The organism is Bdellovibrio sp. NC01 (assembly GCF_006874625.1).
In the GTDB taxonomy this organism is placed as follows: Bacteria; Bdellovibrionota; Bdellovibrionia; order Bdellovibrionales; family Bdellovibrionaceae; genus Bdellovibrio.
Genome location: NZ_CP030034.1, coordinates 3,624,381 through 3,680,867, shown reverse-complemented (window position 1 = coordinate 3,680,867; position 56,487 = coordinate 3,624,381). Strand labels below are relative to the sequence as shown.

At 44.4% G+C, this 56,487-nt stretch carries 59 protein-coding genes and 1 other RNA gene (2 of these 60 running past the window's edge); 33 read left to right on the top strand and 27 right to left on the bottom strand.

Annotated features, from left to right (window positions below; genetic code table 11):
• From DOE51_RS17580 to DOE51_RS17550, 7 genes are all read left to right on the top strand, one after another.
• A protein-coding gene (locus DOE51_RS17580) for an aldo/keto reductase (protein ID WP_142697830.1) crosses the window boundary here: on the top strand, window positions 1-711 show its 3' portion. It extends 243 nt beyond the left edge of the window; 711 of the gene's 954 nt are visible here — the last part of the coding sequence; its start codon lies off the left edge, out of view; its stop codon occupies window positions 709-711.
• Window positions 712-814: 103 nt separating this feature from the next.
• Entirely contained in the window at window positions 815-2,371 is a 1,557-nt protein-coding gene (locus DOE51_RS17575; protein ID WP_142697829.1) for an ATP-dependent DNA helicase RecQ, read from the top strand.
• Between the two features lie 82 nt (window positions 2,372-2,453).
• The gene (locus tag DOE51_RS17570; protein ID WP_142697828.1) at window positions 2,454-3,839 is read left to right on the top strand and encodes an NAD(P)H-binding protein; all 1,386 of its coding nucleotides are present in this window, start codon (window positions 2,454-2,456) and stop codon (window positions 3,837-3,839) included.
• Window positions 3,840-3,996: 157 nt separating this feature from the next.
• Window positions 3,997-4,992 (top strand): tryptophan--tRNA ligase, encoded by a 996-nt coding sequence (gene trpS / locus DOE51_RS17565; protein WP_142697827.1) that lies wholly within the window; start codon window positions 3,997-3,999, stop codon window positions 4,990-4,992.
• 13 nt (window positions 4,993-5,005) lie between these two features.
• Complete coding sequence (locus DOE51_RS17560; protein WP_142697826.1) at window positions 5,006-5,482, top strand: HPP family protein; 477 nt, start codon at window positions 5,006-5,008, stop codon at window positions 5,480-5,482.
• A gap of 65 nt (window positions 5,483-5,547) precedes the next feature.
• Entirely contained in the window at window positions 5,548-5,991 is a 444-nt protein-coding gene (locus DOE51_RS17555; protein WP_142697825.1) for a hypothetical protein, read from the top strand.
• A complete protein-coding gene (locus DOE51_RS17550) occupies window positions 5,992-6,402 on the top strand; it encodes an NINE protein (protein ID WP_142697824.1) in 411 nt (136 codons plus the stop codon). It begins immediately after the preceding gene.
• Between the two features lie 3 nt (window positions 6,403-6,405).
• Here the strand turns inward: DOE51_RS17550 and DOE51_RS17545 are convergent, their stop codons facing one another.
• On the bottom strand, window positions 6,406-6,780 hold the full coding sequence (locus DOE51_RS17545; RefSeq protein ID WP_142697823.1) for a hypothetical protein: 375 nt from the start codon (window positions 6,778-6,780) through the stop codon (window positions 6,406-6,408).
• A gap of 124 nt (window positions 6,781-6,904) precedes the next feature.
• On the opposite strand from DOE51_RS17545, the gene ubiG reads away from it, so the two are divergent.
• The gene (gene ubiG, locus DOE51_RS17540; protein WP_246845171.1) at window positions 6,905-7,660 is read left to right on the top strand and encodes a bifunctional 2-polyprenyl-6-hydroxyphenol methylase/3-demethylubiquinol 3-O-methyltransferase UbiG; all 756 of its coding nucleotides are present in this window, start codon (window positions 6,905-6,907) and stop codon (window positions 7,658-7,660) included.
• Between the two features lie 68 nt (window positions 7,661-7,728).
• Window positions 7,729-8,238, top strand: coding sequence for a DUF1772 domain-containing protein (locus DOE51_RS17535; RefSeq protein WP_168196487.1), 510 nt, complete (start codon window positions 7,729-7,731; stop codon window positions 8,236-8,238).
• On the opposite strand, the gene DOE51_RS17530 is transcribed toward DOE51_RS17535, so the two are convergent.
• Window positions 8,189-9,766, bottom strand: a complete 1,578-nt coding sequence (locus tag DOE51_RS17530) for a B12-binding domain-containing radical SAM protein (RefSeq protein WP_142697820.1) — start codon at window positions 9,764-9,766, stop codon at window positions 8,189-8,191. The genes DOE51_RS17535 and DOE51_RS17530 overlap by 50 nt on opposite strands.
• A 110-nt stretch (window positions 9,767-9,876) precedes the next feature.
• Here DOE51_RS17530 and DOE51_RS17525 point away from each other — a divergent pair, with 110 nt between their 5' ends.
• Entirely contained in the window at window positions 9,877-11,121 is a 1,245-nt protein-coding gene (locus tag DOE51_RS17525; RefSeq protein WP_142697819.1) for a M28 family peptidase, read from the top strand.
• Here the strand turns inward: DOE51_RS17525 and DOE51_RS17520 are convergent.
• Window positions 11,118-12,041, bottom strand: a complete 924-nt coding sequence (locus DOE51_RS17520; protein WP_142697818.1) for a LysR family transcriptional regulator — start codon at window positions 12,039-12,041, stop codon at window positions 11,118-11,120. The two genes, DOE51_RS17525 and DOE51_RS17520, sit on opposite strands and share 4 nt — an antisense overlap.
• Window positions 12,042-12,243: 202 nt before the next feature.
• Here DOE51_RS17520 and DOE51_RS17515 point away from each other — a divergent pair, with 202 nt between their 5' ends.
• From DOE51_RS17515 to DOE51_RS17485, 7 genes are all read left to right on the top strand, one after another.
• Complete coding sequence (locus DOE51_RS17515) at window positions 12,244-12,642, top strand: HPF/RaiA family ribosome-associated protein (RefSeq protein WP_168196486.1); 399 nt, start codon at window positions 12,244-12,246, stop codon at window positions 12,640-12,642.
• Window positions 12,643-12,672: 30 nt separating this feature from the next.
• Window positions 12,673-13,227 carry a BON domain-containing protein gene (locus DOE51_RS17510; RefSeq protein WP_142697816.1) on the top strand — a complete coding sequence of 185 codons (555 nt, stop codon included), beginning with the start codon at window positions 12,673-12,675 and terminating at the stop codon, window positions 13,225-13,227.
• A gap of 411 nt (window positions 13,228-13,638) precedes the next feature.
• A complete protein-coding gene (locus tag DOE51_RS17505; RefSeq protein ID WP_142697815.1) occupies window positions 13,639-14,658 on the top strand; it encodes a hypothetical protein in 1,020 nt (339 codons plus the stop codon).
• Window positions 14,659-14,670: 12 nt separating this feature from the next.
• Window positions 14,671-15,450: a hypothetical protein gene (locus tag DOE51_RS17500; protein ID WP_142697814.1), complete on the top strand. Its 780-nt coding sequence runs from the start codon at window positions 14,671-14,673 to the stop codon at window positions 15,448-15,450.
• A 7-nt stretch (window positions 15,451-15,457) separates the two neighbouring features.
• Complete coding sequence (locus DOE51_RS17495) at window positions 15,458-15,742, top strand: hypothetical protein (protein ID WP_142697813.1); 285 nt, start codon at window positions 15,458-15,460, stop codon at window positions 15,740-15,742.
• 1 nt (window position 15,743) lies between these two features.
• Window positions 15,744-16,391, top strand: coding sequence for a hypothetical protein (locus DOE51_RS17490; RefSeq protein ID WP_142697812.1), 648 nt, complete (start codon window positions 15,744-15,746; stop codon window positions 16,389-16,391).
• A 49-nt stretch (window positions 16,392-16,440) separates the two neighbouring features.
• On the top strand, window positions 16,441-17,028 hold the full coding sequence (locus DOE51_RS17485; protein ID WP_142697811.1) for a flavodoxin family protein: 588 nt from the start codon (window positions 16,441-16,443) through the stop codon (window positions 17,026-17,028).
• A gap of 30 nt (window positions 17,029-17,058) precedes the next feature.
• Here the strand turns inward: DOE51_RS17485 and DOE51_RS17480 are convergent, their stop codons facing one another.
• From DOE51_RS17480 to DOE51_RS17455, 6 genes are all read right to left on the bottom strand, one after another.
• Window positions 17,059-17,439 carry a hypothetical protein gene (locus tag DOE51_RS17480; protein ID WP_142697810.1) on the bottom strand — a complete coding sequence of 127 codons (381 nt, stop codon included), beginning with the start codon at window positions 17,437-17,439 and terminating at the stop codon, window positions 17,059-17,061.
• Window positions 17,440-17,572: 133 nt separating this feature from the next.
• The gene (locus DOE51_RS17475) at window positions 17,573-17,758 is read right to left on the bottom strand and encodes a hypothetical protein (protein ID WP_142697809.1); all 186 of its coding nucleotides are present in this window, start codon (window positions 17,756-17,758) and stop codon (window positions 17,573-17,575) included.
• A 244-nt stretch (window positions 17,759-18,002) separates the two neighbouring features.
• Window positions 18,003-18,623 (bottom strand): superoxide dismutase, encoded by a 621-nt coding sequence (locus DOE51_RS17470; protein WP_142697808.1) that lies wholly within the window; start codon window positions 18,621-18,623, stop codon window positions 18,003-18,005.
• Window positions 18,624-18,732: 109 nt separating this feature from the next.
• Window positions 18,733-20,022, bottom strand: coding sequence for a polyamine aminopropyltransferase (gene speE / locus DOE51_RS17465; protein WP_142697807.1), 1,290 nt, complete (start codon window positions 20,020-20,022; stop codon window positions 18,733-18,735).
• Between the two features lie 169 nt (window positions 20,023-20,191).
• On the bottom strand, window positions 20,192-21,622 hold the full coding sequence (locus tag DOE51_RS17460; RefSeq protein ID WP_142697806.1) for a hypothetical protein: 1,431 nt from the start codon (window positions 21,620-21,622) through the stop codon (window positions 20,192-20,194).
• Window positions 21,623-21,749: 127 nt separating this feature from the next.
• A complete protein-coding gene (locus tag DOE51_RS17455) occupies window positions 21,750-22,670 on the bottom strand; it encodes a class I SAM-dependent methyltransferase (protein WP_142697805.1) in 921 nt (306 codons plus the stop codon).
• A 45-nt stretch (window positions 22,671-22,715) separates the two neighbouring features.
• On the opposite strand from DOE51_RS17455, the gene DOE51_RS17450 reads away from it, so the two are divergent.
• Entirely contained in the window at window positions 22,716-23,582 is an 867-nt protein-coding gene (locus DOE51_RS17450) for a Bd3614 family nucleic acid deaminase (protein WP_142697804.1), read from the top strand.
• Here DOE51_RS17450 and DOE51_RS17445 read toward each other — a convergent pair.
• The 4 genes from DOE51_RS17445 to DOE51_RS17425 all read right to left on the bottom strand — a co-directional run bounded on the left by DOE51_RS17445 (window position 23,527) and on the right by DOE51_RS17425 (window position 26,845).
• A complete protein-coding gene (locus DOE51_RS17445; protein ID WP_142697803.1) occupies window positions 23,527-25,128 on the bottom strand; it encodes a PAS domain-containing hybrid sensor histidine kinase/response regulator in 1,602 nt (533 codons plus the stop codon). The genes DOE51_RS17450 and DOE51_RS17445 overlap by 56 nt on opposite strands.
• A gap of 73 nt (window positions 25,129-25,201) precedes the next feature.
• Window positions 25,202-26,014 carry a hypothetical protein gene (locus DOE51_RS19225; protein ID WP_168196485.1) on the bottom strand — a complete coding sequence of 271 codons (813 nt, stop codon included), beginning with the start codon at window positions 26,012-26,014 and terminating at the stop codon, window positions 25,202-25,204.
• Window positions 26,015-26,085: 71 nt separating this feature from the next.
• Window positions 26,086-26,304: a CPXCG motif-containing cysteine-rich protein gene (locus tag DOE51_RS17430; protein WP_142697800.1), complete on the bottom strand. Its 219-nt coding sequence runs from the start codon at window positions 26,302-26,304 to the stop codon at window positions 26,086-26,088.
• A 67-nt stretch (window positions 26,305-26,371) separates the two neighbouring features.
• Window positions 26,372-26,845 carry a fibronectin type III domain-containing protein gene (locus tag DOE51_RS17425; RefSeq protein WP_142697799.1) on the bottom strand — a complete coding sequence of 158 codons (474 nt, stop codon included), beginning with the start codon at window positions 26,843-26,845 and terminating at the stop codon, window positions 26,372-26,374.
• Between the two features lie 97 nt (window positions 26,846-26,942).
• On the opposite strand from DOE51_RS17425, the gene rnpB reads away from it, so the two are divergent.
• The 3 genes from rnpB (at window position 26,943) to DOE51_RS17410 (ending at window position 30,128) form a co-directional block, all read left to right on the top strand.
• Window positions 26,943-27,326, top strand: an RNA gene (gene rnpB, locus DOE51_RS17420) — RNase P RNA component class A.
• Between the two features lie 298 nt (window positions 27,327-27,624).
• Window positions 27,625-28,701, top strand: coding sequence for a hypothetical protein (locus DOE51_RS17415; protein ID WP_142697798.1), 1,077 nt, complete (start codon window positions 27,625-27,627; stop codon window positions 28,699-28,701).
• A gap of 107 nt (window positions 28,702-28,808) precedes the next feature.
• Window positions 28,809-30,128 carry an alpha/beta fold hydrolase gene (locus tag DOE51_RS17410; protein ID WP_246845170.1) on the top strand — a complete coding sequence of 440 codons (1,320 nt, stop codon included), beginning with the start codon at window positions 28,809-28,811 and terminating at the stop codon, window positions 30,126-30,128.
• Here the strand turns inward: DOE51_RS17410 and DOE51_RS17405 are convergent.
• The 8 genes from DOE51_RS17405 to DOE51_RS17370 all read right to left on the bottom strand — a co-directional run bounded on the left by DOE51_RS17405 (window position 30,112) and on the right by DOE51_RS17370 (window position 36,655).
• A complete protein-coding gene (locus DOE51_RS17405) occupies window positions 30,112-31,377 on the bottom strand; it encodes a hypothetical protein (RefSeq protein WP_142697797.1) in 1,266 nt (421 codons plus the stop codon). The genes DOE51_RS17410 and DOE51_RS17405 overlap by 17 nt on opposite strands.
• A gap of 97 nt (window positions 31,378-31,474) precedes the next feature.
• A complete protein-coding gene (locus DOE51_RS17400; RefSeq protein WP_142697796.1) occupies window positions 31,475-32,269 on the bottom strand; it encodes an ABC transporter permease in 795 nt (264 codons plus the stop codon).
• A 1-nt stretch (window position 32,270) separates the two neighbouring features.
• Entirely contained in the window at window positions 32,271-33,089 is an 819-nt protein-coding gene (locus DOE51_RS17395; protein ID WP_246845169.1) for an ABC-2 family transporter protein, read from the bottom strand.
• Complete coding sequence (locus DOE51_RS17390; RefSeq protein WP_142697794.1) at window positions 33,040-33,870, bottom strand: ABC transporter ATP-binding protein; 831 nt, start codon at window positions 33,868-33,870, stop codon at window positions 33,040-33,042. The genes DOE51_RS17395 and DOE51_RS17390 overlap by 50 nt, the downstream gene beginning before the upstream one ends.
• Window positions 33,871-33,887: 17 nt before the next feature.
• Window positions 33,888-34,418 carry a hypothetical protein gene (locus DOE51_RS17385; RefSeq protein ID WP_142697793.1) on the bottom strand — a complete coding sequence of 177 codons (531 nt, stop codon included), beginning with the start codon at window positions 34,416-34,418 and terminating at the stop codon, window positions 33,888-33,890.
• An 86-nt stretch (window positions 34,419-34,504) separates the two neighbouring features.
• Window positions 34,505-35,032, bottom strand: a complete 528-nt coding sequence (locus DOE51_RS17380) for a GNAT family N-acetyltransferase (RefSeq protein WP_142697792.1) — start codon at window positions 35,030-35,032, stop codon at window positions 34,505-34,507.
• A gap of 109 nt (window positions 35,033-35,141) precedes the next feature.
• Window positions 35,142-36,176, bottom strand: a complete 1,035-nt coding sequence (locus DOE51_RS17375) for a methyltransferase domain-containing protein (RefSeq protein ID WP_142697791.1) — start codon at window positions 36,174-36,176, stop codon at window positions 35,142-35,144.
• A complete protein-coding gene (locus tag DOE51_RS17370; RefSeq protein WP_246845168.1) occupies window positions 36,176-36,655 on the bottom strand; it encodes a hypothetical protein in 480 nt (159 codons plus the stop codon). The genes DOE51_RS17375 and DOE51_RS17370 overlap by 1 nt, the downstream gene beginning before the upstream one ends.
• A gap of 114 nt (window positions 36,656-36,769) precedes the next feature.
• On the opposite strand from DOE51_RS17370, the gene DOE51_RS17365 reads away from it, so the two are divergent.
• From DOE51_RS17365 to DOE51_RS17315, 11 genes are all read left to right on the top strand, one after another.
• The gene (locus tag DOE51_RS17365; protein ID WP_142697790.1) at window positions 36,770-37,393 is read left to right on the top strand and encodes a YiiD C-terminal domain-containing protein; all 624 of its coding nucleotides are present in this window, start codon (window positions 36,770-36,772) and stop codon (window positions 37,391-37,393) included.
• Between the two features lie 13 nt (window positions 37,394-37,406).
• On the top strand, window positions 37,407-39,014 hold the full coding sequence (locus DOE51_RS17360) for a carboxyl transferase domain-containing protein (protein ID WP_142697789.1): 1,608 nt from the start codon (window positions 37,407-37,409) through the stop codon (window positions 39,012-39,014).
• Window positions 39,015-39,033: 19 nt separating this feature from the next.
• A complete protein-coding gene (locus tag DOE51_RS17355) occupies window positions 39,034-39,810 on the top strand; it encodes an enoyl-CoA hydratase-related protein (RefSeq protein WP_142697788.1) in 777 nt (258 codons plus the stop codon).
• Complete coding sequence (locus DOE51_RS17350; protein ID WP_142697787.1) at window positions 39,798-40,658, top strand: DMT family transporter; 861 nt, start codon at window positions 39,798-39,800, stop codon at window positions 40,656-40,658. Before DOE51_RS17355 ends, DOE51_RS17350 begins: the two co-directional genes overlap by 13 nt.
• Window positions 40,659-40,717: 59 nt before the next feature.
• Window positions 40,718-42,664 (top strand): GAF domain-containing protein, encoded by a 1,947-nt coding sequence (locus DOE51_RS17345; protein ID WP_142697786.1) that lies wholly within the window; start codon window positions 40,718-40,720, stop codon window positions 42,662-42,664.
• 109 nt (window positions 42,665-42,773) lie between these two features.
• Complete coding sequence (locus DOE51_RS17340) at window positions 42,774-43,331, top strand: redoxin domain-containing protein (protein WP_168196483.1); 558 nt, start codon at window positions 42,774-42,776, stop codon at window positions 43,329-43,331.
• A gap of 9 nt (window positions 43,332-43,340) precedes the next feature.
• Complete coding sequence (locus tag DOE51_RS17335) at window positions 43,341-45,170, top strand: ATP-binding protein (protein WP_142697784.1); 1,830 nt, start codon at window positions 43,341-43,343, stop codon at window positions 45,168-45,170.
• Window position 45,171: 1 nt separating this feature from the next.
• Window positions 45,172-45,573, top strand: coding sequence for a response regulator (locus DOE51_RS17330; RefSeq protein ID WP_142697783.1), 402 nt, complete (start codon window positions 45,172-45,174; stop codon window positions 45,571-45,573).
• Between the two features lie 87 nt (window positions 45,574-45,660).
• On the top strand, window positions 45,661-47,157 hold the full coding sequence (locus tag DOE51_RS17325) for an acetyl/propionyl/methylcrotonyl-CoA carboxylase subunit alpha (RefSeq protein WP_142697782.1): 1,497 nt from the start codon (window positions 45,661-45,663) through the stop codon (window positions 47,155-47,157).
• Complete coding sequence (locus DOE51_RS17320) at window positions 47,157-47,537, top strand: biotin/lipoyl-containing protein (RefSeq protein WP_142697781.1); 381 nt, start codon at window positions 47,157-47,159, stop codon at window positions 47,535-47,537. Before DOE51_RS17325 ends, DOE51_RS17320 begins: the two co-directional genes overlap by 1 nt.
• Before the next feature lie 4 nt (window positions 47,538-47,541).
• Complete coding sequence (locus DOE51_RS17315) at window positions 47,542-48,477, top strand: hydroxymethylglutaryl-CoA lyase (RefSeq protein WP_142697780.1); 936 nt, start codon at window positions 47,542-47,544, stop codon at window positions 48,475-48,477.
• 3 nt (window positions 48,478-48,480) lie between these two features.
• Here the strand turns inward: DOE51_RS17315 and DOE51_RS17310 are convergent, their stop codons facing one another.
• The 4 genes from DOE51_RS17310 to DOE51_RS17295 all read right to left on the bottom strand — a co-directional run bounded on the left by DOE51_RS17310 (window position 48,481) and on the right by DOE51_RS17295 (window position 53,159).
• A complete protein-coding gene (locus DOE51_RS17310; protein ID WP_142697779.1) occupies window positions 48,481-48,924 on the bottom strand; it encodes a metalloproteinase domain-containing protein in 444 nt (147 codons plus the stop codon).
• 109 nt (window positions 48,925-49,033) lie between these two features.
• Window positions 49,034-51,967, bottom strand: coding sequence for a tail fiber domain-containing protein (locus DOE51_RS17305; RefSeq protein WP_142697778.1), 2,934 nt, complete (start codon window positions 51,965-51,967; stop codon window positions 49,034-49,036).
• A gap of 5 nt (window positions 51,968-51,972) precedes the next feature.
• A complete protein-coding gene (locus tag DOE51_RS17300; RefSeq protein ID WP_142697777.1) occupies window positions 51,973-52,206 on the bottom strand; it encodes a hypothetical protein in 234 nt (77 codons plus the stop codon).
• Between the two features lie 185 nt (window positions 52,207-52,391).
• A complete protein-coding gene (locus DOE51_RS17295) occupies window positions 52,392-53,159 on the bottom strand; it encodes a hypothetical protein (RefSeq protein WP_142697776.1) in 768 nt (255 codons plus the stop codon).
• A gap of 96 nt (window positions 53,160-53,255) precedes the next feature.
• On the opposite strand from DOE51_RS17295, the gene DOE51_RS17290 reads away from it, so the two are divergent.
• Window positions 53,256-54,824 (top strand): hypothetical protein, encoded by a 1,569-nt coding sequence (locus DOE51_RS17290; RefSeq protein ID WP_142697775.1) that lies wholly within the window; start codon window positions 53,256-53,258, stop codon window positions 54,822-54,824.
• On the opposite strand, the gene DOE51_RS17285 is transcribed toward DOE51_RS17290, so the two are convergent.
• Together DOE51_RS17285 and DOE51_RS17280 are read right to left on the bottom strand one after the other, a co-directional pair.
• A complete protein-coding gene (locus tag DOE51_RS17285) occupies window positions 54,821-55,642 on the bottom strand; it encodes a DUF2799 domain-containing protein (RefSeq protein ID WP_142697774.1) in 822 nt (273 codons plus the stop codon). The two genes, DOE51_RS17290 and DOE51_RS17285, sit on opposite strands and share 4 nt — an antisense overlap.
• Window positions 55,643-55,654: 12 nt before the next feature.
• Window positions 55,655-56,487, bottom strand: the end of a protein-coding gene (locus tag DOE51_RS17280) for an ABC-F family ATP-binding cassette domain-containing protein (RefSeq protein ID WP_142697773.1). The gene runs 1,000 nt beyond the window's last position; 833 of the gene's 1,833 nt are visible here — the last part of the coding sequence; its start codon lies beyond the right edge, outside the window — the gene reads right to left on this strand; the stop codon is at window positions 55,655-55,657.

Genomic DNA, 56,487 nt, shown 5'->3' with positions numbered 1-56,487 from the left:
AAAGTCGTGATCGCTACCAAAGTGGGCATGGACATGGGTGATGGCAAAAAGGGCTTGGCTCCTTTGTACATCACGCAAGCGGTGGAAGATTCTTTACGTCGTTTGCAAACTGATTACATCGATCTTTATCAATCACATCGTGATGATGAAACGATCCCGCAAGAAGAAACTCTAGAAACTTACGACAAGCTTCGTGCACAAGGTAAGATTCGTGCTATCGGCGCTTCAAATTTTTCTGCAAAACGTTTGGCTGAAGCTTTAACCCTCAGTGAACGTTGGGGTTACATTCCGTATTCAACTTTGCAGCCGCAGTATAATTTGTACGACCGTGCCGATTTTGAAAAAGAATTGGAACCATTGTGTTTAGAAAAAGGCATTGGCGTTATTAATTACTATTCTTTAGCGAGTGGTTTCTTAACGGGTAAATATCGCACAGCCGAAGATGTGCATAAAAGTGCACGCGGAGCTAAGGCGACGTCTTATTTGAATGCTCGCGGTTATGATATTCTGAAGGCATTAGATGAGGTTTCTGCGAAACACTTTACCACTCCAGCAGCGGTGTCAATCGCATGGTTGATTGCACGTAAGAGTGTAACGGCCCCTATTGCAAGTGCGACTTCCGTGAATCAGCTTGAGGAATTGTTAAAAGCAACTGAAATCAAGCTTTCTGACGCGGATATTGAACTTTTAAATCACGCCAGTAAGTACTGATGTCCGAAGCTGGGAGTCGTCCCAGCTTCTTCTAAAAAAAGATCTTTAGAAAATCAAGATTCTTCGTTGCAAGTCCTGCGATTTGCAACGAAAGTGGTGGCCAATGAGCTCTGATCTTTTTCCTCTAGATAATATTCTTAAATCTTCGTTTGGTCTTGATGCGTTTCGGATCGGTCAAAAAGAAATCATATCGGATTCACTATCGGGAAAAGACGTTCTTGCGGTTTTGCCAACGGGTGGTGGTAAGTCTTTGTGTTACCAATTACCGGCGATGGCACAGCAAAAATTGGTGATCGTTATTTCACCGTTAATCGCATTGATGAAAGATCAGGTCGCCTCTTTACAGAAAAAAGGTATTCCTGCGGGAGCCTTATATTCTGGTCAAACGGATAACGAAAAGCGTGAAGTGTTCGCAGCCATTGAACGTGGCGGCGCTTACATTCTGTATCTTTCACCAGAGCGCGCACAGAAGGAAGGCTTTCAACGTTGGATTCAAAAGCGTCCTTTAGCGTTGTTTGCAATCGATGAAGCTCACTGCGTATCGCAATGGGGTCATGACTTCCGTGAAGAGTATGCACAACTGCGTATTTTAAAATCAATTCGCCCGGATGTTCCGATTTTGGCATTAACAGCGTCGGCAACACCGACAGTTCTTGCCGATATCGAAAAGCATCTGACGTTGAAAGAACCACGACGTCACGTTCACGGGTTCTATCGTCCTAATCTGTATTATCAAGTTGAATTCTGTGCTGATGAAGAAGCGAAAGCTTTGATGTTGATTGAAGCCATCAAGCGCAATCCTCAAGGCCGTATCATCGTTTATTGTGGAACTCGCAAGGTAACTGAAAGTCTTGCTGGCTTTTTACAAAAGAAATTTTCAAATGTCGGTTACTACCACGCCGGCATGACGAATGAAGATCGTTCCGCCACACAAGATGCATACGAGCGTGGCGCTTTACGAATTCTGGTTGCAACGAACGCCTTCGGAATGGGGATTGACCAACCGAATGTCCGTTTGGTCGTGCATTATCAAATGCCAGCAAATATCGATGCTCTTTATCAAGAGATGGGTCGTGCAGGTCGCGATGGCTTAGAATCGACTTGCTTAATGCTTTACTCGCGTAAAGATAAGGGCTTGCAAGGTTACTTCATCACAAGTTCGGAAGCTCCTCAGGAAATCAAAAATGCTCGTTGGAGAAACTTAGAAGCGCTTGTGAACTATTCAGAAGGCGGCGAGTGCCGTCATGCTGAAATTCTAACTTACTACAAAGATGCGCAACGATTAGAAAACTGTGGTCACTGCGATAGCTGCATACCGACGTCAACTCGTCGAATTCCAGTGCCAGAAGCTCCTAAAGCTCCGGTCGCGGAATTGAAAGCAGTAAAAACAAAAGCTAAGACGAAGTCACGCAAAGGACAGCCTGAAGAATCGCTTTTGGATGAAGAACAAGAAGCACGCTTCCAACTTCTAAAAAAATGGCGTAAAGAAAAAGCTAAAGAAATCGATGCCCCGGCATTCGTCGTTTTGACAGATAAAACGTTAAAGCACTTAGCGATCGAAAATCCGCAAAGCATCAATCAGCTTAAATACATCCATGGTATTGGTGACGCAAAGATCGAGAAATACGGTTGGGATCTGTTGGCTGAGCTAAAACAATAATTGCTAGAATGCACTGGAAGTTTGTCTTGGATCTTTCCTCTTTGCAGCTAGAGTGCTGTAATAAGACGAGAAAGAAGGTGCTATGAAGATCGCAATTGCTGGCGCGAGCGGTTTCGTTGGTAAAGCGCTTTTGCAGAAGCTTTCCAAAGATCATCAATTGATTGCTCTTAGTCGCGCGAATAAGAAAAGCGATAATCCTAATATTGAGTGGCGTAACTGCGATCTCTTTAGCCTTATTGATTCTGAAAAAGGCTTAGAAGGCGCGGATGTTGCGATCTACCTCGTGCACTCGATGCGACCTTCATCTCACCTATCGCAAGGCACTTTTGAAGATTTCGATTTAATTGTTGCCGATAACTTCGTGAAAGCCGCGGAACGTGCTGAAGTAAAACAGATTATTTACCTGGGTGGCCTTATTCCCGAAAATCAAGGGGCCCCGTCGAAACACTTGGCCAGTCGCCAAGAAGTCGAAGAAGTTTTTAATCGCAGCAAAGTTCCCGCAACTATTTTCAGAGCAGCCGTGGTGATCGGTTCTGAAGGTTCGTCGTTTCATATCATGGCAAGATTGGTCGAGCGTTTGCCGGTGATGTTATGTCCTTCTTGGACAAGTACGATGAATCAGCCCGTGGCTTTAAAGGACGTGTGTGACAGCATTGAATATGTTTTAGGAAAACCAGAATACTACAATGAAACATTCGATTTAGGCGGCCCTGATATTTTAAGTTATCGCGATATGATGTTGAAACTTGCTGACATCAAAGGTTTAAAACGTAAATGCATTCCGGTGCCGTTCCTGACTCCACATATTTCTGCGTTATGGGTGTGTGGCATCACCGGAGCGCCCAAGGGTTTAGTCGATCCACTCATTGAAAGTTTGAAGTTTTCACTCGTCGCGCGTTCACAAAAGAAATTTGAAATTCCAGGCGTGAAACCTTTGGGAATTGAAGACGCTTTAAAAGAAGCACTTGAAAATTATAGCGGGCAGCAGGCGCCTCATGCATTTAAAACACCTGACGTCGGTCGCTATATGGCCCGCTCTGTTCAGCGTTTGCCGCTCCCGGCAGGGTGGAGTGCTGAAGACATGGCGAAGGCTTATATGGAGTTCTTGCCAAAACTAAGACCATTTATCGTGAAGGTCGATGTCGACGGCCGCTGGGTTACGTTTTCAAGTGTGTTCCCCGCATTTAAACTTTTAGAATTAGAGTATGCCCCGGATCGTAGTTGGAAGAATCGTCAGCTTTTCTATGTGCGCGGGGGCGCGTTGTCGCAAAAAACCGGCCGGGGGCGCTTAGAGTTCCGCGAAGTTCTGGGGGGCGAAGCATGTCTTGCCGCCATCCATGATTTTAAACCGCGTTTACCTTGGTACGTTTATACTTATAGCCAAGCTTTATTTCATTTATGGGTCATGACGGAATTTAAAAGATACATCAAACGGCATTACCTGCCCTTGAAAAGACACTTCATATAATGATATTATAGCCTCATGGCAGACGCAGTTTTCTTCAAACATTCTGCATTCGTTCTTGGTTGGCGCTGGCGCCACTAATTCTCTGTTTTTTGCCGTCATCACGGCATCCGACTTTTCATTTTCGAAATTCGCTTAAAAACTTCCATTAGAGGAAACTATGAAACCAGTTATTCTTACCGGAGATCGTCCGACAGGTCCGTTGCATTTAGGGCACTTCGTGGGCTCGTTGCAAAATCGTGTGAAACTACAAAACGATTACAAACAATTCGTGATCATCGCAGACTACCAAGCGCTGACAGATAATTACGACAATCCTTCTTTAGTTAGAAATAACGTTGAACAAGTGATGCTTGATTATCTAGCGACGGGATTAGATCCAGCACTTAATACGTTTTTTATCCAATCACAAGTGCCGGAACTTTACGAACTGACTTGTTACTTTTTAAATTTAGTCACAGTCGCACGTTTAGAACGTAATCCAACTATTAAAGATGAAATTCGTCAGAAGAATATGAAGGATTCAATCCCAACAGGATTCTTCTGTTATCCGATTTCGCAAGCGGCAGACATCTTGGCTTTCAAAGCGGATCTTGTGCCCGTGGGTGAAGATCAAAGCCCGATGATTGAACAGACCAATGAAATCGCAAAACGTTTCAACTTTTTGTACAAAGCTGAAACTTTGAAAGAAGTGAAATCGTTGATCGGCACTGTCGGCAGACTGCCAGGCATTGATGGCAAAGCGAAGATGAGTAAATCACTGGGTAACGCTATTTACCTGGGCGATTCAGCAGATGATATTCGCAAAAAAGTAAACTTGATGTACACCGATCCAAATCATTTGAAAGTCAGCGATCCCGGCACGGTTGAAGGCAATGTCGTGTTTTCATTCTTAGATGTCTTTGATGCAAATCAAACTGAAGTTGAAGAATTAAAAGCACATTATCGCCGCGGGGGTTTGGGTGATGGTGTGTTGAAAAAAAGACTTGTCGAAATTTTGGAAGCACTGATTGCGCCAATGCGCCAACGCCGTGAGCAATATCAAAAAGATCCTGCTTTTGTGAAAGATCTTTTGCGAAATGGCACAAACAACGCACGACAAGTGGCTGCGACAACTCTTTTAGAGGTAAGATCAGCGATGGGTATCGTCTATTAGCCAAGGAGGAATTATGACCGCTATCGAACCAGCTCATGCAAAAGATGTCATGACAAAGAAAGTGGTCACAATTCCAGTCGGTCGTAGTTTGGAAGACGCGGTCGAAGTCATGCGCGATCTGCGAGTTCGTCATTTACCGATAGTCGATAATCAAGGCGCGATTGTTGGTGTTCTGACCAGCAAGGATTTTTCTTATTTAAAAGATCTTTCGAAATTTCACGTCGAGACGTTTATGTCGGTCCCGGTGGAGTGGGTTGATGAAGACACTCCTTTGCGCCAAGCAATTCTGCGCATGATCGAAAAGAAAATTTCATGCCTGTTGATTTCCGATGAGCGCCGCGAACTTGCGGGCATTATCACTGCGGAAGATTTGCTGTGGTTCTTAGCGCAGCATCTTGAAAAAGAAGAAAAGAAGCATTCCCCATTAACAATTTTAGATGTGCAAAGCCTTGACGAGATCGCGAATCAAATCTCGTTGACGGGGCTTTAAGTCTTGCATCTGTGCCCTTTGCCATAGTTTACTTATTGTAATCGGTAAATCTGGAGGGGGAATCCATGTTTAAAAATCTTTTGGTAAGTTTGTTCATCGTATGCGGAGCTTCCGTTTCTCATGCCGCTTTAGGTGGTCAGTGGACTGGTTGGGGCGAATGGACATTTGATGGCGCGGGAACTCACTGTGATGTGATGACTTTGAGCTTTAAAGAAAGTGCTAATAAAGTTCAACGCATTAAAGGCAAATTCGATTGCGGAATGGTGGCGTTGGATCTTCCACCTCAAGATCTTATCAGAAATGGTAATGAGCTTTCTATCGACGGCGAAGTTGTCGGCAGCGTTGATGGCAATCGCTATGTATGGATTGAGCCTTATAGCCCCACTGTACGTGTGAAAACGGATATTACAGTTGATGGTTTGCACATGGATTATAAAGAAATTTGGTATGGTACGGATGATGTCGTAATTTACGTAATTACGGGTCGTCTTTTTACACAAGGACAATAGATGGAAACACAACAAGCGACAGCCGCAAATAACGAAACTCATTCGGTCGTGATCGGATATGTATTGTGGATCTTTGGCTTTATGGGTTCACACCGTTTTTATTACGGTAAACCTGTGTCAGGCACGATCTGGTTTTGCACATTCGGTCTTTTGGGTATCGGTTGGCTTGTTGATCTGTTTCTTATTCCAAGCATGGATCGCGCTGCAGGAAAACGTTTTAAATCAGGCAAGATCGATTACAACTTGTGTTGGATCTTGCTGACGTTCTTAGGCGTTTTCGGAGTGCACAGATTCTATATGGGAAAATGGGTGTCTGGAATTATCTGGTTGCTAACGGGTGGCCTGTTCACTCTGGGTTACCTTTATGACTTCTGGACATTGAACGATCAAGTCTCTGAAGTGAATGGCTAAGATCTAAAGCGAAGTTGTTATCAACGGCTGAAGGTGCCACGCAAACATGATCAAGTAAGGAAGACTTATGGGCAGGACAACAGCCCAAGGTTTTGGATTATGGATCAGGTGTAAGAGAGTAATCACAAACACAATCGGTGCGAAGATTAAAATATTCAGTAGCACCGCAAATTTGCAGATCAGAAATATTCCGCACACAATCTCGATAGTTTTCACTGTTGGCATAATGAACTTAGCGTCGATACATGCCTTTACAAAGCGATCCACTCCTTCACTTGAGGGTGGAATCTGAAACCAGTGAAAGAAGCCATTAAGGCCCCAAAACACCATTTGCACAGCGAATATCCAGCGACAACCAATCTCGATGTAATCCAACATGCAAGCAGTCTATCGTTAAACGCTGTCGAAGGTAAATGATTCTTATCACTAGACTTCTGCTGGCTTTAAACCACCGCACCTCTCTTGATAGTTTGAAGAGTGGGGGCGCATGATAAACGATCTAGTGAAAGCCGATAACGAGGTCGTGAATAACGATCTTTACAAGGAGCTTGGAGAACGGTGGTACAAGGCCACCGACGATCCTGTCGCGTTGTTGCGGCATCAGAATGATCTAACCACTCCCTGGATTCTTGCAGAGATTCGTAAATACATCGGCTATCACGCCGAAATCTTAGATGTAGGCTGTGGGGCAGGATTCTTTAGCAATGAAGCAGCCAAAGCGGGTCATACAATTACTGGTATAGACATCGCGCCGGAAGCTTTAAAGGTCGCAGAACTGCATGATGCAACAAAGTCGGTTCGTTATGAAGTCGGTGACGCTTACAACCTCGCTTATCCGCGCGAAAGTTTTGATGTCGTTGTCGCATTAGATCTTCTGGAACACGTGACCGATCCCGAAAAAATAATTTTTGAAATTTCGCGAGTGTTACGTCCCGGAGGCTTGTTCTTCTTTCACACCTTCAATCGCAATCCATGGTGTTATTTATTCACGCTTAAAGGGATGGAGTGGTTCGTAAAGAACACACCTCATGATTTGCACGTGTATTCGCTTTTCAGAAAACCATCAGAAGTGATTGAGTGGATTGATAACGCCGGCATGGACGTGCAAACGATTAGAGGGACAACTCCAGTCATATTTCAGAGAGCCTTTTGGAAATTATTGTGGAGCGGAGAAGTCGCAGAGGGATTTCGTTTTCGCTTTCAAAAGAAACCGCTAACTACATATGTGGGGTACGCGAAGAAGTTGCGCGAGCAGTAAACATTTTTTAATGGACATAACAAACTTGAAACGTGTGGTTTGCCAATATGAACAGGTATATAGCTTCCATGAATTTTAAACATTTGATGAAGTACGTAAGTCTCCTCATCGTGGGGCTTCTTGCTGGAAACTCATTCGCCTTCGTGCTGGGCGTAGGATCAGCAATCGAGAAGTTGTCGGCGTCTTCGTACATCGCATTTCATGAATCGATGCAAAGGTCTTTCCTTTCATGGACGCCGCTGCTCTGTGGTTTTCTGGTGTTGATCCTGGGATCACTATTAGTCGCTTTACGCAAAGAATGGCGCGAGTTTGAATTCTTCTTCGTACTCTTTGCGCTGTTATGTATTTTGGACGAGCTGGTGATGTCGTGGAATGGAAATTTCCCGTTAAACCGCATCATTAATGCCTGGCGAGTGGAAGGCGCGCCATCGGACTGGTCTTACGTGCGCACGCAGTGGCTGCATTTCATGTACTGGCGGTGCGCGCTGATGATTTCTAGTTTTATTTTGCTTCTGGCTTCAGTCTTTCTTACGAAGACTGATTCTCGGCTTTCGCCAAATGTCGCTGCTGCCTTTTAGGAAGATTGCTTTTTTCGCCGTTGGCATCGACATGCTTCTTTTGTTCCATAGCCATGTCGCCGACGCGCAAGAATTTTGGTAAATCAATTTTTCCAGTCGCGCGGTAATCAACTAAAATCAAATCGCGAGCGTCTTCGGGCTTCCACTGTAAGCTGTCAGTCAAGTACGCCATCGCCGATTCAAACAAGCTTTGTAAAGAAATACCAAAATGTTGCGAGTGACGAGCCGACATGAACTCCACAAACGCGAAGAATTCCCAGAAGAACGATGGAGTTTCACGACGAGTGGAGCGTTCGCGCAACATCGCTGTGAACGCTTTAAAGTTCCCGCTATTCGCATACAAGTCCCAGAACTTCGCAAAGCGATTCATCTTTTGCAAAGTTTCAAAGCTCATCGTTTTTGTGCGTAAGATTTGGAATGGCGGTTGATCGGCGTAAACCATTTCCCACTCTTTATCGTGACGAGCAATCGGCGCGCCTTTTAGACGTTTCAGGATGCCGACTTGAATTTCATCCGGTGTCACCGTTGAAAGAATGTCGAAGCCACGAGCGAAACTTTCAAGATCTTCGCCAGGAAGACCTACGATAAGATCCGCGTGAGTATGGACGCCAGTTTCTGTCGAAAGGAATTTGAAATTGTCTTTTACTTTTTCAAGATCGTTACGACGACTCACAAGTTTTGCAACTTCCGTATTCCAAGTTTGAATACCGATTTCAAATTGCAAAGAACCTGCAGGGAATTTTTTAATCAGCTCACGAATTTCATTGGGCAAGCGATCCGGCACCATTTCGAAATGCAGGAATAAACCAAGATGAATGCGATCCAAAAAGAATTGCAAGATGGTCGTACACGTTGTCGGACTTAAATTGAAAGTACGATCAATAAACTTAAATTGGCGGGCACCACGTTCAAGCAGTTGTTCGATATCTGCCAAGAATGCGGGAATATCGAAACTGCGCACGGCTTTGTCTAAAGACGACAGGCAATATTCACAGCGATACGGGCAACCACGTGACACTTCCACATAGATCACACGATTTTTGATATCCTCATCGGTATAGTACGAATAAGGCGAACGAATCGTTTTAATGTCTGGCACAGGGCCTGAAATGATTTTGCGATCAGGAAGTACACCAAGATTCAGGTAATTATGGCAAAACTCATGGAAAAGGAAGTCGCCTTCGCCCTTGATTGTGTAGTCAGCGATCTGGCAGATTTTTTGTCCCTCTGCTTCATGGCTGACCTCAGGGCCCCCTAAAACGACGATTGTTTCAGGGCTGACTTTCTTCAATAAAGAAACCAGTTCCAAAGATTCATCGGCATTCCAAATGTATACGCCAAGGCCAATCACTTTAGGTTTTTTTGCCAACAGCGCTTCGCAAATATCGCGGGGAGCTTTGGCAGTCGTGAATTCGATGATTTGAGCACGTGACTGTAGATCTTGAAGGTTCGCATAAAGGTATCGCAAACCAAATGAAGAGTGAGCGTAAGAAGAGTTCAGCGTGACTAATAAAATCTCGTTGTTCATAGGCCCCGTATCCTAATGCATGTTGAAAAAATAAGCGAATTCTCTTTGCCAACATGCGGACAAATTCGTAGCATTAAATCGTAGCAATCCACTTTTCAAAGGACTGAAATATGAAAACAGCAGCCATGACGGCTCTTTTATTCGTCGCAGCAGTTTCCGCTCAAGCTCATGTAGCCACTCTTGAAAATTTCACGGCTAAACCAATCTTGGCAGATCTTAAAGATCTTCAAGCGTTGAACATCCCAGTCGTAGCGAAAGAGGAATCTTCGCAAGTGGGTTATGCGGTAGTCACTCCGCAAATGCAACAACGTCTTCAAGAATACGCTCACGCCAATGGCAAATGCGGTGGTTTTGAAGATGTTTCCCAAGATATGCAGGGCACAACTCTGGTTTCAGAGGGTTTTTCAAAAATGTTGAGCAATTTGGCAGAGCTTAAACAGAAGAACGATTTGTACGAGCGTGCTCCATTCCGTGCTTTGGTAGCCCAGCAAAATCCTGCTTTGACGGCTGCAATTGATGAAATCAGCGTCACAAACATGCAAGAGACTGTGAACTGGTTGTCGTCTTTCCCAACTCGTTACAACAAAGCTTCTCAACCAAACATCCACGTTGAAGAAATGAAGAAGCGTTTGGAAGCGATGCTTGCAACTTCTAAAATTCCTTACGAAGTTTCATTGATCGATCACACTAGCACGAAACAAAAATCAGTTCGTGTGCGCTTGACGGGTAGCCAAAGACCAAACGAAATCGTGGTCCTGGGTGGTCACTTGGATTCAATCAACATGTCTTGGGGTGGTGGTGATAAAGCTCCGGGTGCTGATGACAACGCTTCGGGTTCTTCAAATATTTACGAAGCGCTTCGTATCGTTTCACAAAAAGCTCAACCACAACGTACTGTTGATTTCTTCTGGTACGCAGGTGAAGAGTCAGGTCTTTTGGGTTCAGCAGAGATCGCAAAAACTTATAAAGCACAAAAAGCAGATGTTGTTGCAGTTCTTCAATTGGATATGACGCTGTTCCCAGGTTCTGGTGAACTCGTGATCGGTTCAATGAATGACTTCACTAGCTCTTGGTTGCGTGATTATTTGAAAGCGAATAACGAAACTTATATCAAAGCTCGTATCGTTGACGATAAGTGCGGATACGGCTGCAGCGATCACGCTTCTTGGTACAGACAAGGTTACCCAACGTTGATGCCGTTTGAATCTAAAATGAACGATTCAAATTCAAACATCCACACAGCACGCGATCTTGTGACGAAGGATTCAAACTTCAATCACTCTGTGGCTTACACAAAAATCGCATTGTTGTTTGCAATGGACTTGGCTAATAGCACGGCTCGCCAGCCGTTCTAAGTCCAACGTTCCATCGACTTAACCGCGGTACGTACATCTTCGATCGCTTCGTCATAATGGGATTCCTTGCGAGCGACCAAAGATAATTTATGTTCCCAATATCCTTTACGTGGGCCGATCTGACTGATCAGGCCCATTTTTATTTCTTCCAGCATATAGGGTACTGGAAGAAAACCAAAACCTGCGCCATCGACAATCGCACGACCGACGACAGACATGATATCAGACTCAAAGACGATGCGTTTACGCGCTTTAATCTCTTGCATGTAGACGTCCGTTTCGTGACGCAATTTCAATCGCGTTGATGGCATTACAAAACCCCACGGTGCTGCCTGAATAAAATCAGAAGCCGTGGTGTTTTTTGAAATACGCATTTTGAAGTTTTTTAAATTTTGCGTCGATACCATCAAACGCACGGGCATCGCAACAGATGCAAGCTCTTGCACGTCTTCCGAATAGACAGTTCTGTTTGTCAGAACAAGATCAATTTCCTGACTACGTAAGGCTTTTCCCAATTCTTCATCGCTGCCAGAACTTATTGAAAAAATACGCTCTTGCGCCTTTCGTTTTGTCGCAATAATGGGACTCAGAAGATCGGCGATGAATGGCCTTTCCACTTGATCACTGATGCCGATACGAATGCGCTGATTTAATTTCTCTGTCGGAGTCTTCAACGACTCTGCGAAGTCAGCGGCGATATCAAACATTTTACGTGCGTACGCGAACGCTTTTTCTCCTTCACCAGTCAGCTGCAATTTTCTTCCCTCTTTGCGGAAAAGTTTTTTTCCCAATGAAGATTCGAATACTTTTAGCTGTGAACTGAGTGACGGTTGACTAATGTGCAGGTAGGAAGCGGCGTTGCTGACTCCGCCTAGCTTTGCCGTTACATAAAAGTAATATAGGTGGTTGTAGTTGAACATAAAAACTAGACCCCTTCTAACAAGCATTTTTCGGCTCCACTTTGCAACCACATTGAAGATGCAGTGCTATAAGTGCTGAAGATCATGAGTTTTTCCCTCTGAGCCCGGTTTCAATATATAGAAATAACCTATGAATGTCATTTAATTTATATATTTTAGAAAAGTGTCTATCAAAGCGATAATGAAAGCACAGGAGGTAGATATGCAAACAGACATCTACTACAGAGACGTCACACGTACTGAAAACCTTGAAGACTTTTTGATGGAAAGACTTGAAGCCGCTTGCGGAAACTTTTTCAAGTACGATAGTGCCGCTCACCTCACAGTGCGAGTTGAAACCGATCGACATAGAACGGGAGCTCGCAAACCAAGCTATACTTGTGAGGTGATTTTGAAACCTACCAAATCCAAAGGGGTGATCAAAATCAGAAAGTCTGATGTAAGTTTTAAACGTGCGGTCGCTTTAACAGTTTCCTCTTTGAAAACTGTATTAAGAAGACACTCTTCAAAACGAAGTGATCACCGTAAATACGATCCGATGTTGGATTACGTTCCTGAATGGGGCGAAGAACAACAATTATTAAGTGTAATACCAGCTTAAATCTGTTTTCCGAAGCAACAGGAGCAGCCAATGACGAATACTCTTTTATTTAAAAACCAAATCGACAACGAATTGTCTCGCAAAATTCGCGATCGCTTGAAATGGGACAAAAGAGTGAGCGTGGCTGATATTGAAGTCTTCGTTCGTGGTTGTAACGTCATAGTCACAGGCTTTGTCGATACAGCATATAAGAAAAATGCCGCGCTTGAGGTGGTCTCTGATACGGAAGGCGTATGGTCCATCGAGGATCGCATAGTGGTCCCCGCGGATTATTTCCGAAGCGACGAAGAAATCAGAAATATTCTGAATAATCAGGTGGCGGAAATGATTAAACTTGGTGGAGAGCATATCGAAATTGATGTTATCGATTCCGTTGTCACTCTTCGCGGAGAAGTCTTCCGCCCACGATTAAAAGCGATGGCTGTTGCATCGGCTTGGGAACTCTCGGGAGTGAGGGACGTCCTCAATCTCATCCAGATTCTGGAACCTCCTCGCCGAGTTCCCCTTTTTATTACTGACAAAAATTTCGCTGCGTTCTTTCAAGAATCGAAAGACTCCGACGCAGTTGAAGACACGACTAATTAAGGAGGTTCCTTGATGCTATCTGGCTTTAATACATAGTGCGGTCCTTTCCTATTTATCCCTCCAAAATGAGAATGAAGGCGCTCTACCCTCAGAGCGCCTTTCCCTTTTTAAAATCGGTGAAAAAGGCCCATCCACTTCGTTGTCGGACCTTTCTCTTCTCTCCGACGTGGCGCTGCCACGCCTCCGATTCGAGAAAAATCCTCCGCCTCGCGGCTGAACCTTTTTGACCGATTTTACCTTTCTTATTGGCTTGTTGTTTTTTTGGAATTTTGCTGTTGAGTCGATTGTTAGGACGAATATCTCAATCTTGAGACTTTTGGTCCGGGGGGCGCTTTTAAAACAAATTTAAGCGACTTTCACGTTGGCTTCCTCTTTGCGATACGGGCGGTAGCATCGCGAAAGGATGGGATTATGAAACTTAAAAGTACGTTTATCAGTGTTGTTTTAGGTATGTCGCTGGCTAATAAAGCATCGGCCTTGCCGAGATTCGGTGAAACCGAAGGCACGATCAAAAATGGTATCCTGACGTTATATAAAGACAGTGAAGACGCACGCAAGGTCTACTTCTTTCCAAACAGTACGAGATTCTCGGTTGATAAACAGGGCGTTCCTTTATTCAACTATGTGTATTGGGGTCTTAGCGGCAATAGCACCGATCAAGGCGCTTACATGTCGATGTCGACTCATCTAAGTACTGATGAAGATCAATTATCGGCTTTAAATTCCTATATGAAAGATCATCCCGAAATGAAGGTCGCTGTGTTGCCAGTGAAATCTTCGATCATTGGTTTGACCTCAACGGATACATCTCAACCGCCGTTGAGTTTGTTATTTAAAGAATTCAACTTTTCAAAAGTTGGCGGGCGCGCCGAAGATGAAATCGGCATCAACGCCGTTCTTACTCCTATCGGAGCAAAAGCCTTTAAGGCCCTTCTAACTAAAGCTCCGGGAGGCTCCGCTTTTAAGGCAGACTATTGCTACACAGTTCAAGGACTTGGGCCAAATATGAAAGCAGAAATCACAGTCGACATGCGCAGGGTGTACGACTATTTCGAAGCGAACCATTCAGGCGGTTGGGGTTTCTTCTCGTGGAATATCCGTTCGATTGTTGAGAAGTTGAAACAGGATAATACGATCAGCGTACAGATGCTGGGTGGTGATGCTCAGATGTGGGAATACCTAAATCAAATTTCTGAAACAATTACGGCGCGCCTGTTTAAACCGGAACTTTCAGCAAGTCCTACGACAACAGCTTCTGGCAACAGACTGTTTAACTTCGGTGTTGGTTGGGTTCATAAAGAAGAACTTAAAACTGAAGTTTGGAAATGGGACAGACAAGACATCGTAGACCGCGAATTCTGTACTGCCATCACTTTGAAAGATTTGGATCAGTATCGTTCAAAACTTGTTGTCGATGCTGACGCGAACTAAGGAGACCGAAAAATGAAATCATTATTTACAACATTGATGTTTTTGTCGGGACTTAGCGCACAAGCTTCAATTCTTGAAGTCAATAAGCAAGAGTCGAAAGTGTATTTCACTGTGACTCCGACGTTGCAATTGAACTTGGTTGATTTGGATTCAGATGGTGGAATGCTTACGGTATTTCTCGATTATCGCGGTAACGACATCAAAAACGAATCTCTGCAGCTAAATGCGCAATATCCTAATTACGCTATTCAAGCTGTCATTGCTCATCCAGTGAGTGATACGGTCGATCTTGAAATTCCTGCGGCAAATTTGAAGAAGACCCTTAAAGTCAGTCAGGGGCAGACGGGACCTTATTTGAATTCGCAGATCATGCTGACTGTAAGTCAGGTTAAGAAAATCAAAGAGCTTCGTAATTTTTTGAAGGATCAAGTGAATTTTCAGATGCCTATTCGCGCAAGCTATTTTTCACAGCAGGTTTTAGAAACTGTCACAGTGGATGAATCGGCTTGTGGTGGTGAAAGTGTCAAGTCAGTCAAAGATGTTATTAATAATTTGGCGAACTTTAAGAAGCCAGCATCTGTGAAGAACGAAAGAACTTTTTCATCATTGAAGCAAGATCTTTTGGATAAGTGTTATGGAATTTCTCCTGCACAAATCAATTCATTTGCGGATCTTATGAAGCAGCCGGTGATCAAAGAACATCCCGCGAACTTGTCGGGAGTTTATGTGGATTCCGTCGCGCAAGATAAATCTGCCATTTTGTCGACCAATTTTGATCTTCAACTAAATTAGGTGATTTATGAAAAAGATCTTTCTGTTGTCCGTGCTTTTTTTGGCAGCTTGTGGTCAGCGATCTTCTGACAACTCAGGTGGCGGAAGTGTCATAGAAACGGAGCTCCACTGTGGAAATCTTAAAGAACAAGTGTTGGCTCTTTCCGGTGCAACAACTCAAGATTTTGTTTCAAGTTATGCCAAGATTCTCGTGAACCGAAATACTTTGTGCACGTTAGACCAAGTGACTCAGTATTTGGATAAAAATTTAACAATCGAATGTAAAGACGACTGTGTCGTGAGTGAGAGATAAAATGAAAACAATTTTAGCGTTATTTCTGATGATTTATTCGGCCAGTGCGAAGGCTCTGCCAGTTGTGAATGAAAACGTTGCCAATGGTGGTATCGTCACAATCTATCCAGATCATAAAGATCCACACCGTTTTTACGTTGCTCCGAATGTGGTGACGGTGGCTAAGATGAATGACGGCAAGGCTATCTTTATGTATACGGAAAACAGAAAAAATCTTTTTCAAAAGATTGCCCATATTCAAATGGTATTGGGTGCAGCCTATACAACGGAAGATTTGAAGACAGCTGAGGCAGAGATTTTGAAAAGGGATCCGCAAGCGCAGTTCAGCGGCTTGCCGTTTATTGAGTCATCGCTAGAAATGTCTGGCGAACTTCCAGACCTGATTGCTGACAACGAATGCGTGCACGACGCTGGTCTGATTGGGCAAGAACAATCCTGTGGATTGACTTTGACTCCGCGTGGTCGCTCGTTATTCCTAAAATCGATTGATCGTAAGGCGTTATTTCTGACATTGAACTTTAAGTATTCGATTTTGGGCGTCGCGAAGCGTGCTGATAATAGTTTTGCAGATCAGACGATTACTCATGCGGTTGCGGTTCGCATTGATGGTGGCGAACTTGTGAACTCGCATGCCGTAATCTGGAGATAATGTTTAAACCTTTTTGACCGAAGCTAAAAACATATCTAGCCTGTTAGGCATGAAGAAGAATTTAGTTCGAGATATTTTGGTTCTTAACGGAAGTCCCAATGGAAACTCTGGGAATTGTGCGACCTTGATTAAACATCTTGAAAAGATGACCAAAGGGCAGGCGAGTCTTGATGTTATTCATCTTGCGAAGAGTGCTTATGGGCTTTCGTTAAAAAAGAAAATTGAAAAGGCGCAGGCTGTGATTTTTGTCACGGGGACTTACTGGGATTCTTGGGGCAGTCCGATGCAAAAATTGCTTGAGCAGATGACGGAGCTTGAGGCAACGCCTGCGCTTGTTGGTAAGCCCTGTGCAGTCTTCGTGTTGATGCATTCCGTGGGCGGTAAATCCGTGCTGTCGCGTTTACAGGGCGTTCTTTCAACGATGGGCTTCTTGATCCCGCCAATGAGTGGAATGGTTTATTCGCTTGTGAATGATATTGCGCTAAAAGGGAAAAGCACTCATGCCCAGGATTTTTGGCAGATGGATGATGCGCATTTGATTTTAGCAAATCTTTACCATGCGTGTGATTTGAAAGTCGAATGGACGACATGGCCTGTTGATAAAGCTGATCCACGCAGAAGATGGCTTAAACCGTAAAGCTTAAGCCATCGTTACGAAATGAATAAGTTATTCAGTAAGACGTGGTGGCTTTGGCGCTGGTGTTGTCCCTGTGCCTGTCAGATGAAGAGTGTAAGTATCTACGGAAGTCGTGATGACCATCGTGCTTGAATAACTTTTGGCTTCCGTGGGATCAAACATCACGTCCACATAGCAAGTAAGACCTTTTGGCAATTCGCCAAGACAATTTGATTCAACCCAAAAGTTAGTTCCGTCCAAGGTCATTGCTGTGACAAGAAGACTTGCATCGGCGGGCGCTGTCAAATCATAGCGCATATGTGAGCGACTACCGATTTCTGTTGAAGGAAAGGCGAGTGGCGCATCGACAGGTGCCGCTTGCGCAAATACCGAAAGACAGCTTACGAAACACAGAGTGAATAATGCTTTCACGAGGGACCTCCTTTTAGGTGGCTTCATCGTGAATTTATTTTTTAAGCGTGCAAAGTACGGAACCGTTGTATGAGCGAAAAGTAATTACGTTCTCGCCCTTGGTGAAATGTTGAGGATCAAAGATAAAGCAACTCTAGCGGGCTAAAATCTTTCTGCACGCTTCGATAACGGGACAAACTTTTCCTTCATGCGAAAAAGCTTTCAGGATGTCGTTGGTGTTTGGATCTTGCCAGACTAGCACTTGCAGTTTTTTGAGCAATTCAGTTGTCACTTGTAGATGAGAGTATTCATCTTGCGAAACAATTCTAGTTAGAATCATGCTGAGCCCCCTCGTTAGCATCTTCATTCTGAAGCCACTTGCTTAGGTTATCTCGGCTAACTGCAACTGAGAATTTTTCTCTGTTAGACGGGGTGAGATGAAAGTGAACTAGGAAAACGCCTGGACTTTGGCGTCAGTATTGAAAACCAAATAAAAAAGGAGAGTCAAAAGATTCTCCTTTTTTTTCTATCTGTCCTTCGGCTTCGCCGGAGTAGTTTAGGAGTCTTCTATTTAGTGAAGACTATTACGTCATTGATTTCGTCAAATCGCGAACTTTTTTAGATGCGAAGTTTTCAGAAACGAATGCCCAGTTGATTTGAGACCAGAAAGTCTCAAGGTATTTTGCGCGAAGGTTTCTGTAATCAACGTAGTAAGCGTGTTCCCAAACGTCAGCAACCATCAATGGAGTTGGGCCGTTGTTTGTGAATGGAACTGCTGCGTTTGAAGTTGATACCAAGCTCAATTTGCCTGAAGCATCAGTGCACAACCAGATCCAGCCAGATCCGAAAGTTTTAACACCGCCGTCAACGAATTTAGCTTTCAACTCATCCATTGAACCGAAGTCGCGTTTGATCGCAGCTTCTAGATCAGCAGATGGCGCGCCACCTTTTCCGTTTGGAGCCATGTTGAACCAGAAGAATGTGTGGTTCCATGCTTGTGCTGAATTGTTGAAGTTCGCACCTGAAGATGAAGTTACGATTTCTTCCAAAGATTTACCTTTAAGAGAAGAATCTGTTTCCATCGCCTTGTTAAGATTGTCGATATACGCTTTGTGATGTTTGTCGTAGTGATAAGTCATTTGTTCTTCGTTGAACAAAGGAGCCAAATCAGTTTTAGCGTATGGGAGTTGTGGAAGTTTGAACATTGAACGCCTCCTGTTTGAGTTTAAATGTAATTCCAAATGATACGAGCCATTCCGAATGCGAAATGGCTCGTAAATGAAACTATAATGAAAACAAGAAGCGGTCTATGAATTAAGCATTATCGCCAAGCATCGTTTTTACGAATGTTGGAAGGCTAAATGCTGCCGTGTGAAGGTCTTCATTGTAGTACTTAAGACCTTTGGCTAGTGAGAATTGGCGCGCTTTGTCTTTATTGAAGTCTTTCGCAGGGTGGCTTGAGCCTTTAACACCTACTTGCAAGCTCCACATACCTGATGGGTAAGTTGTCGCATGGAACAACATAGTGTGTACGCTGTTCTTACCGAAGATGCCCTTCAAGCAGTGATTCAATTCAACGAAAGTGCCTTCGTGGAACATTGGAGATTCACCTTGAGTCACAACCAAACCGCCATCTTTCAATGCCGTTTTACAGTTGTTATAGAACTCCGCAGTGAATAAACCTTGCGCAGGACCTACTGGGTCCGAACCATCTACGATGATCACATCGTATGTTCCTGGTTTTGCGTCTTTCACGAATTGGATACCGTCACCGATAATCAAATTCAATTTTGCATTGCCGAACTCAGAAGCGATACCTGGAAGGTGTGCTTTTGAAGCGCGAACAACAGCTTCATCGATTTCAACCATCGTGACTTTTTCGATTTGGTCGTATTTGAACAACTCGCGAATAGTTCCGCCGTCGCCACCACCGATAACCAAAACGTTTTTCGCGTTACCGTGCGTTTGCATCACTGGGTGAGTGATCATTTCGTGATAGTGGAATTCATCACGCTCTGTGCACATAACCATGTTGTTGATCGCCAAGAATTTACCGTGAGAGTAAGAATCCAAAACGCGAACACGTTGGAACGGATTTGTTTCGTCGAACAAAACTTCGCCTGTGTAGCGCAAAGACAATGCTTGGTTTTCATCTTTATCAGTGAACCAAACGTTGCGTTCGATTTGTGCACCTTTAGACAAATCGAAAGAAGGTTTTTCGCGCATTACTTTTGGTTGGAAATCTGTTTTTTGAATGACGTGCAAAGAACCACGATTCATTTCAATCGCAGAGTAGTTTGCTTGGAATGCTTTTTTCAAATGTTCAAAAGAAACCCATGGATCAACAGATTCGCCGCAAGTGAAAAGATCCACTGCTGCATATCTGTATTCAGGCCATGTATGAATCGCAAGATGGCTTTCTTGGATAACAACAACGCCACTCACGCCCCATGGAGAGAAATGATGGAAAGTGGAATTGATAACCGTAGCGCCTGCGATTTGAGCCGCCTCAATCATACTTCTTTCAATGATCGAAACGTCGTTTAATACCTCTGCGTTACAACCACTGAACTCAACCAAAATATGGCGACCTAAAGCTTTCAATTCCGTGCCCTCCAAAAGCCAAAAAGTTTCTCTTTTAAAATGTAATTTGAAGGGGGGTTCTAGGATCTTTTTACCCCCCTGACAAGAATTATTTTGGACTCAAACCAAATCTTTGAAAAAAATCGTAGTATCAAAGACTTAGTTCAATTTTGAAAAGCGCGAATTAGAGCTAAAACTTTGCGACGTCCTCAGACAGTTTCACGAGTTCTTCTTGCGGAGTTCCCACGGATTTCACGACAAGACGAGCACGTTGCAGCTCAAGGCCTTTTCGGTCTAAAACCACCGCCGAGATCTCTACATTCGAGCCTGCGCGAAAGTGTCGACGAATTAAAGCCAGATTGACGTGATGTTGGGCTGGCAAAACTTTGCCGTTCACTTTCAAAAGGACTTTCATCGTTTCTTCTTGGAAGTCGGAACCGTTCGTGATGATTTTGAGGTCCTCTCCGATCTTGGCGATATCCAGCTGGATATTGAGCGCACGGGCAGGGACGTAGCCAAGGTCTTTAGGTTTTGGCAAAACGTCGAATTGACCGGCCTTATATGCTTTCAGTGTCTCTTCTTTTAAAGAGCTTAACCATTCTGTGTACTGTTTGTACGAGATACATTTCACTTCAGCTTTGCCACAGACGTCTTTAGTGAAATCTTGCAAGGCATCCCAGTAAGCGCCGCCATTATACAACTCGAAGTGGTGACCGATGAAAACGGGAACGCGATTGCCGTAATAAGCTTGATTGAAGTAATTCAGATAAGAATCCTTCATTTGCTTGCGATAGTTTTCTCTGTTTGCCAAATCGTCTTGGGCTTTCGATTGAGCATAGAAATAGTTGTAATCCATATTCAGAATTTTTTTACCAGTTCCTGCGAGCTCAACCGCCGGTGTCGAGTATTTCCAAATGCCGTTCGCATCTTTTTCTGGCCAAACAGGATCGTCACTTGTGCCGGAAGCATCGTATTTATAGCCGTAAGCTTTCAAGCTTGGATATAAATCAGGTGTCGTCGACATAAATGGTGCGCGGAAGCCTACGACGTCTTTGCTTTCAAAAGCATAGCCTTTAGGAAATTTATTTGTCGGATTGGGTTGTGCTTTGTTGTTGTAGAAAGCGCCAAACAACAAGTCGTCATATTGTTTAAGCTCCGAAGCCCAGTCTTCAGCATTCCAACCGTCTTGGCCCGCATCGAAGTGACCATTGCCTTTAGAGGCGATTTCTTGCCCTTCTTTGAAAGCGCCGTTTAATTGATCGACACGATCAGCGATGACTTTGGGATTGTCTTCAGCAAAGCCAATCAGTGAATAGCCTTGAGTGTGTTTTGGTGGCGCATAAACCATGCGGTTGTTATGCGAGAGGAAATAAACGCCGCTTACAAAATAAGTGAAGTTCACTGGCTTCTTCGCTTTTTTCATAGTTGCGACGAAACCGCGCATTGCTTTCCACTGATCCAAATTTAAACCACCATCAAAACTAATCACCACGTATTGCGATGGGCGTTGTACTTTTGTGGGTTTGCTTGGCGGTTTTGCCGTCGCAGCCCAGGCAGAAGTTGACGTCGAAGTTGATAGGGCGAAAGCCACACCCAAAGAAATGTTCAATAAAGAGCGCATCCTTATACCTCATTTGCATAGTCCGCTTAGCGGGCCGGAAAGCCCGTCTAGAACAGCGGAATAAATTTGTTTCAATGAGTGAAGCAGAGGCGCCGAGAATGATCAGCTTACTGAGTGCGAAGGTCTGTTAAGAGTTCTTAATCTCAAAACAGTTGTGGATTTTTTTGTCATGGAAATCTTGAGGAATCGACTCTTCCGTGATGTCTTTGACCTTGTACTTCGACAGGACGCTCGGGCTTAATTTGAATTTTCTTTTGTTGTTAGAAAAGTACAAAATGCCCTCTGGTAAAAGCATTTGCATGCAACTGTCGACAAGAAAGTCCTGATCGCGTTCGACTTCGAAGCTTTCATTCATCTTTTTTGAGTTTGAAAACGTTGGCGGATCCAAAAAGATCACGTCGAATTTTTTAGAATGGCGATTTTGGTGGAGCCACTCGATGACATTTTCATTCACAAAACTATGTGATCCTAGGTCGATTTGATTCAAGTCAAAGTTGTCTTGAGCCCAACGCAAGTATGTTTGCGACATGTCCACACTTGTCGTGCGGGCGCCACCCAGGGCCGCAAATACACTGACAGAACCTGTGTAGCAGAACAGGTTTAAAAACTTTTTACCTTCTACGGTTTTAAAAACTTTTTGGCGCATTGGACGGTGATCCAAGAACAAACCTGTATCCAAATAATCGTACAGATTTACTTTCAACAGCGCTTGCGATTCGCGGACCGACATCGTCTCATTTTTCGCAGAGATCTTTTCGTATTGATTCAAACCTTCTTGGCGCTCGCGTTTTTTTACGACCACTTTGTCTTCTTCGCATTTGAACAGCGCTTTTACAGCATCCACAACGTGCGGAAGATGGTTTTTATCTTTGTCTTTGATGAAATCCGATTTGTCATAGATGACATAGTGATCTTTATAGATATCAACGATGTAGGGATATTCTGGAATATCACGATCATACAGACGGTAAGCTTCGATTTTTTGGCGGTCAGCCCAGGCTTTAAGTTTCTTATAATTCTTTTCGAGGCGATTTTTGATCATGTCCATGGGGCCGTTTTAGACAAAAACAGTCGCTTATGGTACTAAATCTTCATGTCTGCGGAAAAAAGAGCCGAACATTTAGCATTTTTACTGGCAAAGCCTGGCTTTGAGCTCGCTTTTGTTGAGCATAAAGAACGAGTTTTCTTTGCCCTGTATCCTAAAAATGCGGCGGCAGCTCCTTCGTCGGCCGTCGTGAAGTTGCTGCAAGGGCTTTTTGATCAGCATGTGGATCACAGCTTTTTTATTCTGCGCAATCGTATTTTTGCGACAGCCGCTTTAAGTGAAATGTGTACCGGAATGGTCAAGGTCGTTGCAAAACGCGCGACGGGAAATATTTTGGCGCGGGATCATGCCTTAGAAATCACGTCGCAATTAATCCAAATTGGAGAAGCGAAAGACTCGCTTTATCCTGTCAGTCATCTTAACTTGGAAAATCAAGTTTCTGTGGTTGATGTTGAAAAATATTTTGGAGCGCATCGTGCTGATGGCAATCATCAAAGTTATTTGATGGCGGCGACCCGGTTAGCAAAAAATATTGCCAGGGGAGACGTGCTGCACGACTACGATCGCGATATTGCAGCTTTGTTGGTAAGCCGCGACGGGCAGCTTTTGGGGTTTGGTTTAAATTCAAATTCCAAAAATAAAACTCTTCATGCGGAAGTAAATTTACTGCAACGCTATTTTAAAGAACATGGCCATGGTATTCCTGAAGACGCTATTCTGTATAGCACGCATAAGCCTTGTAAGATGTGCGCAGGGATGATTTACCAGGCCAGTGGTCGCTCGCAACGACTGCAAGTTATTTATCTGCACGAAGAAGACGGCAGCTTATCGCGTGCAACGATTCTTGATCAGCTTAAGCTTAGTAAGCAACTTCCGCTGACGGCTCTTGAAATTGCGATGGCAGATAAGAATTAATTGATTTAATCAATGTGTCCTTGCGAATCGGTTTTGATAAATGCAGATCACAGCCGGCTTGCAGGCTTTTTTCGATATCTTCGGTGAAAGCGTTTGCAGTACATGCAAAGATTTTTGCTGGGATACGATTTTTTGCGCGCTCTTGTTCACGAATCAGGCGAGTTGTTTCGTATCCATCCATTCCTGGCATCTGCACGTCCATGAAGATGATATCAAACTGCATATCTTCAAGCATGCGAAGTGCTTCAATACCACTTTCAGCATAATGAATTTCGTGAGCTGATTTTTGCAGATAGATTCCAAACAAATTACGATTGTCGTCAACGTCATCAACGACCAGGATCTTTAACTTCGTGGCATTGACACTATTGGCCTCTGCCGATTTTAAGCGACTTTGCATTGGATTATTCGCACGCACGGCAAGTTCCGAACAGATCGGCATTTGTGCTGTGAAAAAGAAGATGCTGCCTTTGCCAAGTTCGCTTTCAAGCCAGATTTGACCATTCATAAGTTCGACCATCTTTTGCGAGATCGAAAGACCCAATCCTGTGCCGCCGTAGCGACGAGTGGTCGCGGCGTCTCCTTGGGTGAAAGCTCTGAAAATATCTTTAAACATGTGACGAGGAATACCAATGCCTGAATCCGAAACCGAGAATAACAAATTACCTGGGCGGCTTGTCGTGTTTCGTGAAACATGTAAAGTCACGTCACCCTGATGAGTGAACTTCAAGGCATTTGAAAGAAGGTTGATCAGAACTTGGCGCAAGCGATCGGCATCACCGATATAGTAACTTTCAAGTCCTTCTTCCATCTTAAGTTTTAGTTGCAGACCTTTTTCTTTGGCACGGAAACCAAGAACCGAAATTACGTCGTCGAAAACGTTTTGAATATCAAACGGCATGACGTGCAATTGGATTTCTCCGGATTCGACTTTCGTTAAATCAAGGATGTCGTTGATGATAGTCATCAATTGATGATTCGCTCGTTGCAGAATTTCGACGTAAGATGCTTGCTGCTCATCTAACTTTGTTTCTGCCAATGTATCCGTTAAACCAATGATTGAATTGAGCGGTGTGCGAATTTCATGAGACATGTTTGCAAGGAAAGCTGACTTTGCGTAAGTGGCAGCACGAGCTTTAGTTGCAGACGTCTGCAGTTCGCGATTTTTTCTTTCAAGATTTTCTGCAAGACGTTTCTTTTCCGTGATGTCCACGGCCATCTTTAAAATTTTCTGAATGCGTCCGTTGGAGTCTTTGATGGGTGCATATGAGGCTTGGACCCACACTATATTTTTATTTTTCGTCACACGACTGAATTCACCAGTCTGTGATTGGCCCATTGCCAATGATCTCCACATCTCGCGATATTCACTTTCATGAGAATCAAAATGAGGGAGAAAAATTGAATGAGGCTTGCCGATGATTTCATGAAGCTCGTATCCCATCAAATTAAGATAGTTACGGTTTGCCCACAGTATGTGTCCATCAACAGATAATTCTATAAGTGCATGGGTATTCAGCAAAGCTTCATAAAACGAATCGTTCATGATGTAAGTCTACATAAGAAATTCTCATAAAATAAAATTACAAACGCTCCTGAGAATTAAACTTCAGCAATCATCACAAACCAAGAATCCATCCCTCTTTTTTGGGAGAGGCGATTTTTGGATTTTTAAAAAGCTGTCTGCGTTTTTGAAAGACAAGTCCGGCGTACGCAAGAATCACGGCGTCACAGAAATCAATGCTGGCAAGGGATTTAGAGACAGATGGATGCAGCTTTACTAACTTTTGTGCGCTTAAGAAGGCTTTCAGAGCCACAGGATCCTTTGTTGGACTCTTAACCAATTTTTTCCACAATAAATCGGGATAAGCTTCAAACAACCACGGGCCCTTTGCTGGCGCCTCATCCATCGGCCACAACGAAAACCACTTTTCTGACGCAGACCCTAGTTCGCTCCATGCCCGAAAGGTGCCGGTGCTTAGATTTTTTTGAAAGGCGTGGGATTGAAACACGGATTTTTCGTGAGCGATGATTTCGCACTGGCGCTGCGGAATGTGTGCAGGATTTTTTTCAATGAACTGCGCGAAAAATGCGTGCGCCGTTTTTTCCCCAAAACGTTTGCCGTGGTAACTGAAGTGATGGGCTCGTTGCATAAGATCGAAGATATTTTTGTTTTTGGGAAAGATGTCTTTCGCTAATCCCAAGGCACTGTCCAAGATGATTGCACTCTTTTCGATTTCCAATCTTGGATCGATGTCCTTGATAAGTGATTCGGTACTTCTTCGTGTCAGATTCGGAAGATATAAATCACTTTCTAAGATCCACATCGCACCACCGTCTTTATAGACAATAGCAGTCGGTAGTGGTTGCGGTAGACCACTCTTTGTAACAGCTCCGGTTTGATCTATTCCTAAAAATACATCGAACGACATAACCTAAGAATAGGATTTGCCTTGAGACTTCAAAAGCGCGCTGATTGTGATTCTTAGCAGGATAGCAGTCGTTAAATAGTTTGGGCGAAGAAGTCTACCAATTTGCCTTGATCCGACGAGTAGCTGATTTGGATGGGTTTGCAGCAGACTTCGCAGTCTTCGACGTAATATTGTCTGCCGGGCTCCGAGATATCGAGCACCATTGAGATCTTCTCGTGGCAGTACGGACATTTGAAATGCTTTTCGAACTGTGCATCTTCAAAGGATTCAAATTGTAAATCGTCGCTCATAAAAAAAGCCCTCATACAAAGTATATGAGGGCTTTTGAAATCTTATGATTTTAAATATCGAAACTTGTTATTTTGCAGCCGGAGTTTCGAACATAGAAGCTGCAAAGTAAGACTTACGGAAAGTTTTCCAGTTATCAGGTCTTACAGAAGCTACACGCCAGAAGTAGTGTTTACCTGGCTCAAGTTTAGTTACTTCGTAGTTTGTTTCTTTGTGAGCATAGTCTTCAGCAACGATCCATTTGAAGTTTGGATCTGTCGCAACTTGAACGTGATATTCTTGTGCGTCTGCAGCTGCTTTCCATTCTAATTTTACTGAAGGAGTTGTGATCGCTGCAAAGTAAGCTGGAGAAGTCAGCTCAGGCTTCGCTGGAATTTTTGCATCTTCAGGATTTGCTTTCTTTTCTGGGAAAAGAGAGTTCATTTTCTTTGCAAGAGCTTCGTGATCTTCGTGACCTCCGCCGTGAGCTTCTTCAGAAGCTAGAGCTTTAGTTGTAAGAGCGAACGTCAACGCGATAGCAAGCACAGATACCAAGATCTTCATAAATAAATCCTTTTTAAGTCAGTCCAATCAAAGTAAAATAAAACCAGTCTTAAGAAAACCCTCTTGCGCTTTTTGCTGGAGGGTGTTAAAAAACCCGTCGGTTTTGCGGATAATTGCTCTAATAATATTCTAAATTATTGAAATTAGAGAGGAAAGTCCGGACTCCATATGGCAGCGCAAAGGGTAACGCCCTTCTACAGTAATGTAAGGAACAGTGGAACAGAGAGAATGTCCGGGGCATTGAGCCTGACACCGGGAACGGGAGGGTCAGGGGAGCCGCTGGAGTGAAAACAGCCAAACTCTGCGCGGAGCAAGATCAAATAGGGTAACACTAGTAGGGCGGCCAGCCCGTAGTTACCGGGTAAGATCGCTTGAGGGTGTCAGTAATGGCACTCCCAGAGGAATGATTATCTACAGTGAACGGGACAATTATGGGACCTGGTTACTGGGACAGAATCCGGCTTACAGCAAAACCGACATCCCACCTTCCTTAAAACGGCCTAGCAAATGCCAGCTGACTGCGTTGCTTCGTCGTCGGCGTACTTTGCAGTACGCTCTCCTCCTCGCGCCTTGCATCTGACATTTTCTAGACCGTTTTAAGAACCCTTATCGTTCTTCGGTCGGAGTTTTTTGGCTTCCGCTCGCTTTCGCTTGCGGGTCGCTTTTTTTTTGGCTTCTGCTCGCTTTCGCTTGCAGGACGCTTTTTTTGGGGCTGATTTTATACAGGTTTCGGTTATGTGGGTTGGTGTTCTTGCTGGTCTCGATTGAAGCTTGTTTGTATGAGAAGAGTTCTTCTTTTAATTTTCAATTTTATTTTTGTTTCGCAGGGATTTGCGCAGACTTCGTTTGGGGCGGCCGAGAATGCGGGTGATGCGGAGTCGCTTGAGGCTCCTGTTAATAGTTGTGATCCGGCTTCGCTTTGTGCGGAATATACTAAGATGATTCTTGAGCAGGCTCGTAAGTTGGATGGGAAGCCTGTGCCTGAGTTTTTTTGGGAGAATCGGGGGACTCGGCAGAAGCAGGAATGGGATTATGCTTTGCCTTTTCTTGCTCAGCGAGTGATTGATCGTGGTTTTAGTTTGCCTAAACCTTACGGTCTATCGGTGATCTTTTTTCATCAGGATCAAGGGATTAATCTTGGGGATTTGAAATTGGCTTTCAAAGATGATGTTCCTTTGAAAGACATTGATTTCGTGAAATTTACGAATGCGCATGTAGAGAATTATACTTGGCAGGCGAAGCTTGATGCTTGGATCTTTCCGTTTTTGAATGTGTTTGCCGTTGTTGGGTCGATTAAAGGTTCTGGAAATGTGCCCGTGTCGATTGCTGCTAAAGATGTTTTTGCCTCTGAGGGAATTGATATCTGCGATGGGGCGCATACTCCAGAATTGTGTAACTCGAAAATTTCTTATGATGCTCCTATCAACTACTATGGCTATAACGTCGGGCTTGGATTCTTGTTGGGAGCTGGTTATCAGAACTATTTTTTCGCGATGCCTGTCACGTATGTAAAGACTTACGTAAATGTGACTGATGTGCCGACTTACGTTTTTAACGTGACTCCGCGTTTGGGATATAATTGGGGTGGACCTTTAGGGAAGATGGGTTTCTATTTGGGTGCCAACTATCAACAAATGGAAATTACTTTGCGTGGCCGCTATATGCTTCCTTTAACAGGGACTGAAATTGGGCACGATGTTCCTGTCAATTACGAGATCAAAGAAAGCCCCATGGATTTATGGAATGCGATCACTGGGCTTAACTGGGAAATCAGTAAAGAGTGGTCCGTTGTCGTTGAGCTTGGGTATTCTCAGAATCGTGAGAATCAGACGTTCGTGATGAACTATCGTTGGTAGCGCTTGCACATCTGTGCTGTCGAAACATTCAACAGTCATGTAATTTTTTATTCGGGCTGCCGTGCTTGATGGGCCTTGTGCGGTTCTTGCGGTACAACCATCTTCCTATGAAAAATCTGGTTTTGTTTGCGCTTTTAATGGTGGGGGCTTCTGCTGCAGAAGCGTCGTTAAATCTTCCGACAGCTGCGACTTACGAGTCGGGGCGTCTGCTTTGCCAAGACAAGTACAAAGACCTTGTGAGTTTTGAAAAAGGCACTTACGTCACAGTTCCCGTTGATTATGCAGACCTTTCAAAAGGCACGACGGATGTGTATGCGTTTTTTTCTGGTGGTTATGATCCAAAGAAAGAAACGATTTTATATTTCACTGGCGGTCCTGGGCAGACTGCGCATTGGGGTTTATTTCGTGTCTCAATGCCTTACAATGTTTTGATTGTTGAACATCGCGGCGTTGGATGTTCACGTCCTGCGACGGTTCAACAATTATTGTCGCCTTCATTTTATTCCTCTGAATTTGTGGCGCGTGATGCACAGAAAATCGTGAAGTCCTTTGGTTTAGATAAAGTGACTGCTTACGGTATTTCTTATGGCACCGTGCCTGCGACAATGTTTGGTTCCTTGTTTCCAGAATTAACTCGTTCTGTGATTTTGGAAGGAACGGTCTATTCTGGAAGTGAACGTCTGTGGTCGGCTCCGCATCGTCGCAAGCTGATGCAGAAAATGATTGATGGTTTGCCAACGGAAATCAAAGCTAAGATGGATCGTATTTCGACTCAATATGGAGTTCCGAATACGTGGTTGTCGCGCACGGCGCGTGGTACGTTGATGTTGAATGATGGCCTTCGCAATTTGCGTAATCAGCTTATGAGCCTTGCTGATGAAAAAACTTATCAAGGTTACATCGAGCAACTTAAAGATATGTATGAGCCATTGTCTTATGAGCCGCATATTTTATTTACGATGAATGAAGTACCGTACACGATGATTTCTTGTCGTGAATTGGGCTTAGCAAACCCTGGTACTGCGACTTCGGATGCATTGATTAACGGTAAGCTGTATCCAGCTCCTGATGAAGATTCTTTGAATAACTGTAAGCAATTGAATGCTCGCGCCGATCAAACTTATTTTGCGACGAAATATCCTTTGAAAGTGCCAGTGACATACTTCCAAGGTTCTGACGACAGTGCGACTCCTTCGCCGGAAGGTATTCGTCATTATAAAGAAGTGCCGCAAGGATTTAAGCAGCTGTTGATTTTGGTTCGTGGTGGTCACAATCCAAACTTAAGCAACATTGGCAACGAAGCTCCTGGGCAAAAGGAATTGTTTGCTTATGCAGTAGCAGGTAAAGCCGTGCCAGCTGAATTCCTCAAGAAGATTCAAAAAGCTCAAGAGCTCAAGTGGGTTTACACTTCTAAAAACGCTGAATAAATTGAACTGAAGTTTTCGACTTCGGTGCTTGGTAAGTTTTTACGGCTTGCCATGGAGTAATCAGAATTGGATCGGCTTCTAACGCGATCCAATTGGGCAAGAAGCGCATGAAGCGATATGTGCGCATGTTTTCAAGCTTCTGCTCTTCTTCTTCGTCGACCCGGCGAGCAGTATCACTGGCAAGTCTTGATCCTTCTTTCCACATTTTTGCACCAACGATAAAACCTGCACCAATGATGTAGCCGATAGCTTGGCCATCGTTAACGCCGGCAGAGGCAAGTAAGTAAACGCCACCTGCAAAAATCGCCGTTCCAAGAATCACTCCTGTTGTCATGATGGCGCCACCCGCGGTGTAGCCGAGTGCTTTTTCACTTCCTGCTCCGAACTTCACTCCATAATATTGAGCCATGTAATTGGAACTGGAAACGATATCGCGAATGGCGGTGTTGCGAAGCATATGTCGTTGGTACCAAGCTTCAGTCGAATAGTGAATTCCCCCAAGAGGTTCCGCTGTTTTATTGCTGAATTTCGGGAAGGCCTCGCCCTGAACCCAATCTAAGTGTGGGGAGACTCCGTAAAAACTCAGTGCTAAGTTTTTTGGTGGGTGATTGAGTAAAATAAGTGGTAACAAGTTTTTGTTCTGACTTAATTCATACGCTCTACGCAAATCGACTTGGGCTTCATTCCATTCACCCAGAGCGGACCAGATACTTGCAAGCCAAATACGGAGTGCGGGATCATCGAAGTGGGGTTGATTGGGATTAAACATTGTTTGCAGAAAATATCCTGCAAGACGTGCTTCTACCTTTGCCTCGTCCCATTGTTGGTTTTCCATGAAGTACATCGCGCTTAATAAATGGAGCACGATAATTTCATGTTCACCGGGGATGTAGCCTTCTTCGGATTCGCTGAAGAAGAAATATTCGGCTTCACGTGAAATGCTGGTGTACTTGCGGCTCTCAAGAAACTTCACCTGATCAAGTAACGAGCTTTGATCCTTGTTACCATTCCAAAGAGAGATCCACGATTTTTCCATCGAAGTGATGAAACCTTTTTGTTCTCCCGAAGGAAAAAGGATCATTGCTTTTTCAGGAGAGCCCGTGCGCATTGCTGCAAGTGAATCGGTGTAATCGGAGTCGCGAATAATTTTATTGCTTGCGCAGCCGACAAGGAACGGAAATAGAATTATTAGAAGTAGACTGCATCTTTTTAGAAATGCAGTCGTACTCGTTGAATCTTGTGAATTCATAGGGCCAATTTAAAAAGGGCCTTGTGGAAAGTCATGACTCTGCGCTGTGGCCGGCGCTAAGAGTTAGCGGGTTATTTTCGACTTAATAACGAAAATACTACGAACTTGCGCTGGCATAAAAACGCAGAGCAAATTTCCAAAATTTGTTTGATAAAAACAGCAAAATGCACGTCAGAACCATGATCCACGCGAACAAGCCAAATTGTGGCGGTTCAAGCAGTGCGCGTGACGGCACACTGGCAATCACACCCACAGGTACCGCTGTCAGTAACAACCACTTCAACCATGGCACATAAATCGAGTCGGGACGCATTCCCAGTCTGTAGATCTGATACCAAATGAATTGCAAGTTTTCAGACTTCGCAAAAATGACCGCCGTAGACGCCATGAAGAAACGAACTGAATAACACGCAACCAATCCACACGGGATTAAAATCAACATCCACAACAAACGGAACCAGTGGAAATCTGGCAGTTGGCTAAGACTATAAATAAACCAGCTTGTCGCGATGATAAGATTACCGATCGCAGGTGTTGAAGCCTTTTGTAAGCTGATCATGAATTGTGAATTCACGGGCTTAGCTAGTAGTAAATCCAAATCACCTTTGCGCACTTTTTCTGAAAACTGATCAAGATTTTCAGACAAGATAATCATGTACAGCGCATCGACAACGAAGACGACTCCAAGAAACACGCGCATTTGTGGTAAATTCCAACCGCCGATCAGTGGTGTATGTTGGAACAAGACTTCAAACGTCGTGATCTGTGCAATATACCAGAAAATATCCGTCATCACACGAGTCAGGAAATTCGCACGATATTCCAGATCGGCGATGAAACTTGCTCTGAACATAGCGAGGTAAAGGCGTAAGTACTTTTGAACGTTTGCCATTTTATGCTCCCGTCCCAACGTAAACTTTAAGGCCTTTTTTCCACATCCACGCGCCAAGTAAATTCACAACCACAATACCTGCTGTAACAGAAATAAATCCTTGGTACACCGATGCGATCTCCAAGCGGCCCGTCAGATAACCAACAGGAATGTAAACGCCAGAACTGAAAGGTAAAGAGATGATGAATGTTTTAAACGGTTCGGGCATCAAGTCTAATGGAAACAGTTCGCCGGTTAATAACCACAACGCTAAGTTTTTAGCACCTGTGAATGAATACACTTTGTTTAAGTAAAACGCGCACGTGGCAATCACAAAGCTGATCGAGTGCACCAAGATCAAATAATAGAATTCAAGGGCAAAGGCCATCGGCAGGCGTTCAAATTTTGTCGGTAAAGCAAAAATCAATACCGCAATAATTGGAACCGCCATCGACACAATCGTTGTGATGAATTTATAGCCCATCAGTTGCGAGAAATAATATTCGTAGTAACTCATCGGACGAGTCAGCAAACTGTTGATCGTTCCGGAATCAATTTCTTGAATCATGCGGAATTCATACATCCAGCTTGTACAAATACGTGCGAAGAACGCGCCCCACAGCGCATAGGACAAATAGAAATCACGACCGAAGCCCGCGATCTCTGTCGTTTGAGCGCCACGGAATACCGCAAACCACAACAGAACTTCGATGCCCGTCGTAAGCGTCGGCTGCAAGATAGCGTCGACGAAATAGTTCAGTCTGTATTCAAGATTGGAAACGATCGCAAGATTAGCGAACGCGAGATTCCGTTTCCAAAAAACGGTGAATGACTTCTTCAAAATCGACCTCTTCATTTTCAGCCATGCCAGTGTTGGCATTTTTAACGAACTGTTCAACAGTGCCTTGGTAAACGATATTGCCTTTTGAAATCAGCAATAATTTATCCGCAAGTTTTGCGATGTCGTCCATGTAGTGACTTGTTAGAATCACAGTTGGACCTTTTTCTTTCACGTATTGATCAAGGAATTCACGAATTGTTTCTTGCGCTACGATGTCTAAACCAATTGTCGGTTCATCCAGGAAAAGAACTTTTGGTTCGTGCAAAAGTGAACCGATGATTTCCATCTTCATTCTTTCACCAAGGCTTAGGCGGCGCAATTGTGTGTGCAAGACGTGCGTGCACTGAAGCATGTCTGCCAAATGTGCGACACGTTTTCTGGCAGCGTCTGGATCAAGATCGTAAATGCGCGCAAGCAACGCAAAAGAATCAGCAGGGGAGATGTCCCACCACAACTGATTTTTTTGTCCAAGAAGAATACTGATTTGGCTTAAGAATTCGTTTTTGCGTTCCCACGGTTTGTAACCAAGAACTCGAGCATCACCCGAAGTGGGTGTCACCAAACCAGATAGCATTTTCAACAGAGTTGTTTTTCCCGCGCCATTGGCACCGACAAGACCGACAATTTGTCCTGGCTCAATCGACAAAGTCGTTTTATCCAAAGCGACTTTGTTATTGTATTTGCGGTTGAAGAATCCACGTAGGGAATTCAGGAAGCCTTCAGGCTTTTGATAAGTCTGATAGACGCGAGTAAGATCTTTAGTTTCGATTACGAACGACATGCGTCCGAGTATAGGGATTAAAGAACAGTATTGGAATCAAAATCCGCGTGACGATCTTCGTCTGTGAAGAATGTTTTCATGTCAGGAGAAACAAAGCTCACTTCTGTGATACGGCCTTCTTTGCAGCCCTTCAAAGTATCGCGAGTTCCGTCGTAGTTACACTCGCCAGTGTACCAAGCTTTTTCAGAGTAAGTGATTTTGTAACCCACCAAACGGTTTTCTTTATAGTAACCAGAAACTGAATCTAAACGTGTACGACCCGAAGACGCGTAGTCACCTTCAAGAATAGTGTCGCCCCAAACTTGAGCTTGCTCCCACGCAACTTTTTTCAAAGTTTCGCGAGTGTCTGGCGCCAATTTGTTTGTACGATTTTTTTGGTTGTACAAAATGTCAGTTGAATAAGGAGCTTTGCAAGGTTCTTCAGAGCAAGCGTTCGCAAAGTGAGCAGCTTCTTCGTAAAATTTGTCGCCTTGAGGTCCCATGCTATCGGCAAGTGCCAAAGAAGAGATTAGGCTCAAAGTCGCTACCACAACTAGTTTCATGCTCATCGTTACGTTCTCCTTAACGAAAACATAACGCCAAACAAACAAAACTTTTAATACATACACGCGAATTTATTATGCGTGAGATGAATTTAGATTTTCTTTTCAAGGATTACAAATTCAAGATTTTCGACTTTCGGAATTCCGAAGCGCTCGTCGCCGTAGGGGAACGGTCTTTTCTCGCCAGTGTTACGGAAGCCTAGCTTTTCGTACCATTTGATAAGTTCGGTACGCGCTGAAATCACAGTCATGTACATATGCGTACAATCCCAGAACTGTGCGAAGGCTTCGCTTTCATTCACTAACATGCGGCCAATACCTTTTTTCTGCAAAGTCGGTTCGACTGTTAGCATTCCAAGATACAATTTGCCGTCGTGATTTTCTAAGTGAGCGCATCCAACGATTTTATCATCCGCATCTTCATCTTGCGCGATCAAGATGGTCGCGTTTTCTTTGGCCAAAGTCGCCATGATGCTTTCGGTATCAATGCGTTGACCATCAAGCAAATCCGCTTCCGTCGTCCAACCCTTTTTCGAACTCTCTCCGCGATAAGCCGAGTTTACCAACGCCACGATCTCATCAATATGACTTTCATCAGCTTGAGTGAATTCAATATGCATAAATAAACCTCTCTTAAATTAACGCAGTGTGGACCCAAAAAAGTGCCAGGCACTTTTGCGGAGAAGGTGCCTGCCATTTTTGCGGAAAAAGTGCCAGACACCTTTTAGGCTACTTTTTCTTGCAGTAGATGAATAACTCTTTGCCCTGGCGATTGGGAACAGATTTTTGCCAGCGGCCCCAGAATATAGGCTGATAATTGTTTTTTAGACGTTGGCGCAATTCCCATTCAGAGCCGCCGAAAGGTGGGCCTTGGCGTTTTTCGAATGTGAAGAAGACACCCATCAAGTGACCGCCCTCTGCAAGAAGACGATTCCAAGTTTTTACTAAATCTTGGCGATGGATCGGATTCACTGCGCAGTAACATGTGTGTTCAAAAATAACATCGAACGATTGATCCCAGTCGCGCGGAAGTTTGAAGAGATCCGCTTGAACCAACTTCAAATTTTCCATGTGACCGTAAAGTTTTTTAGCGCGTTCCAAAGCCAGTGGAGAAATATCCACCGCGGTGACCACGTGGCCAGCGGCCGCAAACATCGCTGCATCGTGACCTTCGCCACAACCAAGCACCAAAATGCGCGAACGCGCGATTTTCAGACGTGGAAGCATGTCTTTCAATGCTTCTGCGGGTTCGCCTAAATTCCAACCTGGATTGTTGTCGTTTTGGTAAGCCTTGCTCCAGAAATTTTCTTTTTCAATTTCTGGTTTGTCGGGCCAATACGGTGGAATTTCGTAAGCTCGACCATCCCATGTGATGGATTCATCGTCGAATTCTTCAAGCATGTTGAAGAATGTCGCTTGTGCTTTACGTGACATCACGAACGGCACGAAAGTGTCCGTGTAGCCGTGGAAGCGATCCCACTCGTCCAGTGAAAGCGACTGTAAATTGAAAGTGAATTCAGTGCCGTAAAGACCTTGAATTTTCCAAGTTTTTCCGTCGAGTAGAATTTGTTGAGCAACCAAAGGTTCGTCGAAAGCTTCGACGATGACAGGCGTTCCACCGAATGTGCTAAGCAGTGTTCCGCCCTGATGAACTTTTAGATTTTCAAGAATTTCACTTCCCGCTGTAGGGTCTTGGATGCGCAACTCGCGGCTGACTCCGTAACCCTCTTCATCAATCTGAATAAATTGATCGGGAATTGCCATTAGTGTTGTTCAGATTCAGTAGGAGCTGGAGCTGGTGCTGGAACTGTTTGCGTGTCGCCTTCAGTTGCAGTGCCCGGAGTGATCAATGAGCCTTCAGTGAAAGTAACGAAGTCATTCGTTGTTTTTACTGATTGCAAAGTCCATTTATCAACTTTTGAATCTTCAGATGGTTCACGGTGAAGAACGGCTTCGCCTTCGATAGTTTGTTCAAGAGCTTCGCCACCTTCAGAAACGTCAACAAAGCTGTACGAAAACACGGCGCGAACTTTATTGTCGTTCAAAGTTTCAGTCCAAAGACGTTGGATTTTAAGATCTTTAGAGTGAGGTTTTTTAGTCGCCAAAGTTTCTGTGATAAGATCTGCCAACTTAGCCTGAATGCCGGAGTGCGTCTCGAAACCAATTGCCTCAGTTGTGTGGATTACATTCCAAGTCCAAACCAAAGCTGCGATGAAAACAACAAGACTAACAATCTTCTTCATTCGAAAATCCTCTCTACTGCCGGTATCTATTGCGTGGGTTCGTTTACATCTTTATCCGAGCATGATATTTCATTTTTTTCAACCCGAAGTGTAAGCGGTCACGGAGGATATCTCATGAACCAACAATGGCTGACAATCTTAATGTCTAAAGGGATCGAGCTTGAGCAAAATTTGCGTCAGCAATTGCAGCAGGCTAAAGATGGCTTGAAGACGCAATTGGAAGAACGCGGTATCCGCCTGAGTGCTGCTGACCTGGCGGCCTTGCTGGAAGAGGTTTCCCCGAAGGCCTCGCATGCTGCCTTGAGTTATGCTTTGGATATCGTTCGCCCCTTTTCTGCGGGAATGGGATTGAGAATCTCTCGCTTGTCAGATAACCAAGTTGAGATGGTTGTTCCTTCACGTACAAGAAACTTGAACGACACCAAACAAATGCACGAAGGCGCTTTGATCACAGCGGCGATTGAAGCAGCAAAATTATTGTGGATGCGTCACGCACCTTTGGGCAATTTTGAAATTTCAGTGGCGGGAACGCAGGCTGAGTTTTTCAAAACACAAACAGCGGACTGCCGTTTGCGTATGGAGCTTCCAGAAACGACTCGCGAAGTGGTTTTGGCGGAAGTTCGTGATCAGCGTGAGGCGCAAGCTGAAGCTGAAGTAAAAATTTATGATGAGAACGATCAAGCAGTTGGCTCTGTTGTTTTGCAATTAAAATTCAAACACACGCCGGCACTTGCTTAAGTAAAAAGGTTTTATGGAAATTTTAGAAAGTAACATTGATACGAACTCTGCTGACTTTAAAGCCAATCAAGATGCGATGTTGTCCATCGTAAAAGACTGGCGTGAAAAAGTTGAACTTGTAAAACAAGGCGGTGGTGCGGATGCCACTAAGAAACACAAAGCGCGCGGCAAATTAACGGCGCGTGAACGTATTGAAGCTTTGGTGGACGGCGGAACAGCTTTCCTTGAGTTTTCAACTTTGGCAGCATGGGATATGTACGAAGGCCAAGCACCGGGTGCTGGCGTTGTGACAGGTATCGGTGTGGTGCACGGAACTGAGTGTGTGATTGTTGCGAACGATGCGACTGTGAAGGGTGGTACTTACTTCCCGATGACAGTGAAAAAACATTTGCGCGCACAAGAAATCGCCTTCGAAAACGGTTTGCCATGTATTTATCTTGTCGACTCGGGTGGTGCGTTCTTGCCGATGCAAGCAGACGTGTTCCCAGACCGTGATCATTTCGGCAGAATTTTCTACAACCAAGCGCGCATGTCTGCAGCGAACATTCCACAAATCGCGGTTGTCATGGGTTCATGTACTGCGGGTGGTGCTTACGTTCCTGCGATGAGTGACGAAACTGTGATCGTAAAAGAAAACGGTACAATCTTCTTGGGTGGTCCTCCACTGGTGCGTGCAGCAACAGGTGAAATCGTTGATGCGCAAGAGCTTGGTGGCGCGCAAGTCCACTGTGAAACTTCGGGTGTCACAGATCATTTCGCAGAAGATGACAATCACGCGATTGAAATCACGCGTTCCATCGTTGCGCACTTGAATCACAACAAAGCTGTGCAATTGAAAACGATGCCGATTGAAGAGCCATTGTTTGATTCAAAAGAAATCTATGGCGTGATTCCTAAAGACAGCCGTGTGCCATTCGACGTTCGCGAAATTATCGCGCGTATTGTAGATGGTTCACGCTTGCATGAATTCAAACCGTTGTACGGCAAAACTTTGGTGACAGGTTTTGCACACATTTGGGGTATGCCAGTAGGGATCATCGCGAACAACGGCGTGTTGTTCAGTGAATCTGCTTTGAAAGCAGCGCACTTCATCGAGTTGTGTGAGCAACGTGAAGTTCCATTGATCTTCTTGCAAAATATCACGGGCTTCATGGTCGGTAAGAAATACGAAAATGAAGGTATTGCGAAACATGGCGCGAAAATGGTTATGGCTGTATCAAATGCGCATGTTCCAAAATTTACTGTTGTCATCGGGGGCTCTTACGGAGCGGGTAACTACGGTATGTGCGGTCGCGCTTATCAACCACGCCAAATGTGGATGTGGCCGAATGCAAAGATCAGCGTGATGGGTGGCGAACAAGCTGCTAACGTATTGCTGACTGTGAAATTAGATCAAATGGCTGCTAAAGGACAAACGATGGATGCCGCTGCACAAGCGGAATTCAAGCGTCCGACACTAGAAAGGTATGAACACGAAAGCTCGTGTTATTATTCTTCAGCACGTTTGTGGGACGATGGTATCATTGATCCAGCAGACACGCGTCGTGTTTTGGCACTAGGTATTGCAGCAAGTTTGAACAAGTCTTGGGGAGAAAAAACTCAAGGCGTGTTTAGAATGTAGTCGGGTTAAAGGAGTCTGTATGAATTTTTTGAATGTCACTGAGTTAGATCATGTCGCTTACGTAAAGTTGAACAGACCTGACGTGCGCAATGCTTTTAATCCACAGATGATTCAAGAAATCACACAGACGTTTCATGAGCTTGAACACCGCAAAGATCTTCGCGTCATCGTTTTGCAAGGCGAAGGCAAAAGTTTCTGTGCAGGTGCTGATTTAAATTGGATGAAAGAGATGGTGAATTTCTCTTACATCCAGAATCGTGAAGACTCGTTGGTTCTATTCAATATGTTTGAGGCAATCGCACGCTGCACTTTGCCTGTTGTGGGCATGGTTCATGGCGCAGCTTTTGGTGGCGCGCTAGGTTTGATCGCAGTCTGTGACGAAGTTATCGCTGAAGAGGGCACACAGTTTTGTTTCAGTGAAGTGAAATTGGGAATTGCTCCTGCCGTGATCAGTGCCTTTGTTGCGCGTAAAGCAGTTGCCGGTAAAGTTCGTCCTTTGATGTTGTCAGCGACTGTATTCAACGCACATATCGCCCAACAAGCGGGACTTGTGACTGAAGTTGTTCCTGCGGGTGAAGGCCATACAGCTTTGCAAAAGGTTGTTCATAACTACAAACAATGCGGCCCTGAAGCTGTTCGTGAAACCAAAAAGCTTTTGAACGATATCGGCAATATGACTTGGGAACAACAACGCGATCGCACGACTCACTTGATTGCTGAACGCCGCGCAAGCGCTGAAGGTCAAGAAGGGCTGAAGTCCTTCCTTGAAAAGCGTGAACCTTCGTGGAGAAACTAAAGTCCATTATTCTTGTCTTGATTGCGATTTTTTCCATTCAAGGCGGAGCGAGTTTTGCCAAACAATTATTTACAGTACTAGGCCCAGGGGTCACAACGTTCTTACGAGTGTGGATCTCTGCACTTTTATTGCTTGTGATTTTTCAACCGTGGAAACATAAGCTGACGAAAAATACCTGGGGCGTGGTTGCACTTTATGGCATGTCCTTGGGTGCAATGAATTTGCTTTTCTATTTGGCGCTGCAAAGAATTCCTCTTGGTGTCGCGGTCGCTTTAGAGTTCACAGGTCCGCTGGCAGTTGCAACTTTCGCTTCTAAGAAAGCGCTTGATGTTGTGTGGGCGTTGCTTGCGGGTTTAGGAATTGTTTTGATTCTGCCGCATGCGAATTTTTCATCAAGCATTGACGTGATAGGTGTTGCGTTGGCGTTGGGGGCGGGATTCTTCTGGGGTCTTTACATCGTCTTCGCGAAAAAAGTGGGAAGATCTATCGTCGGCGGAAGTGCGACGGCTTTAGGAATGTTCTTCGCAGCTTTAACGGTGACGCCGACGGCGATCCCACAATTGCATTTTGCTGATTATACCTTGCAGATTTGGTTATCTGCTTTGGCGGTTGCTGTTTTGTCGAGCGCGCTTCCATATTCGCTAGAAATGATCGCATTACGTTCAATTCCCTCTAAAACTTTTGGTGTTTTGATGAGTCTAGAACCTGCGGTTGCGGCTTTGATGGGATTCGTTTTTTTAAACGAGAAACTTTCAGGTCTTCAGCTTATGGCGATTTTATGCGTGATGGTGGCTTCTTCTGGAAGTTCCCTCACATCTCGAACGGCGGAAGTCCCGACACAATCATAGAAACTTACAACTTGTGTCCGTGATGTCCTAGTTAAGAAATAAAAGCATACTCCGATATCATGGACATGTCGTTGTCCAGTAGGTCCTTTGTTAAATTTAGTCCCGCACTAGATCGTCGCCGATTAGCTGCATTGATGTTTACGGACATCGTGGGCTATAGCGCGATTTTTCATCGCGACGAAAATTTAGCGATGAACTTGCTCAGCCAAAAGTGCAATATCTTGCGCTCGATTTTCCCCTCTTATGGTGGTCGTGAAATCAAAACTCTTGGTGATGGATTCTTTATTGAGTTTCCAAGCGTGCTTGAGGCCGTAAAGTGTGCCTACGACATTCAGTCGCAACTTTATCAACGTAACTTAGGTGGCATGCAGGATGAACGATTCCAAATTCGTATCGGTATTCACCTGTGTGATTTCATTGCGACAGACGAAGATGCCTTTGGTAATGACGTTAACGTTTCTTCGCGTTTGGAAAAAATCGCTCCTGCGGGTGGCATTTGCGTTAGCCAACAGGTTGTCGATCAAGTCAGCGATAAGTTGGATTTGAAATTCAAACCTCTTAAAGCGCGTAAGCTTAAAAATATTAAAAGACCGGTTGCCAGTTATTCCGTTGAACTTCCGTGGTTAAATAATCGCGAAACTATTTCTTTCTCTTCGCAAGTTCAGAAGTGGATTCCCAAGAAAATCACTCTGCAAAATAGTCTGTTATTTGCAAGCTTAGGCCTTGTTGGCCTTGCGGGTTTGATTTTGTGGGCTGTGTTCTTGCTGCCTAAAAATGGTTTTACGGACCCGACGGGCTTGATTCACTTCGTTTCAAGCTGGCAGAATCTGATTATTTTAAATCCTATTTTGGCTAGCAGTTTGTGGTTGATGTGGATGTTCCAACCGCAAGATCGTCGTCTATTATATTTGTCGATGGTTTTTACCGTAGGTAGTTTAAGTCTGGTTGAACGAATCCCTGTTGCTGTCACGGGTTTAACAACCCAGCATCTGCAATTAATTAATGTTTTAGCTGCAGGTCTTGTGGCATTTCCATTTGTTGCCTTAGAAGCTTTGGAAAAAGAAAAACGTCGCATCGAGGTCTTAGCGAATCTGGGTCTTGCGGCATTTGTTTTTTCAGGTGTTTTCCTGTCGTACAAGCATGAATTTGAAGCGTTACGAGTGGCAGCACTGGCGTTTTCAATTGGCGCGTCCGTTTATTTTACCTATCTAGTGGGTTCACGTATCAGTCGTTCTGCGCCACTTCCAATAAATGACCTTCGTCGTTGGGTTCTGGTGACGATGTCGACAGCGGCAATCATTTCGCAAATGTCGCCAGGCTGGAGAATCGACGGCATTGCGCAGTTTCTGGATGTCTTTTTCCCAGTGGCATTTCCATTGTATTTTACCGTCTTCTTGATGTTTGGGTTCGTCTTCCAAGAAAAATCGCATCTTCGTAAAGACCATGCGATGAAGACGATGCAAAAAGTTTCAGTGATTACATGTTCAGCCGAATCTTATGAAGATAAGCTTTCGAACATTCAGGAAAAAATTTGTTCATTCTTAAATGCGGAACGCTCGACAATTTATCTAACGGATTTAAAAGGCGGCGATACGCATTTGCGTGCGCAAGCGATTTATGGACCGACAAATAAGTTGAAAGAAGTCGCTTTGGAAGTCGATCCTCAGCACGGTTTGATTGGTCGTGTGTGGAAGACGCGCAGTCCTTTGCTGGTCGATGACTTTAAGAAAGAAGATCGTCTGACGAGTGAAGAAAGATCTCATATTAAATCGAATGAATATCGCACTCGCTCGTGCTTGTTGTGTCCCTTGATTATTGGGAACGAAATGCTCGGTGTGATGACCTTCTCTGACAAGCGTGGAAATGTTCCTTTCAACGAGGAAGATTTACGTTTAGTTCAATTAATTGCAAAAGATGTTGCCTTGTTGAGCTTGCACGCTCGTTTCCAAAACATGGTGGATCATTTTGTGTCAGAAAAATTAAGCGAGTTGAATCAGATCGCGTAGTGGGTTAATTCAATTCGCTTCGTCTAGATGTAAAATTTTTTTTAAAAGTGAATTAAGGTTCTGTAATAAAAGCCGAAAAGTTAGGCATATGAAAAGATCAACTCTCTCTATGATGAGTTTGGTCCTCTCTGGAACGCTTTTGGTGCTGGGCTTTTACTTCTTCGAGCAATACAACTTCACACCAGGCGATCAAGTCGCCGCGCCAGAGCGTTTTCCCGCTTCGGTGAATTCTACTTTCCTTGATAAACAAGTTCCAACACTCTTGGTGTTTGCTCATCCTAAATGTACGTGCACGCAGGCGACTCTTGCGGAGTTAGAGAAGCTGAAGTCGAAGCTTGGGGCGCAAGTCGCAGTAAAAGTTTTCATTTCATATGATCCGCAAGATGCGTTTGAAGGCCAAGCTATTGAAAAACAAGCGCGCACGATTGCTAATGTTGAAGTTGAAAAAGATCTAAATCGTAAAGTTGCAAAAACTTTTGGTGCGCTGACGTCAGGACAAACGATGTTATATGCGCCAGAGGGAAATTTGTTATTCCAAGGCGGCATTACAGATAGTCGCGGTCATCAGGGTGACAATCCTGGTGCTCAACAGATCGCCCGCATTGTGACGGGTCCATTTATTAAAAGCGCATTTGCAAGAACTCCCACCTTTGGCTGTCATCTTTAGAAAGTAGTTATGGAAGAATTAAACAAACGTGAACAAGAACGTATACAAAAGATGTATGTGGCGATTAGAAGCGAAAACTTTCATCGTACAGACAAATTGTTTTCGTATTTGATGGTGGCGCAATGGATGTTCGCGATTGGTTGTGCAATCTTCCTGACTCCGACAACTTATAATGGCAACGTTTCCACATTGCATCCCCATGTATGGGCAGCTCTTGTATTGGGTGGTCTTCTTACTTTCTTGCCGTGTAGTTTTATCATCTTACGTCCCGCTGAAGAGATCACTCGTCACGTCGTCGCAGTCACTCAAATTGGTATGTCGGCGTTGTTGATTCACTTAACTGGTGGTCGCATAGAAACGCATTTTCATATCTTTGGTTCATTGGCTTTCCTTGCGTTTTATCGCGATTGGAAAGTTTTAGTGACAGCTGCGGCCGTTGCGGCAGTAGATCATTTACTGCGTGGAATTTATTGGCCATCATCTGTGTTTGGCGTCGAGGCTGTAAGTCATTGGCGATGGATGGAGCATTCTGCGTGGGTGGTCTTCGAGATTTCATTCTTAATTCCAGGTTGTATTAGAGTGCAAGAGCAAATGCGTGCGATTTCAGAGCGCCAAGTACAACTTGAAATGATGAACGAGCGTATCGAGAAAAATGTGCAACTGCGCACGGAAGAGTTAGCGAATACGCAACGTCAATTGATGCAATCTCAAAAGTTAGAAGCCATCGGGCAGTTGGCAAGTGGTGTGGCACATGACTTCAACAATATGTTGGGTGGTATCTTAGCTTACGCAAGTCTTTTGAAAGAAGATTACGCCAATGATCCGCATTTGGTTTCTTCTTTAAACGTGATTGAAACAAGTGCTGAACGTGGTGCGGAACTTACGAAAAAGCTTTTGGCGTTTGCGCGTAAAGGTAACTACGAACATACGATCGTGGATTTACAAAAGACAATCGAAGAAGCGGTGAGTTTGTTGGAACCGTCGCTGGACGAAAAAATCACGGTGGCGATCGATCTGGATAAAAACTTGTGGCCGACAGAAGGCGATTCGACACAGATTTTCCAAGTGGTGATGAACTTGGCCGTGAATTCTAAAGATGCGATGCCAACGGGTGGTCATATCAAGATTTCGGCTACAAACGTTGAAGCGGATGAAGACTACTGTGCCGTTCATAAATCGGTGACCAAAGGAAGCTATGTGCGTTTGTCGATCGAAGACAACGGCTCTGGTATTCCGAAAGAGATCCAGGAAAAAGTTTTTGAACCATTCTTTACGACAAAACAACCGGGCTCGGGCACGGGTTTAGGTTTGTCGATGGTTTACGGGATTATGAAAAATCATAAAGGTGCAGTGGGTTTGTATTCGGAACAAGGTCACGGCACGGTTTTCCATTTGTATTTCCCACGCTCGCGTAAAGTGGCTTTCCGTGAAGCACCAGTTTCTGGTTTGTCGATTCCTTCAAAAACATTCTTACAAGGCCAAGACATTTTGTTGGCTGACGATGAAGAGACAATGCGTAAAGCGGGCAGTGATATTCTAAAACGTTACGGTGCAAGTGTGCATGCTTATGAAGACGGTTCATTGGCATTGGCAGCGCTTGAAGAAAATCCAGAGCGTTTTAAGATTATTATCTTGGATGCGATTATGCCAAAAATGAACGGCATCGAAACTTTCCACAAGATGCGCGAAATGGCTCCTGACGCTCAGTTTGTGTTTTCTAGCGGTTATGCAGAGAGCTCTGAAATTACGGAACTACGAAATCGATATGCAGTGAAGTTCATCCAGAAACCTTTTAAAGCCGAGCAGCTTGCTCGGGAAATTATGAAGAAGGCGGCTTAGTATGGAACAACTGAAAGACAAACCGTTGATATTGACGATTGATGACGAACCAACGATTCGCTCGGCAATTCAGTTAATTATGTCGCGTCGTCACTGCAATGTCCTGGGGGCGCAAGACGCTGAAGAGGCTAAAACTCTGGTCCAAGCCAACACCTTTGACATCATTTTGCTTGATGTAAAACTGGGCAAATCAAGTGGCCTGGATTTCCTTAAATATTTGCGCGAAGAGTTGAAAATAGCGACTCCCGTGCTGATGATGAGCGGTCTTGCGGACACAGAACGAATTAAAGAAGCCAGTAAGTACAATATTAAGGGCTTCTTGCTAAAACCGTTTAACTCCAAAGGCTTAGAGGAGAAGGTTTTCAGTTCGATGGATGGGTTCGTAAAACCCCAGGCGGCCTAGGGAATTTGTTCCTCTTTTCGTTGCCTTAACCGCGATTCGCCATTATAGATAAAGCTCTTAAATTGGAGCTTTTGCACCATGACGAAAATGCCTGTTAAATTTACTCGTATCGCCATTGCCAATCGCGGTGAAGTCGCGGTTCGCATTATCAAAGCTTGCGAAGAGTTGGGAATCGAAACGGTTCTTCTACACTCTGAAGCGGACATCAATTCTCGCGCTTACAGAATGGCGACTAAAACAATCTGCATCGGCCCAGCGCCAACAGCCGAAAGTTATTTAAACATTCAAGCAAATATCAACGGAGCTTTAGCTGGTGGCGCGCAAGCGATTCATCCAGGTTTCGGTTTCCTTTCTGAAAATGCTGATTTCGCTGAAGCAGTTGAAAAAGCTGGTATCACTTTCATCGGTCCTTCTGCTGAAGCGATTCGTTCTTTAGGTGACAAAGTTCACTGTAAAGAGCTTGCGAAAAAAGCGGGCTTGCCACTTGTGCCTGGTTATCAAGGTGAACACCAAGATGTTCCGCACTTGATTGAGCAAGTTAAAAAAATCGGATTGCCAGTGATCGTGAAAGCCGCAGCAGGCGGTGGCGGTCGTGGTATGAAATTGATCACAAAAATTGAAGATGCGGCAGAGTTGATCGAGTCCGCACAACGTGAAGCTCAATCAGCGTTTGGTTCGCCAAAAGTTTTCTTAGAAAAATATCTGGATCGCGCTAAACACATCGAGTTCCAAGTATTCGGCGATAGCACAGGGCAAGTGATTCATTTCTTTGATCGCGAATGTTCAGTGCAAAGACGTCACCAAAAAATTATCGAAGAAGCGACTTCGCCTTCATTGACGGACGATCTTCGTCGTCGCATGGGTGAAGCTGCATGTGCGATTGCAACTTTGGGAAAATACAAAGGTGCTGGCACAGTTGAATTCCTATTGCAAGACGGTGAATTCTATTTGCTTGAGGTAAATACGCGTTTGCAAGTTGAACATCCAGTGACGGAAGAAGTTTTGGGTGTGGATTTAGTGAAAATGCAAATCCTGACGGCGCAAGGTGATTTCGTGCACGATCCAAAACAAGTGCGTGTGCCTCGTGGTCATTCTATCGAGTGTCGTATTTACGCTGAAAATCCGTTCATGGGTGGTGTGCCTTCAACAGGTTTGTTGGGTCACGTAGCTTGGCCAGAAGGCCCAGGCCGTCGTTATGAATATGGTTTTGATGAAGGCGACACAATCACTCCGTTCTATGATCCGATGATCGCGAAAGTGATTGTGTGGGATGAAAATCGTCCGCGTGCGATTCAAAAAATGATCCGCGTGTTGAAAGACTCTGTTGTGTTTGGTGTGCATACGAATATTCCATACTTGATCGAAATTCTTTCACACAAAGAATTCGTGATGGGCACAATGACAACTCGCTTTATTGAAACGTATTTTGCTGAAGCTTTGAAAGAACCTGAATTGACTGAAGTTGAAAAGAAAATCGCAGCGGGTGCTTTGGCACAAGTTCGTGGTGTCGCAACGGCTGAAGGTTCTGCGGCGATGACAGCAGGTGTTTCGTCTCCATGGTCTTCATTCTGGAGAGGTGTCTAATGGAAGTTAAAGTAAGAATCGACGGTGTTGATCACAAAGCCCAAGCGCAACTTATGAAGGGCACTTTGTGGGTGCACGTAAATGGTCGCACCTTCACAATGGACGCTGGCTCTGGACAAAAGTCTCGTAAAAAAGCTGGTGGCGGTGGTTCTTCGGATACAATCGCGGCCCCAATGCCAGGTAAAGTAACTAAGATTCTTTTAACTGCGGGTTCAGCAGTCAAAGCGGGCCAAGCCGTGCTTGTGATGGAAGCCATGAAAATGGAATACACACTGAAGAGCGAAATCGATGGTACAATTGAATCAGTATCATGTGCGGTTGGCGAGCAAGTGGCTTTAGGTAAAGCCCTTGTGAAAATGAAACCATCTGCCGAAAAGTAAGCCTATGAAAAAGAACGCAGTCGTTATTGTTGAAATGGGACTTCGTGACGGACTTCAAAACGAGAAAACCGTTTTGGATGCTGACACGCGCGTTGAATTCGCAAAACGATTGATTGAAGCGGGAACGAAACGAGTTGAAATTGGTTCGTTCGTATCACCTAAATGGGTTCCGCAAATGGCGGGCACATCTGAAATCTTAGCAAAGACTTTTGCTTTGCAAAAAACAGGTGCGCTACCAAAGAAGACAGAATTTTCTGTGCTGGTTCCAAATGAACACGGAATGCTGGATGCAATCAAATCCGGTGTGAAAGAAATCGCAATCTTTGCTGCGTGTTCAGAATCATTCTCTAAGAAAAATATCAACTGCACGATTGAAGAAAGTTTCCAACGTTTTGAGCCGGTGATGGCTTTAGCGAAGAAACATAAAATCAAAGTGCGTGGTTATCTTTCAACATGCTTTGGCTGTCCGTTCGAAGGCAAAGTGCCTGAGGCGCGTGTTGTGAAGCTTGCGCAAAGAATGCATAAGATGGGCGTTTATGAACTTTCAATCGGCGATACCATTGGTGTTGCTGATGTGGGGCAGGTTCGTTCGTTGTTTAAAAAATTGAAGAAGGTTGTCCCTGCGAAAAAGTTAGCGGGACATTTTCACGATACTCGTGGGCAGGCGTTGGCAAACATTCTTGCGGCCTACGACATGGGTATTACGGTGTTTGATGCAAGCTTGGGTGGCTTAGGTGGTTGCCCTTACGCTCCAGGTGCAACGGGCAACGTTGCAACTGAAGACGTGGTTTACATGTTCCATGGTATGGGCGTGAAGACAGGTTTGAATCTTGATAAGCTTCTTGAAATAAATCCGTGGATGGCAGAAAAAATCCAACATCCACTTCCATCAAAAGTCGGCAAGGTTGGAAAACTCAAGCCGCTTGGTAAAGTTCTTTAATTCTTAGTCACCGCGAGAAACAAGCACATTGCGAACGATGTCTACAGCGTTACCTTGTGCATCCAGGATCACTCTGAATTGAATACCAGTTTCACCCATTGGGCTGTATGAAATAAAAGTCGTGCAGTCTGCAGATTTCTTATCGCTTTGCACTTCGCATTTTGTATCAACGTTTGAAATCGGGCTTTCTAGATTTTCAAGATCACGGCCTTCTTCAAGGCGCTTCATGATCTCTTCATTGCGAGCTTTTACTTTGCCCAAGATATCCGTCAGTCTTTCATTGTCATGAACGTCGCCAGACATGCGGATAGAGGCCGCGTTGTTTTCTAAAAGAGAGTAGGCTTGCTCTTGCAATTGTTGATCGTTCAAAGAATCAAAAGCCGATGCTTGAACTTGAGTCGTAGCGAACAACATTGGCAAAGCCAAAACCATCAAAGACTTACGCATAAAACCTCCTGATATTAATAACAAGGCGGGGAATTGCAGGTTCTATTCCCCTCTCAGAAGCTTTATATGCGTTTTTAGCTGTCACAATTTAGGCAACAGGCCTGTTTTGTTACTGGGAACCCTGCATGGACTTTTCCAGGCGGTCTAAGCGGGCTTTGAGTTCGGCGTTCTCTTTTTGCAAAGCAAGGATTTGTCTATTGTGAATTTCAAGAGACTGATCTTGGTTAACAAGCTTTGCATAGAGCTCTTTCACGGCGTTAATAAGCATGTACGAAAACTTCGAGTAATCGACCGTTTTAATTTCAGTGAGTTCGGTATCTTCTGGATGCATTTTCACCAAACGCGGCTTCACAAGATCGGGATTTGTTTGCTCTAGTTCTTGCGCGATAACACCAACAGCTGTTTCACCAGTTTTAGGCATTTCACCCAAGCCATTGAAGCGATATGTTCTTAAGCGAACACTCAGAAGTTCTTTAAGTCCTTGAGAGTAATCTTGAATATTTTCTTTCAATCTTTGATCCGAGGCACAGGTGCCGCTAACAACGGATGCACCAATGCGGAAACACGTTGAAGTGTTAATGTCTCCGGCAACATCCAGTTTATAAGCTGGGCTGTTCACACCAATACCGACTTTGCCTGTCGATAAAGTAGTGCCCGTGCCGTCAACGCTATTTGCAAAAATCAAATTTCCAATGTTCAGTGTATTACTTGAAGTCGCAGTTACCGCGCTGATGTTATTGCCAATAATAATATTGTTTGCACCGGTCGTTAAGTTGTTAGCGGCTTGATAACCAAGAACAACGTTGGCATCTGCACCAGTTGTTAGATAGCGTGCAGAGCGGCTACCAACAATCGTATTGTTATTAAATGTTGAAGAGTTCGGCGAGCTGCCCACAGCTTGAGAACCGATGATGACGTTATAACTTCCCGATTTGAGTCCCTGTCCTGACCAAGCACCGATGGCGGAGTTGTTATTGCCGCTGCCTATGCCCCCAAGTGCGCCGGTACCGATTGCAGAGTTTTCGCTGCCGGTCGTATTGCCGATCATCGACTCAGCGCCAATTGAAGTGTTGAGTTGTCCCGTTGTATTTGACAGCAGTGCCTGCCAACCAAAGGCAGAGTTTTCAGAGCTTGAGGTCGATGAAGAAAGCGTCTCTGCGCCAAACGCGGTATTCTGACCACCGTTTTGATTCACTGCCATTGCCTTAGCACCGAATACTGTGTTTCCGCCCGTACCACCGCTTTCTGTCGCCGGAGGGGAAGTACCAGGCCCAAAAAAGATGACGTTGCCCGGAGCGTACACATAGACGTCAGGTAAATCATTTAAAGCATTAATGCTGGTCGCAGCACAACCCCAGCCCGCGACAGTCCAAGTAGCGACCTGTCCGGCAGTACTACAACCAAAAGAATAAAATTTTCCGGTCGAATCGCTGACCACAAGATTTGACGTCGCGCTATTCACTCCACCAAAATTCATTTTCGTTGCCGTCACTGCGCTGTTTGCAATTGTTGTGGTCACAGATCCCGAACTGAATGCGGAGGAAGTCACATCGCCTGTTAATGTTGTAATGTAATTTCCAGCCGGTTGCTTATTGTTGAAAGCGCTGAAATCCGTTTTAGACAAATAACCGTCTTGAGTTGCATCCACTTTTGGCAAAGAAATATTAGGAGTCGCGCCTCCACTTGAAGCAAGTGGCGCACTTGCAGTGACACTTGTCACTGTGCCTGTGCTCGGGCTGATCCAAGAAAGCTGCCCTGTCGTTGCGCTCATTCCAAGTACTTGGCCTGAAGTACCCTGGGCTGTCGGCAACGTTAGAATATAACTGGCCGTTACGTTTGCAGGAGCTTTTAAACCAACAGAACTTGGTGTTGGAGTTTTCGCATCATAAAGATAGAGCGCATCTTTGGCCGTGAGCGATTTATTCGTTTGAATGTTGCCGTTACTGGATACGATATCTCCTGAAATATTAATCGAAGCTGAGCTTGATAAACTAGAAGCTACAACATTCGTTAGAAGCGATCCATCCACTGCCGGTAACTTGCTTGATGAATCCAATTGCACGACTTGATTTGCGCCGGTTCCTACGTCGACGGCAAGCGTTCCCGAACTAGTGATAGCGGCATTGCTTGCTTGATCCGTTTTTAATCCTGTTCCCGCAGCCACACTTGTGACTGTGCCTGATGCTGTTCCTGAAGCGACCACGCACACCAAATTTCCAGAACCATCATTTTTTAAAAATGAATTTGCAGCGCAAGTCGGCAGGTTCGATTTTGCAAAAGATTTTACCGAAGGGTCGGTCTCTGTATAGGAAGTCATCGGCGTTACCGCAGTCCAAGCTCCACCATTCCAGCCAAGGACTTGCCCGTTAGTTAACGATGGAACCGTTGTGCCATTGAGTTTTCCGGCTTTTTCATATTGAGTAGACGTCCCGTTAATTAACGACATCAACTGCGTGAAACCAGCGGGCGTTAAAGGCGTGGCATCGAATGCAGGATTTGCGGGATTTGGATCTACGACACGCAATACAGATTTTGCAGCAGTACCACCCACATTCTGAGTATCGTGAGAGTTCACAGAAAACGGCACATAATTTAAAGCCATGGAAGGAAGATTGTCCCAGCCATATCCTGTATGATCATCATATGAAACAATCATTTCGCGTTGATCTAATGTCTGAGAAGTATAAGAACTCGTTGAGTTACAGACCAAATTAGAAATAGTCGTACCATTATTAGCGAAAATATTTTCGATCGTAAGACCCGGATCGTCGCCCGAACGAGTGCCTGAGCCGTCGCCGATTGGAATCACAAACACACCTTGTGAAGCCGTCATATTTACAGTTCGACTTTCCTCGTAAAGAAGACATTTTTTAGGACTCGGACTAAAAATGCGAATGCGAAATGTCACGTTCGCTGCTTCCAGTGGTTGATCGTTTTGATCAAGAAGTCGACCATGATAAGTGATAACCGCGCCTGCCCAAGTGAAAGTGGGTAGCAACAAGGCGAACACTAAATTTCCAAGAAAGATGCATGGTGTTTTCATGGTTCTCACTCCTTGAAGATTGAGCCTTGAACGTTCGTATTTACTTTGAATCCTCGAGTTGTCGTTCCATCTGAATTGGTATTTTGATAGCTTAATGAAGCTTGAACTTTATATCCGCGAGTTGTGTAAGAGTTCTGTGTGCTTGCTGGAGTTACTTCGGCTGTTGTCGGTTTTGAAAAACTAGTGGAAAGCGCTTTTTCCAATGAAGCGATGTCAGCGTCTAATGAGCATGCGCTCAAAGAACAGAGCATGCTTAGCAACAGCAAAGCTCCTAGGCGACTCTTATTGATACCAAAGTGAGATAAACAAAATTCTGAGAACATATCAAATCTATCGGACGCGTTGATATGTCTTTAAAGAGGCTTACAAAGAAATTTTCGACCTATCTAGAATGTAATTATAAATGTCCCAAGAAAGATGGGATTTATTGTACTGCTCCCGATTTATTTGGAACACTTTGCGCAGGGGATTTGGCTTGTTTTGATTTTTCGATTTCTTGGATTTTTTTAGCTGCGGCTTCAGCCCATTTTTTTCCGTTTGTGCCGTCGAAGTGCAAACCGTCTGAACCAGTTTTAATATCACCTTTTCCGATGCCGATACCTTCGGCGCTGTCGATCACTGTGCAACGTGGTTGCGCTGTTTTCTTGATTAGCGCGATCAATTGCAACAGACGCTCGTTGCTTTTTTGGTAGGGCTTGCTGCCTGGTTTGTCTGTCCATGTTGGTGTAACCCAATAACAAGAAGCTTTTGAGCCTTGTTTATCAAGCTCTTTCAAAATTAGATTCACTTGCGCTTTTGCTGAAGCATCCGAAGCGGCGCTGCCAGAGCGGTAATCCGCAAAGTTATCCCCAAGCTCGATGATGATGCGATTAGGATTTGTTTTTTGAAGCAACGGACCTAGTTCTGGAAACTCCGCAGGGTTGCCGCCTTTGATCAGTCTTTCGTTTTCATTATTGCGATCTGCAAAGCCATAATTCAAGGTTCTGCCTTTCGCATTTGTCGCAACCATGTTGCTAGGTGATGCGCCAGCAAGACCGATTGTGCGCGTATCTTCTTTTGTCGTTTCGCGGAAAATCTTATGCATATTTTCACCGAAGGGCCCGACAACATGCGAATCGCCGATGATAAGAGTTTCCACATTCGCGAAGGCTTGGCTTGCTACAAAAAATAAAAGAAGTGCTGAGTGTTTCATAGGTACTTCCAGTTTCATCGAAGCCTTGGACAAGGGCAAGGTGGCTTTCGGTTAACCGGACCTTGTGGTCTCGAGATTGCAACCTTTCACCTTTGTATGATTTCACGTTGGCTTACATATCTTAGTTTCGCGTGTTTTGGGGTACTTAGCCTGTTGGTCTTGCAAATGACCCGCAGACCGCTTTGTATCGATTCCAAAGTTGTCGAAAGAATAGACAAGCTTTCCGATAAAGGAAGCGACACGATCTATCGTTGCGCCGTGAACAAGGAAACTCCCTATAGCGCTTACTTTGGCCAGCAAGCTAAAGAGCTTGGCACTCGTATTCAACAAACAGAAAAGCTTCTTGAAAGCATTGAGCCGTTCTATAAAAAAATTCAAATAACAATCATGGACGAGCATCCATTGTTATATCGTATCCAGGGTCATCACCTGTTCATTGGCAGTAAGCTTTTGGAAGCTCCAGGGCATCTGGAAAAGGCGTTGGCTAAAATCTGGTACCGCGAGCGCAATGAAACTTTATTTGCACAACAAGATCTGATGGAAGAAGTCTTCACAGATTTCTTGGTGTATTTGCAATCGGGTGATCTTGATATTGGCGACCCAAATACACACTTAACGACAGCCATTCGTAAAGTGAAGTGGCCGTATATTTTAAAATCCGTTCCCTCCTACTGTGAATCTTCATGGAAGCAGTCCGAGCACTTCGCGATTTGCCAAAATGTTGCAGACGCTGAAGGGGAGTTGAAAGAACAAGTCACAGAACTGAGTCTTCGCCCGTTGCTAGTCTCAAACTGGATTCATTCGTACATGAAGCTTTCCATGAAAGATCGTTATGAATTCGTTGGAAACTTAGTGCGTATCTTGCGCGCTGATCATTCGATTCCATTGCCAATGGTGACTGAACAAATCATGAGTGCGATGCCAGAAAAGACCTTAGTCAAAGCGGCAGAGGCGATCAAGAATACGAATTTGTTCATTTCAAGTTCTAAACTTGCGAAGGACTCTGTAGCCCACAGAACGTTTGTTGCGAATTTAACGAATGAACTGCGCTCAAGTGGTTTCCAAGATGCTTTTGCCGAAGCATCATTTGACGTTTTGTTGGTTAGCCAAGAGCCACTGAGTGACGATTCAAAAACTTTTGCCGAATTCAGAAAGATCGCAAAAGCGCATCCTGAATTGCAGTTTGCTTTGCGTGATCAGAACAACTTATGGATGCTGCCAGCGCAATATCCAATCCCGCTTGCAACCTTTGGACAAATTCGTGCGAATCGCACGATCGTTGAAAAGTGCGGTGGTTATAACTTTAGCTATGTGATGGATTATGCCGACACGACAGAAAAACTTTTGGTTGTGGATCGTTGTGATCACAGCAAAGCGGTCGAATACGGCATGTTCTTATCGGATGGTGCAGAAGGTTTTGGAATTCAAAACAAAGGCGTCGCTTTTGTTCAGTTCCACTTGCCATCATTGTTGATGAAGAAAGCAGAGTTGGAACAAGTCAGTAACGTCTTCGAATTCATTCAAAAACGTGACGTTGAAAATCCGTCGTTCAAAAGTTTGGGATGGAAGGAAGTGCGTTGGAGCCAACAAGCAAACGCTTATCAGCCCAAGGCTTTCGTGGATGCGATCGAATGGTTCCGCATCCCAGGACAAGATAGACTTTAGTTTTCGTCTAAGCTTGGAAGCTCAGCTCTGAATGCAGAGATATCCGCACCCAATTGATCTTGTTGTTTGCGCACGGACTCAAGATCACTTTTCTTAGAATTCACATCGGACTGTTTCAAGCTAATATCTGTCGTCAAAGAATTAATCTGACCTTCGATATAGCCTGCCTGTGTCGGATTCTGCGCTGCTAAAGCGTTGCTTCTTTGCATTTCCAGGAAGCTTCTGCGGTTTTGCAGATTATTAAGTTCGCCATAAGCATTGTTCAAATCAGCTTGTTTTGTCACGATCGTGAAGTTCAATTGCTGACGTTGATTTTCTTTGTCAGTAATTTGTGATTCGACGAATTTCTTTCTGCCTTTGCGGTAACCAGGCAAAAAGTCTTTTTCTTGTTTCACTGAACACACGTTTTGATATTTCTTGCCGGAAGCACCTGCTGCAAAAGCATTCGCTTTAGAACAGTAATCGTTAATACCTTGTGTGTATTTGTTCAGGATACTTGTGATCGACGGACCTTCGCAGATATCGCGGTGGAAAGCGTCTCCTGCTTTACCGATTTGATAAGCTTTTTGCGGCGTACAGTATTCGCCCATACCTGATTTGAAACCAAGATCTACTTGCGACTCATTGACGTTCGCTTCAACTTTGCGACATTCTTGCAAAGTCTGATCGGCATTCAACCATTGACCGCGCAAAGCGACTTGGCGACCGTGTTCATACCAATTGATACTCTCGCAGCTTTGTCTTTTAAAATAGCTCGTACAAGAAGTCAGAAGAAGACCCGTGAAGAGCAACGTGCAAGATAGAAAAACCTTTTTCATTCCTTAAAGTCCCTAGCCAATAAGCTGTTTTAATTCGTTCTCGAAGCTGTGTTGTTCTTCCATAGCTTCAAGCATCTTCATTTCAAGCTCATCGATCATCGCACTGGTATCGTGCAGATCTTTAGCCAATGAAGCTGCGTTATTGCCGCCACCGCTTACAAGAGATTCATTTAAAGCGTCTCTTTTTTTCGCGAGTTCTGCAATCTTCTTGTCGCAGTCTTCAATCAACTTTTGCGCTTTCTTGATCTGTACTTCTAGGCGCTTACGTTCTTCTTTGTAGTTAAATTTCGGAGCTTCCGCCGCATTTTCGGAAGAAATTGCGTTCTTTTTGTCCACTACGTCCATGGTACGTTCAGAAAGGAATCCTTTCTGAAGACTCCAGACGTATTCGTCATACGTTCCTGGATACAATGTCAGTTTACCGTGATTCACTTCTAAAATTTTATTGGCAACGCGGCCGATGAAACCACGATCATGGCTGACCGTGACGATTGTGCCTTCGTATTGTTCCAACGCAGTCGTCATCGCTTCAACAGTGTCGAAATCCAAGTGATTGGTTGGCTCATCCAGCAAAAGTAATGGCGACTTCTGCAAAAGAATCTGCCCCAAGGCAACACGAGACTTTTCACCACCCGAAAGAACTTTTACTTTCTTATGAACGCTATCACCGCTGAATAACAAACTGCCCGCGATATTTAAAACTTCCTGTTGAGTCACGTCTTTATGAGCTGCCGAAGCCATCGCCTCAAGGACCGTGTGTTCTGCATTCAATGCTTCAGGGGTGTGTTGTGCAAAATAAGAAAAACGAACTTGATGGCCCCATTTAAGTTCACCACCTAAAAGAG

Bases quoted from the DNA above. Each gene is read 5' to 3' on its own strand.
- DOE51_RS17575 (WP_142697829.1), top strand. From the start codon at position 815: ATGAGCTCTGATCTTTTTCCTCTAGATAATATTCTTAAATCTTCGTTT.
- DOE51_RS17570 (WP_142697828.1), top strand. From the start codon at position 2,454: ATGAAGATCGCAATTGCTGGCGCGAGCGGTTTCGTTGGTAAAGCGCTT.
- trpS (WP_142697827.1), top strand. From the start codon at position 3,997: ATGAAACCAGTTATTCTTACCGGAGATCGTCCGACAGGTCCGTTGCAT.
- DOE51_RS17560 (WP_142697826.1), top strand. From the start codon at position 5,006: ATGACCGCTATCGAACCAGCTCATGCAAAAGATGTCATGACAAAGAAA.
- DOE51_RS17555 (WP_142697825.1), top strand. From the start codon at position 5,548: ATGTTTAAAAATCTTTTGGTAAGTTTGTTCATCGTATGCGGAGCTTCC.
- DOE51_RS17550 (WP_142697824.1), top strand. From the start codon at position 5,992: ATGGAAACACAACAAGCGACAGCCGCAAATAACGAAACTCATTCGGTC.
- DOE51_RS17545 (WP_142697823.1), bottom strand. From the start codon at position 6,780: ATGTTGGATTACATCGAGATTGGTTGTCGCTGGATATTCGCTGTGCAA.
- DOE51_RS17535 (WP_168196487.1), top strand. From the start codon at position 7,729: ATGAATTTTAAACATTTGATGAAGTACGTAAGTCTCCTCATCGTGGGG.
- DOE51_RS17530 (WP_142697820.1), bottom strand. From the start codon at position 9,766: ATGAACAACGAGATTTTATTAGTCACGCTGAACTCTTCTTACGCTCAC.
- DOE51_RS17525 (WP_142697819.1), top strand. From the start codon at position 9,877: ATGAAAACAGCAGCCATGACGGCTCTTTTATTCGTCGCAGCAGTTTCC.
- DOE51_RS17520 (WP_142697818.1), bottom strand. From the start codon at position 12,041: ATGTTCAACTACAACCACCTATATTACTTTTATGTAACGGCAAAGCTA.
- DOE51_RS17515 (WP_168196486.1), top strand. From the start codon at position 12,244: ATGCAAACAGACATCTACTACAGAGACGTCACACGTACTGAAAACCTT.
- DOE51_RS17510 (WP_142697816.1), top strand. From the start codon at position 12,673: ATGACGAATACTCTTTTATTTAAAAACCAAATCGACAACGAATTGTCT.
- DOE51_RS17505 (WP_142697815.1), top strand. From the start codon at position 13,639: ATGAAACTTAAAAGTACGTTTATCAGTGTTGTTTTAGGTATGTCGCTG.
- DOE51_RS17500 (WP_142697814.1), top strand. From the start codon at position 14,671: ATGAAATCATTATTTACAACATTGATGTTTTTGTCGGGACTTAGCGCA.
- DOE51_RS17495 (WP_142697813.1), top strand. From the start codon at position 15,458: ATGAAAAAGATCTTTCTGTTGTCCGTGCTTTTTTTGGCAGCTTGTGGT.
- DOE51_RS17490 (WP_142697812.1), top strand. From the start codon at position 15,744: ATGAAAACAATTTTAGCGTTATTTCTGATGATTTATTCGGCCAGTGCG.
- DOE51_RS17485 (WP_142697811.1), top strand. From the start codon at position 16,441: ATGAAGAAGAATTTAGTTCGAGATATTTTGGTTCTTAACGGAAGTCCC.
- DOE51_RS17475 (WP_142697809.1), bottom strand. From the start codon at position 17,758: ATGATTCTAACTAGAATTGTTTCGCAAGATGAATACTCTCATCTACAA.
- DOE51_RS17470 (WP_142697808.1), bottom strand. From the start codon at position 18,623: ATGTTCAAACTTCCACAACTCCCATACGCTAAAACTGATTTGGCTCCT.
- DOE51_RS17460 (WP_142697806.1), bottom strand. From the start codon at position 21,622: ATGCGCTCTTTATTGAACATTTCTTTGGGTGTGGCTTTCGCCCTATCA.
- DOE51_RS17455 (WP_142697805.1), bottom strand. From the start codon at position 22,670: ATGGACATGATCAAAAATCGCCTCGAAAAGAATTATAAGAAACTTAAA.
- DOE51_RS17450 (WP_142697804.1), top strand. From the start codon at position 22,716: ATGTCTGCGGAAAAAAGAGCCGAACATTTAGCATTTTTACTGGCAAAG.
- DOE51_RS17445 (WP_142697803.1), bottom strand. From the start codon at position 25,128: ATGAACGATTCGTTTTATGAAGCTTTGCTGAATACCCATGCACTTATA.
- DOE51_RS19225 (WP_168196485.1), bottom strand. From the start codon at position 26,014: ATGTCGTTCGATGTATTTTTAGGAATAGATCAAACCGGAGCTGTTACA.
- DOE51_RS17430 (WP_142697800.1), bottom strand. From the start codon at position 26,304: ATGAGCGACGATTTACAATTTGAATCCTTTGAAGATGCACAGTTCGAA.
- DOE51_RS17425 (WP_142697799.1), bottom strand. From the start codon at position 26,845: ATGAAGATCTTGGTATCTGTGCTTGCTATCGCGTTGACGTTCGCTCTT.
- DOE51_RS17415 (WP_142697798.1), top strand. From the start codon at position 27,625: ATGAGAAGAGTTCTTCTTTTAATTTTCAATTTTATTTTTGTTTCGCAG.
- DOE51_RS17410 (WP_246845170.1), top strand. From the start codon at position 28,809: ATGAAAAATCTGGTTTTGTTTGCGCTTTTAATGGTGGGGGCTTCTGCT.
- DOE51_RS17405 (WP_142697797.1), bottom strand. From the start codon at position 31,377: ATGAATTCACAAGATTCAACGAGTACGACTGCATTTCTAAAAAGATGC.
- DOE51_RS17400 (WP_142697796.1), bottom strand. From the start codon at position 32,269: ATGGCAAACGTTCAAAAGTACTTACGCCTTTACCTCGCTATGTTCAGA.
- DOE51_RS17390 (WP_142697794.1), bottom strand. From the start codon at position 33,870: ATGTCGTTCGTAATCGAAACTAAAGATCTTACTCGCGTCTATCAGACT.
- DOE51_RS17385 (WP_142697793.1), bottom strand. From the start codon at position 34,418: ATGAGCATGAAACTAGTTGTGGTAGCGACTTTGAGCCTAATCTCTTCT.
- DOE51_RS17380 (WP_142697792.1), bottom strand. From the start codon at position 35,032: ATGCATATTGAATTCACTCAAGCTGATGAAAGTCATATTGATGAGATC.
- DOE51_RS17375 (WP_142697791.1), bottom strand. From the start codon at position 36,176: ATGGCAATTCCCGATCAATTTATTCAGATTGATGAAGAGGGTTACGGA.
- DOE51_RS17370 (WP_246845168.1), bottom strand. From the start codon at position 36,655: ATGAAGAAGATTGTTAGTCTTGTTGTTTTCATCGCAGCTTTGGTTTGG.
- DOE51_RS17365 (WP_142697790.1), top strand. From the start codon at position 36,770: ATGAACCAACAATGGCTGACAATCTTAATGTCTAAAGGGATCGAGCTT.
- DOE51_RS17360 (WP_142697789.1), top strand. From the start codon at position 37,407: ATGGAAATTTTAGAAAGTAACATTGATACGAACTCTGCTGACTTTAAA.
- DOE51_RS17355 (WP_142697788.1), top strand. From the start codon at position 39,034: ATGAATTTTTTGAATGTCACTGAGTTAGATCATGTCGCTTACGTAAAG.
- DOE51_RS17345 (WP_142697786.1), top strand. From the start codon at position 40,718: ATGGACATGTCGTTGTCCAGTAGGTCCTTTGTTAAATTTAGTCCCGCA.
- DOE51_RS17340 (WP_168196483.1), top strand. From the start codon at position 42,774: ATGATGAGTTTGGTCCTCTCTGGAACGCTTTTGGTGCTGGGCTTTTAC.
- DOE51_RS17335 (WP_142697784.1), top strand. From the start codon at position 43,341: ATGGAAGAATTAAACAAACGTGAACAAGAACGTATACAAAAGATGTAT.
- DOE51_RS17330 (WP_142697783.1), top strand. From the start codon at position 45,172: ATGGAACAACTGAAAGACAAACCGTTGATATTGACGATTGATGACGAA.
- DOE51_RS17325 (WP_142697782.1), top strand. From the start codon at position 45,661: ATGCCTGTTAAATTTACTCGTATCGCCATTGCCAATCGCGGTGAAGTC.
- DOE51_RS17320 (WP_142697781.1), top strand. From the start codon at position 47,157: ATGGAAGTTAAAGTAAGAATCGACGGTGTTGATCACAAAGCCCAAGCG.
- DOE51_RS17315 (WP_142697780.1), top strand. From the start codon at position 47,542: ATGAAAAAGAACGCAGTCGTTATTGTTGAAATGGGACTTCGTGACGGA.
- DOE51_RS17310 (WP_142697779.1), bottom strand. From the start codon at position 48,924: ATGCGTAAGTCTTTGATGGTTTTGGCTTTGCCAATGTTGTTCGCTACG.
- DOE51_RS17305 (WP_142697778.1), bottom strand. From the start codon at position 51,967: ATGAAAACACCATGCATCTTTCTTGGAAATTTAGTGTTCGCCTTGTTG.
- DOE51_RS17295 (WP_142697776.1), bottom strand. From the start codon at position 53,159: ATGAAACACTCAGCACTTCTTTTATTTTTTGTAGCAAGCCAAGCCTTC.
- DOE51_RS17290 (WP_142697775.1), top strand. From the start codon at position 53,256: ATGATTTCACGTTGGCTTACATATCTTAGTTTCGCGTGTTTTGGGGTA.
- DOE51_RS17285 (WP_142697774.1), bottom strand. From the start codon at position 55,642: ATGAAAAAGGTTTTTCTATCTTGCACGTTGCTCTTCACGGGTCTTCTT.